We start from the raw sequence: 56,392 nt of genomic DNA on the forward strand, positions 1-56,392 counted from the left end.
AAGCTCGCGATGGCGCGCGCGATTCTGACCGGCGACAATGCCCGCCCCGGCGAGCAGATCGCGGCTAGTCTTTCGGGCGATTCCCTGCCGCCCGTATCGGCACCGTCTGCGCACAAGCCCATCGCGCGCTTGGTAACAGGGAAGCACGGCAACGTGATCGCCCGCGCCACGCCCGATTCTCCAAAACCCAGGGATTTGGCGATCGGGCGAGCACCGCGCGCGTACGGACGATCGCTATCCCTCGGTCAGATGGCGACGGCCAAAGCGCTTAACGGCGTCCAGCTCGCCCATGCCACCGCGGCGGGATGGCGTTCCTCACGGGTACACCATGTCACGACGCGTCGAAATGCGCCGACCGATCGCCGCCTCGTCGCCTCGACCAAAGCCGATCGCACCAGCGCTTACCGCCTCGCCCATGCGCGTCGCCTGCTGTCGAACGCCCGCACCAAGCTGGCGTCGGCCGGGAAGCCTCCGGCAGTCTCGATCAGAACGGTCGGCTTATGGCAGTGGGACGGCAGCGACAAATGGACGCTCGCCAGCTATCGGCGCCCCCGGGCCTGAAACTTTCCGGGTCTAGCGCTTGAGGCGCGTGACATGCCCCATCTTGCGCCCCGGCCGCGCCTCGCGCTTTCCGTAAAGGTGCAGGTGCGCGTCGGGCTCCGCGAGCAGCTCGGGCCAGCGCTCCCAGGCGTCGCCGATCAAATTCTCCATCTCCACCCGGGGGGCGGTAAGCGCGACATCGCCCAGCGGCAGGCCGCAGATCGCACGGACATGGTTTTCGAACTGCGAGGTCGTCGCGCCCTCGATCGTCCAGTGGCCGGAATTGTGCACACGCGGCGCCATCTCGTTGAACACGGGGCCGTCATCGGTGGCGAAGAATTCACACGTCAGCACGCCGACATGGCCGAGCGTTTCCGCGATTCGCCCGGTCAGCGCCGCCGCTTCCGCCCAATGACGCGCGATCTCGGCCGGCGCGGGCAGCGTCGAGCGGGCGAGGATCGCATCCTCATGCACGTTCCACGGCGGCGGATAGCTTACCATCGTGCCGTCCGCCGCGCGTACCAGCACGATCGAGAATTCGTGGCTGAAGGCAACGAACGCCTCCAGCACGGCGGGGCCCTTGATCGCCTCCCACGCCGCGTCGGCATCGGCAGGGGCATGCAGCCGTACCTGCCCCTTCCCGTCGTAACCCATGCGTGTTGTCTTGAGCACGGCGGGCGTCCCCACGCTGGCGATCGCGTCGTCGAGCGCGGCGCGGCTGTTCACCGCCGCCCATTTCGCGGGCCGGCCGCCAAGCTGCTCGACGAACTTCTTCTCCGCCACCCGCTCCTGCGCAACGCGCAACGACGCCGGAGAAGGACGCACCGGCACCCGCTCGGCAAGCCATTCGACCGGCTCGACCGCGATATTCTCGAATTCGTAGGTCACCACGTCGCACTGCGCGGCGAAATCGGCGAGCACGATGCGGTTGTGGTAATCCGCGCGTGTCAGCGAGGAGGCTGTCTGCGCCGCGACACTCTCGCGATCCGGCGCCAGCACATGAGTGCGATAGCCCAACTCGGCTGCGGCCGATGCCAGCATCCGTCCGAGCTGGCCGCCGCCCAGGATGCCGATCGTCGATCCGGGAGGCAGGATCGTCATTGCGGCGTATCGGCCACGCTGTCGGTCTGCGCCTGCCGCCACGTCTTGAGCCGCCCCTCCAGCGCCGGATCCGACAGCGCGAGAATCGACGCGGCGAGCAGCCCCGCATTGGTCGCCCCGGCCTTGCCGATGGCGAGCGTGCCGACGGGTATGCCCCCCGGCATCTGCACGATCGACAACAGGCTATCCATGCCCTTCAACGCCTTGGACTCCACCGGCACCCCCAGCACCGGCAGATGCGTCATCGCTGCCGCCATGCCCGGCAGATGCGCCGCGCCGCCCGCGCCCGCGATGATGACGCGGATGCCGCGATCGGCCGCGCCATGAGCATAATCGTAAAGCCGCTGGGGGGTGCGATGCGCGGAAACGACGCGGGTCTCATGGGCGATGCCCAGCGCGTCGAGCACGTCCGCCGCGTGTCGCATCGTCTCCCAATCGGAAGTGGAGCCCATGATGATGCCGACTTGCGCCATTGCGGGCGGTTAGCGGGACACGACGTTGAGGGCAATGCCCGGATTGCGGTTCAACGCGCCTTGCGCTTCCCGGGGAGCGCTTCTTTCTGCGGCACGAACATCGGCGCGATCACCGGCGCGGAAAAACAATCCGGGATGGCGTTATCGTAAACGCCGCCGCGCACGCGCTCATCGCGCGCACCCTGCCCGGCGAGCGGCACGAACATCGTCCAGCCGAGCGAGCATCGCGTCGTGCTGGTTGCCCCGGTCTTGGTGATGACAAGCAATTGCTCGCTCGCCCATGTCGCCCCGACAGGCATCACCAGACGACCACCGACTTTCAACTGGTCGAGTAACGGCTGGGGCACCTTGTCGCTGCCGGCGGCGACGATGATCGCGTCGAACGGCGCGCGCTCTGCCCAGCCGGCGAACCCATCACCGCTGCGCACGTCGACATTGGCATAGCCCAGCCTGGCCAGGCGTTCGCGCGCAGTCGCGGCGAGGTCCGGCATGATTTCGACGGATGCGACATGATCGGCAAGGCGCGCCAGCACCGCCGCCTGATAGCCGGTGCCGGTGCCGATATCGAGCACGTTCGCATGCGGGGGAAGCTGCGCTGCCGCCGTCATCAGCGCCACCGCGGAGGGGGCTGAGATCGTCTGGCCGTCGGCGATGTCCAGCGATCGATCGGCGAATGCGAGCTTGCGCTGGGCCGCCGGCACGAACGCCTCGCGCGGCACCTGCTCCAGCACAGCGAGCGCGCGCGCCAGCGCGGCGTTGTCCGCATCCGGGGCGGCGCGATGGATCGACTGCCTGATCGCCGCGACCATCGCCTTGCGCCCGCCATCGCCCGTGCGCGAAGCGGCCGGCGCCGCCACCGCCAGCAGCACGAGCGCCGCCAGCCACCACGCGCGCGTGGTTGGAATTTTGTTCAACGCTCGCTCAGGTAATAGCGGTCGGTGGCATTGAGCGCGTCGTCCAGCTCGTAGACGATCGGTTGGCCGGTCGGGATTTCGAGGCTGGTGATCTCGTCGTCCGGGATGTTGCTGAGGTGCTTCACCAACGCGCGCAGCGAATTGCCGTGGGCGGAGATCAGCACGCGCTGGCCATCGCGCAGCGCCGGGGCGATGCGCGTTTCCCAATAGGGCAGAACGCGCGCGATCGTGTCCTTCAGGCTCTCGGTCGCGGGCACGTCGATCCCGGCATAGCGCCGGTCGCTGGCGAGGTCATAGGGGCTGCCCGCCTCCAGCGGCGGTGGCGGCACATCGAAGCTGCGGCGCCAGATATGGACCTGCGCCTCGCCATGCTTCGCCGCCGTCTCCGCCTTGTCCAGCCCGGTCAGCCCGCCATAGTGGCGCTCGTTGAGCCGCCAGTCCTTCTCGGTCGGCAGCCACAGCCGCCCCATCGCCTCCAGCGCGAGGTTGAGCGTCTTGATCGCGCGCGTCTGGAGCGAGGTGAAGGTCATGTCGAAATCGAGGCCACGGGCGCCCATCAGTTCCCCGGCGGTGCGCGCTTCGGCAGCGCCCTTCTCGGTCACGTCCACATCCCACCAGCCGGTGAAGCGATTTTCGAGGTTCCACGCCGACTGGCCGTGGCGGATGAGGACGAGGCGGGGCATTGGCTCTCCTTGCGATGCGGGCGGCCGCTCTGTAGCGCGTCCTGCATATCGGGCAACCTTTGGGAGAGAAGCGATGGCAATCGTCCGGCAGACCTTGGTGTATGACGGCCCCGGCGGCCCGTTCGAGGGCGTGATCGCCTATGAGGACGAGGTGGAAACCCCGCGCCCGGGCGTGCTGGTGATCCCGAATATCCTGGGCCAGAAGGAATCGGACAACGTCCACGCCGAAAATCTCGCCAAGCTCGGCTATGTCGGCTTCGCCTGCGACGTTTTCGGACAGGGCCGGCGCAAGACGCGCGAATCGCCGGCGATGTCGGAATATATGGATGAGCTGAACGCGGATCGCGCGCTGCTGCGGGATCGGCTCGTCGCATCGCTCGGCGTCCTCAAGGGCTTCGGTCATGTCGACCCGGCGAAGACCGCGGCGGTGGGTTATTGCTTCGGCGGCAAATGCGCGCTCGACATGGCCCGCGCCGGGCTCGACATCCGTGGCGCGGTAAGCTTCCACGGCGTCTACGACCGGCCCGATTACGCGAACGTCAACCCGATCGGGCCGAAGCTGCTGGTGTGCCACGGGTGGGAAGATCCGATCGCCCCGCCCGACGCGATGGTCGCGCTCGGCAAGGAACTGACCGAAAGCGGCGCGGACTGGCAGATCCATGCTTATGGCAATGCCGGCCACGCCTTCACCGACATCGAGCTGAAAGGGCACAGCCCGCATCCCGCCGTCGCCTATGAAGAGCGCGCGGACCGGCGGAGCTGGGCGGCGATGCAGCATTTCCTGGCCGAACTGTTCGTCTGAAACGTCGCCCTCCAGCAGGGGGGCGAATCAGGCTGGCAGCCGCGCGGCGCGCGTGTAAATATGCGCGCCCACGCGGGGGGCCGCGTCTTCCACAACCACGCGGGTATCCATGCATCGTTTTCTTATCGGCATTGCCGGCATCGTCGTGATCCTGTTGATCGCGCTGGCATTGTCGACCGATCGCCGGGCGATCCGGCCGCGCGTCGTCGGGGCGGCCTTCGCGCTTCAGGCGGGGATCGCGGTGATGGTGCTATACGCGCCGTGGGGGCGGCACGCGCTGGCCTTCCTGTCCGGCGGCGTGGCGAACCTGCTATCCTATGCCAATGCCGGCACCGCCTTCCTGTTCGGAAAGCTGGCGGATGATCCGCTGGGCAAGAATTTCGCGATCCAGGCGCTGCCGGTCATCATCTTCTTCGCGGCGCTGGTGTCGATCCTCTACCACCTCGGCATCATGCAGCTCGTGGTGCGCTGGATCGGCGGCGGGATCGAAAAGATCATCGGCACCAGCAAGGTGGAGAGCCTGTGCGCGGCGGCGAACATCTTCGTCGGCCAGTCCGAATCGCCGCTTGTGATCCGCCCCTATCTCGCCGGCCTCACCCCGCCGCAGCTCTTCACCGTGATGACGAGCGGCATGGCGGGCGTCGCCGGCACGATCCTGGCGGCCTATGCCTCGATGGGGATCAGGATCGAATATCTGCTCGCGGCCAGCTTCATGGCGGCGCCGGGCGGCATCCTGATGGCGAAGATCATCATGCCGGATCGCGCGCAGCCGATCGAAGGCGAATTGCCGCTGGGCGACATGAGCGATGAGGATCGGCAGATCGCGATCGCCGAGGCGCGGATCAGCGGCAAGGGCCCCGCCGCGCTACTTCCCGAAGGAACCCCCGGCGAACCGATGCCGCAGGCGACGCATGACGAGGAGCGCCCCGCCAATCTCATCATGGCCGCCGCCCAGGGCGCGCAGACCGGCGTGCGGCTGGCGGTAGCGGTCGGCGCGATGGTGCTGGCGTTCGTCGCGCTCGTCGCGCTCGCCAACGGCATCCTCGGCGGGATCGGCGGGTGGTTCGGCTATCCGGGGCTGAGCTTTCAGGGGCTGCTTGGCTATGTGTTCGCCCCGGTGATGTTCCTGCTCAACGTGCCGTGGCATGAGGCGGGGATCGCGGGCGGGCTGTTCGGCCAGAAGATCGTGCTGAACGAATTCGTCGCCTACATTTCGCTCGGCGAGCAGCAGGGCCAGCTCAGCCAGCGGACCGTTGCGATCATCACGTTCGCGCTGTGCGGATTCGCCAACTTCTCGTCGATCGCGATCCAGATGGCGGTGACGGGCAGCCTCGCGCCCAACCAGCGCCCCGTCATCGCCCGGCTCGGCGTGCGTGCGCTGCTTGCCGGCAGCCTTGCCAATCTGATGTCGGCGGCGCTCGCCGGTCTGCTGATCGCCTGACGCGATTCACGCGGCGCGCTGGCGGCTCACCCGGGGCCGGCGCGTCCGCCGGCGCTGCGTCCAGACGAACTGGGTGGCGACGCCGAAGTTGAACACCGCGCTCATCAGCGCCCCGGCGATGCCGGCCAGCGGCCAGTTGTCGATGCCCGCCAGCACCAGATCGGCAACCCCGATGTTCGCGATCCCGCCGATCGAGCACACCAGGCAGAATACGAAATAGCCAATGACGAACCGGCCGCCGCGCAACCGCTGCGAACGATATGTCACCGAATTGTTGATGACGTAGTTGAGCGTCATGGCCACCACCGTCGCCGTCGTCTGCGCGACGAGGAAAGTGCTGCCAAACGCCTTCAGCGTCTGCAGCACGACAAGGTGGGACAGCAGGCCCAGCCCGCCGACCGCAGAGAACAGCACGAAGCGCGGCGGGATCAGCCCGCGCGTCACCTTCTCGATCAGCAGGAACAGGAATTCCAGCATGATCATCAGATCGACCTTGCTCTCCCCTTGCGTCCGGTTGCGGAAAACATAGGGGATCTCGGTGATCTTCAACTCGCGCGGGGCGGAGCTGATGATGTCGAGCAGGATCTTGTAGCCCTGCTGGGACAGATCGTGGACGCAGGCGTGGAACACATCGCGGCGGATCGCGAAGAAACCGCTCATCGGATCGCTGATGCCAGTGCCGAGCACGATATTGGCACACCAGGTGGCGAAGCCGCTCATCGCCTGCCGGTCCCTGGACCAGTCGCCGACGCTGCCGCCCTCGACATGCCGGCTGCCGACGACCAGATCGCTGTCGCCATCCGCGATCAGCGACAGCATCCGGGGCAACAGCCGCTCGTCATGCTGAAGATCCGCATCGATCACCGCGATTACCGGCGCGGTCGCCGCGAGCGCGCCTTCCACCACCGCCGAGGCGAGCCCGCGCCGGCCGATCCGGCGGATGCAGCGCACCGGATAGCCCTCGTGCGCTACCGCAAACGCCTCTTCCGAGGTGCCGTCGCCGCTGTCGTCATCCACGACGATCAGTTCCCAGCGCGTCTCGCCCATCGCCGCCGCGATCGCCATCACCAGCGGGCGGATATTGTCCCGCTCGTGATAGGCGGGCGAGATGATCGACAATTGCGGCACGGCCGGCCGCGCGCCGACCGGGGCCGAACCCGCCATCGTGACGGCCGCTCCGTCGGGAGCCGGGGTTACTGACATGGGCGAAACCTCGAAAGAACAGGCGGGACGCGGGTTGGCGCGCCGGTAGCAACATCCCCCGCGCTTAGCCAGAAAAGCGTAAAAATGCCGTGCCGCCCGCGATCAGGGCGCGACGAGCGTCGTCTCCTCGGCCAGCGGCCGCCGATCCTTGCGGTGATCGGGCCCGCTGCGCACGCGCGGCAGAAACCAGCGCTCGACCAGATACCAGCTCGCCACCCCCGCCGCGAGCGAACAGGCCAGCGCGGCGATCACGAATACCGGAAACGGCACCACATGCCGCAACAGCGCCACCAGCATCTGCTGGATCGGAAAGGCATAGAGGTAGCAGCCATAGGAAAAGTCGCCGAACCGCGCCGCATTCCCCATCCGCACCCGCGCGTCGAAAGCGAGATAGAGCACGCCATACACGAGGGTCGGCGGCAGCAGCAGCCGGGTGAGCACCAGCCGTAGCGGATCGGCGAGCGGCAGATGCGCCGCGATCAGGGTGGCCGCGACGAGCCCGGCCAGCAGCCATCCGCTGCGCGGCACCCGATCCCGATAGATATACGCCGCCCCGCCGAGCACGAAGGGCGGCAGCACGTTGAACCAGAAATAGGCGACGCCGATGATCGCCTTCAGGCTGCCGCCGTCCGGGTGGCGGCCGGTCATGTCCAGCCACACCCGCACGGCCATCACGCCGATGGCGATCACCAGATAGGCGGGCCGCCACCGCAACACCCCGCACAGGCCGAGCGCCATGACCCCCAGATAGCACCAGAATTCGTACGGGATGCTCCACAGCGATCCGTTCACCGCGCCGCCGCCGAACGCATCGGACGTGATGATATAGTTCCTGAGCAGCAGATTGGACGCGATGCCGAGCATTTCGGCCCCGCGCAGTGCACCGAAGGCGCGCGATGAGAATGCCGGCACGATCACCAGCGAACACAGCGTCACCGCGATCAGATAGCCGGGATAGATCCGCATCACACGGCGCTTCAGATAGCTGCGCCACGTCGTCGATCGCTGCCAGCTTGCCGTGATGAGGAAGCCGCTGATCGCGAAGAACGCCAGCACACCCAGATTGCCGGCGTTGTACGTGCCCGCCATCGCGAGCGAAATCCACTCACCCGCTTCGGTATGAAACCAGAGCGCGAAGGAATGCGACCATACGACCAGCAGCGCCATCGCCAGCCGGATCGCATCGAAATTGTTGCTGCGCTGCGCCTTGTCGTCGCGGGGGATCAGAAGCGGCATGGCGCGATCCTGCGCGCGGGGCCGGCGCGAGTCGAGCCGTCGATCGCCGCCCCACGCACCGATCGGGAGGGTGCGGCGGGGCGGCCCCGTCTCAACCGATCACGGCCCGGTAGAAATCCACCGTCTGCGCCGCGATCCGCGCCGGCGCCAGCAGCCCCGCGCACAGGTCACGCCCGGCAGCGCCCACCTGGGCCAGTCGCGCCCGGTCGGACAGCGCCTCGACGATCGCATCGGCCACCGCAGCCGCATCGCCAACCGGCGCGACGAAGCCGTTGCGGCGGTTTTCCACGATCTCCGCGATCCCAAAGGTATCGGATGCGAGAATAGGCATACCGGCCGCGAGTCCTTCCGTGAGGCTGTAGGCCAGCACTTCGAAGCGCGAGGTGGAAACGCTCAGCGTCGATTGAAGCCGCAAATCGCGAATACGATCCGGCTTCACCGCCCCAAGATAGGCGATGCGCTTTTGAGTCTCGGAGCGAAGGTGGAGCTTCGAATAGTCATCGAAGCAGCGAGCTTCCCCGTCATCTCCCACAATGCCGACGTCAGGCCCGCACATCGTCAATCGCAGCGTCGGCCGACGCTGCAACGCGAGGTCGAAAGCGCGCAGCATTATATCTGCACCCTTGCGGAGATCAAACCGGCCGACAAACAACAATTGGTCGGGATTGCAATGAGCGCTTGACCAAGTGTCGGCGGGCGACGCGACCGGAATCGGGTTGTAGATCGGGGCGGCGTGGACGGGGCTGACGCCATAGTGGTCCAGCGTCGCAGCCATCATCTTGGGCGACGGACACGTGACTCCAGCGGTGTCCGCGATAGATCCCCGTTCAACCACGATCCGCGCCGCGCTGATCCGCGCGATTTCCGGCGGCTCGCAGGCATCCTTGCCATAGATATGCGGGCCATGGAGGCGGGCGACGACGGGGATGCCCAGGCCGATGCGCCCTGCGAAACCGAAGCTTTCCTCGATCTCCAGAACATCGATCGGATGCGCGGCGTGGATCTTCTCGATGATATGCCGGAACGTCACCGGCCATTCGGTCGGCGGGCGGCCGAAGACCCGCTCCTTCGCGCGTCGCAGCCGGGCGGGCAGGCGCGTATCCGGGCCGACCGGCTCGACGCGCCCGTCGTCATACTCGATGCCGAAGCGATCGAACACGGTGACACGATGCCCGGCCTCCCGCAGCGCCGCCTGCATGATGCGCGCATAGGTGACGATCCCGTTGGCGGAGCCGGTGGATGGCAGCGCCGGGGCGTACATCGCGATATGCATGGATGGCCTTCCCAAGGGGTTCAGGCCGACTGACCGAGCGGCACCGCATCCTCGCGCGGCATCCGGGCGACGAGGCTGCGAAACGCTGGCGGCTGTTCCGCCCTGCCCGCCGCGTCGCCCACCCTTGCGAGCCGCACATAAGCGCTCATCAGCCCCATCGAGAGCAGGACGAGCGGGATCATCCGGTCGATCGTGGAGGTGAACGTCAAACAGGCGAAGCACGCGCCGATCATCGCGAACGGCAATGCCACCGGCGTCTGCGCGTCATGCGCGCTCGCTCTTCCCCGCAATCGCCAGCCGATCACCATCGGTGTGAACCAGGCGATGAGCCACAATGCCAGCCCGCCCAGGCCGCTGATCAACGCCACCGTCAAATGGGTGTTGACGAAATCGATGATATGCTCGCCCTGCCGCATGTCGTTCATCGACACCTCGAGCTGCGCGCGCGTCTGCCCGGTGACGGGATGCGTCGCGACCTCCTGAAGCCCGCGCGCCAGCAGGTTCTTGCGATAATCCGCCGTCCAGTTCGCAGCGCCCGAGCGGCCGACCAACCGGCCGATCCTGCTATCGCTGGGGGCGAACGAGACGAAGACCGCCCCGGCGACGAGGCTCGCCGAAACCAGTCCGACGAGAAGCAGGGTGCGTCGCTCGTACAACAGATACAGCGCGCCGCCGACCAGCACCGCGATCCACGCCCCGCGGGACTGGCTGCCGATCATGCCCGCCGCCAGCGCCACCATGATCGCCGCCCAGGCGACAGGCCGGAAACGCGGCCGCAACGTCACCATCGCGAGCATGGCAAGGCCAAGGATCAGCCCCAGCGTCGCGGGATTGGTCACCGCCCCCTGCGCCCTCAGGAAGCCGGCCCGGATCGAGAGCGTGGCGCTCATCCCCATCGGCACGCCGAGCGAATCGTAGAACGCCTGATACAGCGGCCATCCGCGAAAGGATTCGAAGATCGCCACCACGGCGTTGCAGAAGGCGCCCAGGACGAACAGCAACGTCCCGTCGCTGGCGATCCTGCGCGTCGAAACCAGCCTGGCCAGCAGGTAGAATGGCGGAACGATCGACAGCATGGTCGTGAAGATCGACCTCAATACCCCGGTCAGCGGGATGCCGCGCGTCTCCATCAACAGGCTGAACGCGAAAAACAGCCACACCGCGATGTCGATCGCCGCGACCGGCCTTGCACGGCCCCGGTTCGTGAAAACCAGCGCGCCCAGCGCGCCGAGATTGAAGGCATCGATCGCCGATAGATCGCCGAGATATACCCCGCCCGCTATGTAGTTTTGCAGCAGCGTCGGGAACAGCGGCAGCAGCAGCAGATAGCGCCTGACCAGTTGCGCGGGCTTGCCCACCGACAGGAGCGGAATGACGAACATGAAGGCGTAGAAGACGTTCTTGTCGCGCCCGAACAGCCCGACCACCGGGATCGCCAGCGCCAGCGCCATGTCGAGCGGGCCGATCAGCCGCCGCGCCTCCCCCTTCAGGGCAAAGCGGAACAAGGCGAACGCGACGATCAGCAGCGCCTCGATGAAAATCAGCACCTTCAACGAAACGATCATCACCTATCCCCAAAGCCCGTCTGGCGGGATCAACGCCTTCCCGCGGCCGATCGACAAACCCCCACATGCACGTCTGGCATATCCGGCGCTTATCTGCTCCCCAACATCATCAGTCCGAACGAGGCAGCGCCCCCGCCCACGGCGCCCCCGGCCGCGATCACCGCAAACGCAAGCAAGTCATGGCGCAGGCTGTAGAGCCCGAGCCGGTTCAACCGGAATGCGCCATAGCAATAAGCGGGCAGCTCGATGAGGGCCAGCGCCGCCACGATCCCGATCGGCCCGATCCAGACATAACCCAGCGCCGCTGCGATGAGCAGCCAGCACACGCGCGTGATGTTCATTTCCAGCGTCATGCGGACGCGTCCGATCGAAACCATGAATTCGTTCATCGGCTTGGTGAGCATTATCATCGCGGTCGTGATCGCGAGCAGGTGAAGGTAACGCGACGCCTCCGCATAGCGTGGATCGTACAGGAGCCGGACGAGCAGCGACGCCGAACCGAGCAAGCCGCCAGCGGCAAACAGATAGCCGAAGAACACCGCGCCCCGCATGCCGTAGAACGTCTCGCGCATCCGGTCGGGCGTGGTCCGCCACGCCTCGGCAAGCGCCGGATAGATGATCCGGGAACTGTAGAGATGGACCACAGCGATCGGCGCGGTCGCCAGAGACCCGGCGATCGAATAGACGCCGAACTGCTGGAGCGAAAACAAGCGGGCCAGAACCAGCCGATCGACCTGGCTGATGAGCAGCGTCAACGTGCTCGACGCGGCGATCAGCCGCGAGAACCGCCACAATTCGCTGGCGATCGGGCGGTGAAGGCGCAGCCGATGGGCGGCTTCGGGAAACACGATATAGCTCGCTATCGCGCGTGTCGCGCTCTGCGCGATGATCGCGATCACGATCGCCCAGGCGCTGCGCAGGAACCATGCCGCGACAAGGCCCACCGCAAGCTGCACGAGGAAGGCGACGAAATCGACGATCGACAGCTTGCGCACCATCTTGCGGCGCAGCGCGGTGAGCAGCGACAATGAGGACGCCCCGTCGATCGCGAGGCTGATCGCCGCAACCGCCATCAGCGGCGCAAGCCCGTGCTTGTCGAGCAACAGCGCGAGCGGCACGGCCAGCGCGACGGCCACGAGCGCGTTTGCCGCGCCACGCAGCACATGGATCGTCCAGACCGCGTCGAGGAATTCGCGCTCCAGCCCGCGCTCATGACGCACGATGAACGCCTGGCAGCCGGTATCCGTTATCATCGTGATGACGAAGAAGATCGCCATGACGATGCCGATCAACCCGTAATCGGACGGCGCGAGCAGACGCGTCAGCACCACCGTGTTCGCGATCCGCAGGACGTTCATGAGAACCGTCGTCCCGATCAGCGTTGCCGACGGGCCGGTCAGACGGCGTGGCGAGAGCATCGGCGCCGCGCGCGCGCGCAGCGACCGCACGGCGGACAATCGGCTTTCCGGCACCCCCATCTTCGTCAAAACAACGTCCTGAACAATCTGTATGCGGTCGCGTCGAGCGGCGGTCCGGCGCTATTCTCCGCAGGCGATATCAAGAGAAGGGATTCAATCGGTTAACGACACCCTGCAGCCGCGGCGGAATCCAGTCGTTGACGAAATGACGGAAGGCCACGGCGCGATCGGGGCGATCCTCGGTGCCCGGGCGGGCGCGGAAGTTCGTCGATCGCCTGACGATATCGCCCGCATCCGCCTCAACCGCGGTGTAATAATAGGTGGCGATGGAGCGCCGATCGCGATCCTCCGGGCAGGCCAGCGGGTCGGGATGGCCGTGATAACTGTCCAGCGTGGTGCTGAACACCACGGCGCGCCCGAGATGCGGCGCGACTTTCACCTCGCACGCCTTCATCTTCGTATCCCACAATTCCAGCGCACCGCCCCAGGATTCGTCCCAGTCTTCGTTCAGATAGACCAGCAGGTTCAGCCGCCGCTCCAGCTTCAGCGTTTCGTGGATGTTGAAATCGGCATGGACGCCCAGATGCCCTCCGCGCCGCGTGAGATGGAGGCCGCCGCCGCTGTAATAGGGATCGGGGATAAGCCCCGCGATCCCCGTCATCCGCTCAAGAAAGGCGATGAATGCCTCGCTGTTCAGCTCCGCGAGCAGGTTCAGCGCAAGAGGATCATCGATCGCGGCGGGCTGGAACTGATATTTGAACCGCTCCTGCTCGCGATCGAAAAACTGCCGGTCCTCGATCGACGGGTAATGGCGGGCGATGTCTCGAAGCATCGCGCGATCGAGGAAATCGTCGATGGCGATGTGCGGGAATGGCGCGGCGCCGCGATAGCTTTCGGCACGGGCAGCGCCAGCCTGTTCGCACTCCGCCTTGTCGAAGCGCCGATACCCCGACCCCTCGAATGTCAGCACTGCCATGGAATTCTCCTCGCGGCCATCCTGTAGTGAAGCCGGCCCGGTGCGAAAAGCATTTTCCCGGCATCGCGCGGGGCGGCTGTCTCGATTCGATATCGTGACGCCGCCCTCCGCCGACACGGCTATCCTTCGGCTCGGCGCATGGTGATGGCTCGTCAACGCTGTCATGGTTACGGGCCGAATCGAAAACAGGACGCGTCGCCTCATGGAGCTGGTGGGAATGAACAAGGGGATCGATCGCCGGCTTTTGCTGCTGGCGGGAGGCGGGGCGGCCGCCGCCGCGGCATGGCGCCTTTCCATGGGAAAGGCCCCGGCGCTGCACACCGCGTCGCTGGCGACCAACCCGGCCGCCGATGCGGTCAGCGCCTCATCGACCGGCACCACCACCGCCGCTCCCGTGGCCGGCGGCGCCAGCGCCCCGGCGATGCCGTCGCTGGGCGTCAACCTTACGCCGATCAACTATTGGACCGCCGTCGCATTCATCGATCGCCTCAAGGCGTCAGCCGGGTGGGACACCCACGGCATCCCCGCGCCCGTCAATTCGCTTGGCTATCCGACGGGGCTTGGCGGCCAACGCATGATCGCCACGATGCTGCCGTGCGAGCCTGGCACCTACCTGCTATCGCACAATGGCGACATGGACGTGAGGATACAGGGCGGCACCCTGGTCGCGCGTCGCCGGGATGGCGTGGTCTATGAAGCACGCGGGGCCATGCCCACCGGCCGCCCGCTCATCATCGATGCCATCCGCAAGCCGCCGACGTTCATGCGCCTCGTCAACCAGAAAGACGCCGCCGCCTTCGCCGCCGGAGAGGTTTTCGCGCCCGAATTCCTGTCGCAGATCAAGGGCTTCGACACGCTGCGTTTCATGGACTGGATGCGCACCAACGGCAGCAAGGTGACGGACGCCTTCCCCGCGGTCGATTCGTGCAGCTACGCGAATGGCGTGCCGATCGAGATCATGCTCGCGCTCGCGAAAAAGATCGGCGCGCGCCCATGGCTTTGCGTACCGCATCTCGCCAGCGACGGGCTGGTGGCGCGGATGATCGACGCGCTGCGCGCGGCATCGACGGGTGGCGGGCCGGCCGGATTCCTCGAATACAGCAACGAGGTGTGGAACCTTCGCTTCGAGCAGGCACGCTTCGCGCAGCAGCAGGCTGTCGCCCGGCTGGGCGGCGGGACGGCGGGCGATGCCTTTTACGGCTATCGCTCCGGGCAGATCGCCCGCCTCGCGCGGGGATCGGGCGTTCGCATGCTGCTCGGAACGCAGACGGTCAATCCGCGCCGGGCCGACGCCGTATGGGATGGCGTGAGGCGCGCCGGTGCCAGCGATGGCGATTTCGCGGGATGGATCATCGCGACCTATGTGAACGGAACGCTCACCGATGCGCGCGGCCCCACCATAGCCCTGGCAGCCCGAAAGGACGTAGCTGCGGCGATCGACAATCTGCTCAACGCGACAGGGCCGGGAGCGCTCAGCGTCGCCACGATGAAGCCGATCTACAAGCAGCAAGGCGACATCGCCCGCGCGCACGGCCTGCCGCTGATCGCCTATGAGGGCAATCTGCACCTCAACCCGATCCCGACCTTCGCTGCGCAACAGGCTCTGGTGAAGCCGTTCTTCGAGGCGATCACGCGATCGCCGGCCTCGGCAGCCGTGATGGAGGCGAACCTTGCCGCCTTCTCCGCCGCCGGGGGCAACCTTGCCTGCCTCTACAATCTGTCCAGCGGCCCCGGCAACGGCGGTTTCTTCAGCCTGGTGGACAGCGGTTCCTGGCCCTTCATCGAGCAGCAGCGCGCGCAGCAGCGCCCCGCCGCATGACGCGCCCGGCGCGATCGACTTTTACCTTTCGTTAGCAAAGCGCGGCGTACCGTCCCCTCGGAGGATTGTGATGCCGCAGCCAGCCGTTCAGTTCGATGCAGCCCCGGCCGATCCGTCGATCGGTCGCTCCAGAAGCACGCCCGCCGCGCAGCCGGTGGTCGTGACTCTCGGCGAAAGCGATCTGGCGTGGGCCGCATCGCCGGCCCGCCAGCTGCACGATCGACTGGTGGAATCCTTCGCCGCCCCTGCCGCCGCCCCCGGGACGATTCTGTCGCGCCGTCAGCGGCTGCTGATTCTGGCTGGCTCGGTTGCCTTGCTCTGGTCGATGATCGGCACGATCCTGGTTTCCGTGCTACGCTGAAAGCACGTGCATGCGGCGGCGCGGTATAAGCGCGCGCCCATGTGATCGCGACCTTCGGTTGCACTACATCACAAACCGCCTAGTAATGTTTTCGTGCGAAGGCCTAAAGGGTCGCCGCGCCACAACCGGAAATGGGGGGTGTCGGGCGATAGTTTCGCTGACGGCCAACGGACGGGGCAGTTGAGTTAGGTGGGAAATTCAACCGCAGCTACGCTCCAGCCGCCCGAACCGGCGAGAGCGTTCAACACGTCCTTTCACAAGCGCCGCATCCGCGCCTTGCTTTATCTGGGTGTAATCCTGTGCGATTGCGCGGCCATTCGCTCTGGCTTTGCGGTCGGCGGATCGCTCCGTGCCGCGCGATGGCTCGCCCCGATGGGGTTGCAGATCGCCTGGATACTCCTGCCGATCCACATCTTCATCGCGCTGCGCAACGGCGCGGTATCGCGCGAGGCGTTGCAGCGGCCGAGCGAATCGCTGCGGCGCGCGATGTCCGCGCTGATCCTGGCGACGAGCGTGGTGACGCTGGTGATGTTCTTCCAGTATCTCGGCCTGCTGGTGTCGCGCGTGGCGTTCGGCGTTTCGATCCTGTGTTCGCTGGGCTTCATCTGCCTGTTCCGGCTTTTCTTCCACATCTGCTTCGTTTCGCCGGTGAAGGGTGGACTGGTGGGCGAGTTGCTGATCGTCGATGGCGTGCCATCGCGCCCCGGCGCCTATCATGTGTTCGATGCCGGCGCGGTCGGGTTCGTGCCGGATCTCAACGATCCCGAGGCCTTGTCCAGGCTGGCCGTGCTGGTGGAGCCGTTCGATCGCGTCGTCGTCTCCTGCCTGCCCGAGCGGCGTCATGCCTGGGCGCTGCTGCTCAAGGCGTATGACCTCACCGGCGAAATCCAGCTCGACCAGGGCAGCCCGCTCGGCGCGATCGGCATCTCGCGCTATCACGGCAGCGATACCGCGGTGGTGGCGGTCGGCGCGATGTCGCTCAGCAATCGCGTGATGAAGCGCGCGATGGATCTGTTGCTCGCGGGGGCGACGACGATCGCGCTGTCGCCATTGCTGCTGCTGGTCGCGCTTGCGATCAAGCTGGACAGCCGCGGCCCGGTGTTCTTCTCGCAGGTCCGCATGGGGCGCGGGAACAAGCCGTTCAAGATCCTGAAATTCCGCAGCATGCGCGTCGAGGCGACGGACGCTGACGGCAGGAAATCGGCCACCCCCGACGACGAACGCGTCACCCGTGTCGGGCGCATCCTGCGCATGACGAGCATGGACGAATTACCACAGATTTTCAACGTATTGCGCGGGGACATGAGCATCGTCGGCCCCCGCCCGCACGCGCTCGGCTCGCTTGCCGGCGACAAGCTGTTCTGGGAGGTCAGCCAGAAATACTGGCTGCGCCATACGCTGAAGCCCGGCATCACCGGACTGGCGCAGGTGCGCGGCTATCGCGGCGCGACGCACGAGCAGTCGGACCTGGAGAATCGCCTGCAATCCGATCTTGAATATATCGAGGGCTGGCGGCTGTGGCGTGACGTGACCATCATCTTCAACACGTTGCGCGTGATCGTGCACCCGAAGGCCTATTAGGCGTGGCCAGCGACGCCGCCGCGCGCCCGCATCTGCGCTATCTCGATGGCTTGCGCGGTGTCGCGATCCTGGCGGTTCTGCTCGTCCATTCCGGGCAGTTGATCGCGGGGCTTTCGCAACCCGTCCGTGATTTCACCTTCTATGGTGTGCGCGGGGTGCAATTGTTCTTCATCGTCAGCGGGCTCACGCTCACGATCAACTATGCCGGCCGGCCGTTCCACGCCGCCAATTTCGCGGCGCGGCGTTTCTTTCGCATCGCGCCGATGTTCTACCTCGGCATCGTCCTGTATCTGCTGCTGAGCCGGTTGACGGCAATGCAATTGCCCACCGACAGGGCGACAGCCGGTGATGTGGCGGCAACCATCCTGTTCGTGCATGGCTGGCTCCCGAGCGCGATCAATACGGTGGTGCCGGGCGGGTGGAGCATCGCGGCGGAGGCGATGTTCTACGTCATGTTCCCGCTGTTGCTGGTCGCGAGCCGCCGCCCGCGCCTGATGGCGGGCATGCTGGCGGGCAGCTATGTGCTGGCAGTCGTCGCCAATGTCGCGCTCAAGCGGGCGCTGGGCGATGCGCCGGGCGGCATCGAATTCGCGCGCCAGTTCTGGCTGGTGCATGCGCCCGCCTTCATCGGCGGGTGCTGGCTGGGAACGCTCGCGCCGCAGGGGGCGCTCGCGCGCAAGATCGCGCCCTTCGTCCTGGCCATCAGCGTCATCGCGCTGATTATCGACAGTCAGCTTCGCGCCTATTCGATCGTGCTCGTGCCGATCGCGTTGCTGACGGCGCTTGTCTGGTCGGCGGGCGTGATACGCCCCCGCGCGCTGGAGGGGCGCATATTGCCGCTGATCGGCGAGATCAGTTTCAGCCTCTATGTTCTCCAGTTCGCGGTGCTCGGCGCGCTTCACCCGCTGGCGGCCGGGATGGAAGCGAGGATCGGCGCCAATCCTGCCTTGGTCGCCATCTATCTCGCGGCATTGCTGCTGGCCGGAGCCGGATCGTGGCTGACCTGGCAGCTGATCGAGAAGCCGGTGGTGCGCGCGACACGACGTGTCGGGCTGGGGCGCCCGATGCGCGCGCCATCACATGCCCGCCAACCCAATGAATTCGATCAGGGGAATGAAGCTTGAACAATAGAGGCGGGGCACCAGCGATTGCGGCCGATCGCCCGGCCAGTCCGTCGGCCGGCTACATCCCGGGCTTTGACGGCCTGCGCGCAATCGCGGTCGGCATGGTGCTGATCGCGCACGCCGGATACGGCAAGCTCGTTCCCGGCGGTTTCGGCGTCACGATCTTCTTCGCGATCAGCGGCTATCTCATCTGCACGTTGCTCATCAACGAATTCGCGCGGACGGGAACGATCAATCTCAAGCTGTTCTACGTGCGCCGCATCCTGCGGCTCTATCCCGAGCTTATCGCCCTGGTGATCCTGTGCCTGATCGCGGGCGCAGTGCTTGGCCTTAGGGCGACCACCGCAGAAAAGTTCGCCGGCCTGTTCTATTACATGAATTATTATTACGTCTTCGGCGCGCATTACACCGAGGCGGAAAGCTATCCGTGGCGGCAATTATGGTCGCTGGCGATCGAGGAGCATTTCTACTTCTTCTTCCCGGGCCTGATGCTGTTCATCACGCGCACCTGGCGCTCGCGCATGGCGCTCGCGCTTGCCCTGGTGACGATCCCGTTCCTGTGGCGGTTCGTGACCTATTTCTGGCTCGGGCTTCCGTGGCAATATAATTACGTCGCGACCGATACGCGGATCGATTCGATCGCGTGGGGGTGCCTGCTCGCGCTGGCGATGCGGCGGCCGGACGGCGGCGAGCGGGCGATGTCCGAGCTGTGGTTCATCAGCCGGCCCGCGGTGTTCCTGGGCTTTGCGCTGATTATCGGATCGCTCCTGTACCGCGACGAGGCGTTCCGCTGGACGTGGCGGTTTACCGTGCAGGGAATCGGCATCGTCCTGCTCATTGCCAACGTGCTGTTCGATCCGCGCTGGCGCGGCGTGGTGCGTGTGCTGGAATGGGCGCCGGTTCGCTATGTCGGGCGCATCTCCTACGGCCTGTATCTCTATCACATGCTGTTCAATCGCGTGATCGAGGAAATCTGGCCGACCATTTCGCCTCCGGTGCTGCTGCCCGTGTCGATCGTCGGATCGCTCATTATCGCGTCGATCTCCTACAACGCGCTGGAGGTGCCGCTCAAATCGCTGCGGCGCAAGCTCGGCTCGCATGTCCGCTGATCCAACCGCCGCGGCAGGAGAGCCCCAGCATCGGCGGCTGAAGATGCTGGATGGCTGGCGCGCGATCAGCATCCTGGCGGTGATGGCCGCGCACATGCTGCCGCTCGGGCCGGCGCGGTGGGCGATGAACGGGCCGATCGCCGCGAACGGGATGGCGATCTTCTTCACGCTTTCCGGCTTTCTGATCGTCAGCATCCTGCTGCGCGACGACGATATCCTATCGTTCCTTGTCCGGCGATTCGCGCGAATCCTGCCACTGGCGTGGGCGGTGCTGGCGATTTCCTTTCTGGTAAAGGGGCAGCCAGCGTCGGTGTGGATCGCGAACTTCCTGTTCTACGCCAACCTCCCGCCCTTCTGGCTCGATAGCTGGTCTTCCCATTATTGGAGCCTGTGCCTCGAGATGCAGTTCTACGTCGCGATCGCGCTGGTCGTGGCGACGTTCGGTCGACGCGGCTTGATGCTGGTGCCGGTGGCGGCCCTGATCGTGACGGGCGCCCGCATCATCACCGGCACGGACATTTCAATCGTCACCTGGTTTCGCGTGGACGAGATTCTTGCCGGCGGAATACTCGCGCTCATACTTCACGGCAGCTTCGGCCCCCGCGCCGCGGGCTGGCTTGGTCGCGTGCCGTTCTGGCCGGTCGTCATCCTCTTCCTGCTGGCGACCCGGCCCGAACTCCCGTGGTTGAACTATATTCGCCCGTATCTCGCGGCCACGATGGTGGGTATCACGGTCGTGCGGCCGATATGGGGCCTGTCCCCGGCACTGGAATCGCGTCCGGCGAACTACATCGCGCAGATTTCCTACGCGCTATACATCGTCCACCATTTCACCCTGTTCGGTTGGCTGGGCGCCGGGCACGGATGGGAGAAATACGCGAAGCGCCCGATCTGCTTCGCGATCACTTTCGCCCTCGCCCACTGGTCGACATTCCATTTCGAGAATCGCTTCATCGACTGGAGCCACCGCGTAGCGAAGGCGCGCCGCGCCCGCTCGATCGGTCATGCCGCTACATAGCCGCGGCCGGCGCCGGGTTCACAGCGACCGCAATTCCCGGTGCACCGTCGAGGGGATGTCGAACACTATCTCGGTCCGCCGCTCCTTGATCGCGAGCGCGGTCTGGTTTTCCTTGAGCGTCGGGAAGGTGCGATAGAACCACCTGCCCAGCCGCTTCTTCACCGAACTGCCCTGAAGCGTCTCGCCATAGGAAAAATAATAATGATCCTGCAGGCGGAAGCCCAGCGGCTCCAGCATCGCGCGCACCTCGGGCATCGTATATTCGCGCCAGTGGCCGTTGGCGATCAGCGAGCTTTTGGGATCCAGTTGCGCGAAGAATTCGTCCACCGTGATCCCGGCCGCATTACCGCGCAGGATCGCCTTTCTGTTCTTCATGCGCGCGTAATTGGGCAGCGAGAGATAGAACAACCCGCCGGGTGACAGGATCCGGTTGATCTCTTTCAGCAGCGGCAATGGATTGAAGTTCAGGTGCTCCAGCACCTCGCACATCACCACCACGTCGAAGCTCTCGTCGGCGAACGGCAGGATGAAATCCTCAAGCCGGATGCCCGCGGTGTCGATCCCGTGGCGGGCATAACGCGCCACCTGCTCCGGCAGCTCGATATATTCCGGGATATCGCCGGCGGTCACCTTATAGCCGAGCCGGCTCAGCGCGATGCATACGGCACCGAAAAAGGCGCCGATCTCCAGCACGCGCACGGGCTGGCCGGAGGGCGGGCGCGCCTTCACGATATCGCGAACGGTGCGCACATATTCGTGGCGATGTTCGCGCAGATAGTGGGATGGCGCCCCAGCCGATTCCTCGGTCACCGCCAGATCGACATTGGCGAGTTCGGCAATAGCCTCATCGACAGCCAGCGTTGCATCCATCACGCGCGCGCCTCCCTCGCCAATCGCCCTATCGGCGCCGGAGCAGCAAGCAAGTCGTATCCCCGCTGCCACTCGCCAACCACATTATCCCAAGTAAAGCGGCGCTCGGCAATGCGCCGCGCGTTCACCGCGATGGCATTGGCGCGCACGGGATCGTCGGCCAGTGCGTCCATCGTCGCGGCAAGCTCGCGCACCACATAATCATGCGAGCGCGGCTCGATCAGCACGGCCTCCAGATCACTGGCCAGCATCGCCGGCCCGCCCCATTTCAGGCAAACCGCCGGCAGCCCCGCCATCATCGCTTCCTGTACGACGATGCCGTTCGCTTCGGCGAGGCTGGGCACCATGTAGCCGCGATAATCCGCCATCCGGGCGATCAGCGCGTCGTGGCTCTCCATCCAGCCGAGGAAGCGCACCTTGTCCGCCACGCCGAGCCGCTGCGCCAGCGCCTTCAGTTCAGGCCCGTAATAACCGTCGCCATAGACGTCGAACACGATCGGCCGCGTCACATATTGCAACGCCTCGATCGTCAGCTGCACGCCCTTGTGCGGGACCAGGCGGCCGCTCGTCATGAAGCGGGTGTTGACCCCGTCGTGCCGGATCAGCGGATGCGCATCGAATTCGTCGGAGATGCCGGAATCGATCACGTCGCGCATCGCCTCGTCCGGGCATCCCGCCCAGGACAAGGATCGCCGCGTGCGCTCCCCGCCAGACACCAGCACGCGCCAGAATACCCCCTTGTCGCCGATCAGCGCGCGCGACAGCCGCTGCGCAAGATAGTGAAAGCTGCGGCGGAACTTGTCCTTCAGCGGCTCGGCGTCGCGGAAAGCAGGGGGATAATAGATATTGCCGGTCAGCGGGCCGAGCACGTTGGTGGCCGCCTTGACCGGGAAGCGCGGCAGGATCGGCGATACCGGGCAGAGATAGTGGAACACCGCGTCCGGATGCCGCGCCAGCAATTCCTTCACCACGCGCCGGGCATAGAAGAAGAAGAAGCTGGCGATGACCGGCCGCAGGGCGACACTGTTCCACACCGCGACCTGATCGAGCGAATCCTCGACGATCCGCACATCGACCGCCGGGAAATCCTTTTCCAGCACGGGCGCGCTGCGCCGATGTGTCACGACGGTGACGTCCGCACCGGCCAGATGGAGATGGCGCAGGAATTGATAGGCCTTGATCGCCTCGCCGCCCATCTGTTCGGAGATATTCGGCGTGACGATGACGATCTTACGAGCCAAACTCACAATGTCACTCCTGGCGCCGGGAACCTGATGCCCGGCTGGCCGAGCGGTGTCGATTTCTTTTTGCATCGCAGCATCGGCTTTCTGTCCCGATTTCGTCACTTGTCGAGCCGATCGGTGGCCGGGGCACGACGAACGCCGGCGGGGCGCGCGGGAATGCCCCATACGGTGGTCCCCGGCGGCACATCGTCGAGCACCACGGCGTTGGCGCCCACCTTCGCGCCCCGCCCCAGCCTGATCCGCCCGAGCACCACCGCGCCCGCGCCGAGATCGACGCCCTCATCCAGCACCGGCGCGGCGGTAAGATCGTCGAGCCGGCGTATCCCCAACGTGCAATTCTGCCGAATGATGCAGCGATCGCCGATGCGGCAGGCGCCGTGGATGACGATACCGCCCTGATGCTCGATCACCACGCCGCGTCCGAGCGCGACCGTATAGGGAATCTCGATCCCGTAAAGATTGCGGCACCGGCGGAAGAGATAGCGATAGAGCAGGCTGAACGGCGCGCGCAGCAGCCCCGAGCGGATGCCCATGCGCCACACGCCGAAGCGATGTGTCGCAACGGCGCGAAAGCCGGGCCTGGTCCAGTCGCGTCCGTGCGCGCGCCAGTCCTCGGCGATCTGCCGCCACAGGCCGCTCATGCCGATGCCCCCTTATATTCGATGATCGTGGCGCCGCGCCCGCCGATCCGCCCCAGCGCGTAGCGCAGCGCGCCGAGCGTCTGCGCCGGCTTTGCCAGCATCAGGAACGTCGCGAGCGTCAGCGCCTCGCGCAGCGGCCGTCGGCGACGCTCTCGCCATGCGATCCGCGCGAACTGGAGCAACGCGAGCGCCAGCACCGCGCCGCCTGCCGCCACCACCGCGGCCTTGCCCGCGAGCGCGCCGATCAGCAGCAACGTCGCGCCGGCCAGCGGCACCGCGCCGCCCCAGAACGCCACCCCGCGCAATCGCCGGCCGTAATCCTGCAATGGCGAGCCACGATGGCGCGCCGCCAGTTCGGCATAGGCATGGCCGGAACGCACCGCGCGCCGCCACCATTGGCCAAAGCGCGTGATCGCGGCATCGTGGCGCGTCATCTCGAACGGCACGCACGCGATCCGCCAGCCGAGCGCGCGCATCCTGATCGACAGGTCCGGCTCCTCGCCGGCGATCATCGCGTCGGGATAGCCACCGGCGGCATCGAGCGCCGCCGCGCGCATCATCACGTCGCCGCCGCAATAGTTCACCGGCCCCGGCGGCACCGCCCATTCGATATCGCACAGCCAGTTGTAGCGGCTGGCATCCGGCCGTATCTCACGCCGCCGGCCGAACACCGCCGCCAGCCCCGCATCGCCCGCCAGCGTCGCCATCCCGTGCGCCAGCCATGCCGGATCGAGCGCGCAATCGCCATCGACGAACTGCACGAGCGTCACCTCGGCGCCAAGCGCGGCGCGGCCGGCATTGCGCGCGCGCGCCGCGGTGAACGGGATCGCCATATCGAGCGCGACCACCCGTGCGCCGGCCCGCGTCGCCGCCGCGACACTGTCATCGGTGGAGCCGGAATCGACATAGACGACCGGATGGCCACCGCCGATCGAGGCAAGGCAACGCACCAGCCGCTCGCCCTCGTTGCGCCCGATCACGACGATGCCGAGCACGTCGCTCACCCCGCATCGCCCCAGGAGGGCGCCGCTTTGCGTTGCGGGCCGAGCGGCGGGGCGGCAGGCGTCACGTCACGGCCGCGCGGCCACCAGCCATAGGTCAAAAGATCACGTCCGCTGCGCGCCGCGCCGCCCTCCAGCCGCGGCGAGAGCAGCTTGCGCGCGCGCCAGATCGCCCGGCCTGCGGCATAGGCGATGCCCGCCGCGATCGCGCTTCCACGGCCACCGGCCAGCGCGAAATAGCGGCGATGCGATTCATACCAGTAGCGCGGCATCCGCCGGGCTTGCGGCAGCCCGGTGCCGGGATCGCGGATCTGCGTGGCGGCCCCGCCCGCATGCACCACCTGCGCGGCCGGCTCATGCCACACCGCCCAGCCCGCCCGGCGCAACCGGCGCATCAGATCGGTCTCTTCGAAATAAAGGAAGAACCCGTCATCGAACAGGCCGGTCCGCCGCAGCGCCTCGGTCCGCAGCATGACGGCCGCGCCTGTCACCCAGGGCACTTCGATGGCGTGATCGGCATGGATGCTGGTCGGCGGCACGCGCAGCAGCCGCTCGACCATTGCCGTGCGCGCGCCGCGACAGAATTCGCCCCGGATCGACGGAAAACGGAAGGCGGAGGATTGCGGGCGGCCGTCCTCGTGCGTGAGCAACGCCCCGACCGCGCCCGCCCCCGGCTCGCGATCGAGCAGCGCCGCCATCGCCTCCAGCGCGCCGGGGCGCGGGCGCGCATCCGGGTTGATGAGCGCGATCGCCTCCGGCAGCCGCCCGCTGTCAGCCAGCAAGGCGATCGCCTGATTGTTGGCGAAGGCGAAGCCGCCGTTGACGGGCAGCGGCAGCGGCGTCACCCAGTCTTGCCACTCATTCGCCGCGATCGCGTCCGCGATCCGCTCGGCGGAGCCGTCGCCGGAGCCGCCGTCCACCGCCACCACGCGAAGATCGGGAAACGCGCGCCGCGCATCGTCAATCGCGCTGATGCACGCAATGGCAAGGTCGGGCGTGCGATAGTTGACGATGATGACCGCGAGCCCGTTCACGTCCGTATCCCGCCCCGCTTGCATCCATGCCGTCCGTTCACGTCGTTCGGACAAGGCACCTCTTGCTTAGGACAGACTTCCTTGTCAAAGCCCTACCAACGCCCACCAGCCGTCATCCCGCCGCAAATACGCAGGGTTACGGCATTCCCCGATGGTGAATGATGGCCCGCCGATGACCGCCATCCTCTATGTCGCCGCCCGTTTGCCGACCCTTTCGGAGACGTTCGTCTATCGCGAATTGCTCGGGCTGCGCGCGCGCGGGCACGAGGTGATCGGCGCCAGCGTGCATCGCCCGCTGCCAGCCGAAGATCCGCTGCTGCGCGAGATCGCGCGCACCGCCTTTGTCGTTTACGCGCCCGCGACCGCGCTGGCGCTGCCGGTCGCGCTGCTGCGGCATCCTCTGCTAGCCGCCGGTGCGGTGGCGGACGCGTTCCGGGCCGATCATCCCTCGCTCTCCAGCCGGCTGAAGCATGTCGCGCAGGCCGCGTTCGGGATCGCCACCGCATGGCGGCTGCGCGGACGCGGGATCGGCGCGGTGCACGCCCATATGGCGAACGTCCCCGCGATGATCGCGCTCTATATCGCGCGGGCGCTTGGCGTGCCGTTCAGTTTCACCGGCCATGCCGCCGATCTGTTCGTCCAGCGCGCGGCGCTCTCGTTCAAGCTGCGCGAGGCATCGTTCGTGTCGTGCATCAGTCATTGGCATCGCGGCTTCTATCGATCGATCACTGCGCTCGATGAGCGGCGGCTGCCGGTGGTGCGCTGCGCCGTCGCGATCCCGGCAGCCGTGGCGGTGGAGCGGCAGGAGATCGTCACGGTCGCGCGCCTGGTGGCCAAGAAGGGCATCGACCTGCTGATCGAGGCCTTCCACGCGGCCCGCCCGGCCGGCTGGCGGCTGCGCATTCTGGGCGACGGGCCGGAACGCGCGCGGCTCGAGGCGCTGGTTGCCGCGCTCGGGCTTGGCGACGACGTGGCCTTCGATGGCGCCCGTCCGCATGCCGAATGCCTGGCCGCGATCTCCACTGCCGGCTTGTTCGTGCTGCCCTGCCGCACCGCCTCGAACGACGATCGCGACGGCATTCCGGTAGTGTTGATGGAGGCGATGGCCGCCGGGCGCGCGGTGATCGCGGGCGATCTGCCGACGATCCGCGAGCTGGTCAGCGATGGCGAGACCGGGCTCCTGGCGCCGCCGGACGATGCCGCCGCGCTCGCCACGCTGATCGCGCGGCTCACCGCCGATCCGGTCGCCCGTCGCCGGCTTGGCCTCGCCGCGCGCGCGTTCGTGACGGAGGAATTCTCGGACGCGGTGAACCTCGCCCGTCTCGAAGCCGCGTTCGCAGCCGCCGGAACGCCCGCGTGATCGCCCGGACGGATTTCCTCGATGTCCAGTTCGATCCGCTGCCCTTCGATGCGGCGGTCGCGTGGCTCGCCGCGCGGCAACGCGATAGCGACTACGGCTATGTCGTCACCCCGAACGTCGATCACATGGTGCGGCTCGCCGATGCGCCGGCCGAGGTGCGCGCTGCCTATCGCCAGGCGGCGCTGTGCCTGTGCGACAGCCGGGTGCTGGCGAAGCTCGCCCGGATCGCGGGCGTCGCCCTTCCGGTGGTGCCCGGCAGCGATCTGACCGCCGCGCTTTTCGAGAGCGTGCTGCAGCCGGGCGATCGGGTGGCGCTGATCGGTGGGCAGGCGGAGGATGTGGCGCGGCTGCGACTGCTGCATCCCGCGCTGGATATCCTGCATCACGAGCCACCGATGCGGCTGCGCACCGATGCCGCCGCGCGCGCGGGTGCCGCACGTGTCGCGGCAGCGGCCGGCGCGCGGTTCATCCTGCTGGCGGTCGGCTCGCCGCAGCAGGAGCTGCTCGCGCATGAGATCGCGGCGATCGACGGCGCGAGCGGTACGGCGCTGTGCATCGGCGCGTCGGTCGATTTCCTTGTCGGCCGGCAGATCCGCGCGCCGCGCATCGTGCAGCGCGCGGGCATGGAATGGGCATGGCGCCTGGCCACCAGCCCCCGCCGGCTCGCGCGGCGTTATCTGATCGAGGGGCCGGCGATCTTCCCGCTCGTCTGGCGCTGGCGGCGCGCGCGCCGATGAGCGCCGAAAAGCCCGTCATCGTTCACCTCGCGGTGGATGTGAACACGCCGCAGCGCGCCCGAACCACCACCGCGATCGAGTGGTTCGTTCGTGAGCTTGTCGATTACGATAATATTGTGATCGCCTATCAGCGCGTCGAGCGTCCCGCCCCGGCCCCGGTCGCCTGCGTGGCGGAGGGATTTCGGCTGTTCCATTTCCCTTATTTCGGGTTGCGCCTCGGCATCGGGCTGTTGCCCGCCATGCGCCGCGCCGCCGGTCGCACGATCGCGCTGCTGGAGGCGGAGGGGATTCGCCCGGATCTGGTCCACGCGCACAAGTTCACCTTCGAGGGGCTGGCCGGCTGGCATATCGCGCGGCATTTCGGCGTGCCGCTGTTCGTCTCGCTGCGCGGCGAGGTGGAGACGAAGGTTTTTCGCATGAAGCCGATGCTGCGCCCGCTTCTCAGGCGCGTCGCGGCGGACGCTGCCCGGCTGTATTTCGTCTCGGCATGGTTCCGCGACGAGTTCCACCGCCACGTCCCCGCGCAGTCGGCGAAGGAGCGCAACCTTCCCAATATCGTGCGCAACATCGCCCCGGCGATCACGCCGCATCCGGCGGGGGACCGCTTCGTCGCGATCCTCGCCCTCGATACATGGCGGCGCAAGGGGGTACGCTGGCTGCTGGACGGGCTGGCGCTGGCGCGGCGCGAGCGGCCCGGCCTGAAGCTCGATCTGATCGGCGGCGGCAGCGCGCAGGCGCGCGGGCGGATCGAGCGAATGATCGCCGAGCGTGGCCTCGCCGATGCCGTCACGCTGACCGGGCCGTTGCCGAATGCGGATCTGCTCGCCCGCCTGCCGGGCTATCGCGGGCTATTGTTGCCGAGCCTCAACGAGACTTTCGGCATGGTCTATGTCGAGGCGCTGTTCGCCGGCGTGCCGATCCTGTTCACGCAGGGCACCGCGATCGACGGCTATCTTGACGGGCTGGACGTGGGCAGGACAGTTCCGCCGCGTGATGCGCGCGCGATTGCCGCCGCGATCGTCGATATCGACACGCGAACCGACGAGATGCGCGGGGCGATCACCGCGGCCGCTCCGCGCCTTTTCGCCGCATTCGATCCCGCGACGAACCTCGCCCGCTACCGCGCCGACATCGCCGACGCGCTCGCGCCGCGCTGACCGGCGCTATTCCTGGTAATAAGCGTCGTAGTAACGCTGGGTCCAATAGCCGAAGCCGTAATCGTCGCCGCCGATCGCGCCATGATAGCGATTGAGGACGGTGCCGATGCACGGCGCCGGGCTGAGCACCTCGATCGCGTCCTTCACCTGCCGCGCGGTGGTCTTGCCCTCCTCGACCACGAGCAGATAGGCGTCGATCTGCTGCGCGACGATCGAGGCGTCGTCATTGGCGAACGCCGGCGGCAGATCGCACAGGCAGAAATATTTGTCCCCCAGCCCGCGCATCGCCTCGACCAGGCCCTTCATGCGATTGCCCGCCAGCACCTCGGCCGACTGGCGCACGACATTGGCGGCGGGGAAAACCACCAGCCCGGTCCCGTCCACATTGCGGCCGACCGCATCGAGCGAGTCGGTCTGCCCCGTCAGATAATCGCCGATGCCCGGCCCATCCTCCAGCCCGAAGCATTTGCCGATCGAGCTGCGCCGCAGATCGAAATCGAACAGCAGCGTATATTGATCCGGGATGCGGGACATCGACGCGGCCAGATTGCTCGCGATAAACGTCTTGCCGACGCTCGGTGTCGCGGAGGTGACGCCGATGATCTTCCAGCCATTGGCCTTGGCGATCTTCAACACCTGCGATCGCAACAGGTTGAACGGGCGCGAGCGCCGATCGCTGCTGTTGAAGCCGAACAGCTTGCGCTGGATCGCATCCGGCAGTTCGAGCCGCTCTTCCGCAAGCGAGGTGACAAGCACGTCGCCGGCGGGCGGGGCGGTTTCGGCTTCGTCGAGGTTCCACGAATTGGCCATCGATTTGGGTCTCATCCTAAGAACCGGTCAGGAACGGGCGAAGCGCCGCGGCAGCCAGCGGCGCCGCTTGCCCTTTCCCGAAAGCACGGGGACGACCGCCAGCGGCGGTTCGCCAAGCAGATTGGTGAGCTGGCCGGCGCTGCGGATCGGGCGCAGGACGAGCTCTACCAGCAATGCCAGCGCCAGCCCGACGGCCAGCCCGCCGACGATTCCGCCCACGATCAGCAGCGGCCGGTTCGGCGAGGTCGGGTGATCGGGCGTCACCGGCGGATCGATCAGGGTCAGCCGCTCGCCGCGCTGCTGGTCCGCCAGCTTGGCCATCGAGCGGGCTGTCAGCAGGTTCGCCGATACCTTCGCCAGGTTGGCGCGGATGATATCGGCGCGTGCCTGCAGCTGCTGCACCTGTTGCGCCACCTGCGGCCCGCGCGCCTGCGCGGCGGCGAGCGCGGCGGCGCGGCTCTGTTCGGCGCCACGCTGGCGCTGGAGATCGGCGATCGCGCGGTTGTTGGCCGAAAGCTGCTGTTGCACCACGGCGGAAACGCCGCGGGTCTGGAACTGCTTCGAATTGGCGCGCGCCGCCGCGAGCCGGCTTTCGGCCAGCTTCACGTCGGGGTGGTTGTCCGAATATTGCGCTTTTGCCGCCGCAAGTGCCGCTTCGGCCGCCGTCACGTTCGGATCGCGCTCCACCGCCACGCCGGTCTGCACATTGAGTGCGGCGTTCTCGCGTTGCAGCGCGGCGATCTGCCCGGCGTAATCGATCGACGCGCCCGCGCCCACCATGCCGAGCCCGGCGGAAGAAAGCGCTGCGCCATTGACGCCGGCGATGCGGTTGATCTGCGATTCGATCCCCTGCACCTGCGCCTGCAGGTTCGATTCCTGATCCTCCAGGAACGCGACATTCGTCTGCGCCTCATCCTGCGACGAGGTCGCGGAAAGCTTGAGCAGGCGATCGACGAAGGTCTGCGCGACGATCTGCGCCTGTGCGGCGCGCGGATAGGCAAAGCTCAGCGAGAAGGCGATCGAGCCGCTGTTGGGCTTGCCGCCGCTGGGCGATCCCTGGATGTCGGCGTCGATCGCGCTGATCGTCGTCGCATCCCGCATCCGGTCGACCAGCTTCGACAGCGGCTCGCTGTGCGCCGAGGCGTTGTAGAGATCGTTCGCCTGAATCAGTTCGACCAGGTCGGGCCGGCTGAGAATCTGCTGCCGGATCTTGGCGATGCGCCGGTTGATCGGATCGTCGCCGCCCGGCGCGGCGGTCGCGCCCGGCAAATCCTGCGATTCGACCAGCAGCGTGGCTTTCGACTCATATTTGCGCGGCAACAGATAGGCCGCCGCAAGCGCGGCGACGGCGATCAACACCGCCGGCACGATCACGAGCCAGCGGCGCTGCCACAGGACCATCGGCAGGTTGCCGATCAGGCCAGATGATTCCTGCTGGTCATCGAGCGAGGCGCGCGCGCCGTCGTTCATCGCGGATCTCCGAAACGGTAGGACAGGCCCAGTCGCCCGCCATAATCGGCGGGGCGGTTCAGGCTGCTGGCAAAAATCTGGCGATACTGGCCGGTCGCCGTCAGTCGCAGGCGCTCCGACAAGCGGCGCTCATAGGTTGCCGAGGTGGTCAGATATTGCGCGCGGATACCGGGCACCAGCGCGGATTGCGAGCCGCCTTCCGTGGTGTAGAGCGCGCGTGCCGAAAGCGTCGTGAACTCGCTGAGCTTCCGGCTCCAGTTCGCGCCGATCGAATTCACATATTGCGATCCGTTGAACCCGGTCGGCCGCACCGAGCGCGAGCCGGTGATGCAGAAGTTCGACAACGGCCCCTGGCGACACAGGTTGATGTTGCCCGATGGGGATGCCTTGCCGGTCGATCCCGTCGAGCTGCTGTTCACGAACGACACGCCGAGCGATCCGTCGACCGTCCAATATTCGTTCAGCTTGGTCGATGCCGTGGCGCTGATCGTATAGACGTTGGTCCGCCCGCGCGCGCCGCGATAATCGTAGCGCGATACCGCGCCCTGCGCGCCGATCCGCGTATTGCCCGAAAGCTGGCGATTGTAGCTGAACGTGGAGCCCAGCCCGTCGTAATCGCTGATATCGGCGAACCGGCGATAACGCGCGATTTCGTAGAACACGCTCGCGCTGATGCTGTCGCGTGCCGACAGCGCCGCATCGAAATCGCCCGTCGCATATACGCCGCGCCGCCGGTCGCGCGTGCCGAACAGCGCGAGATCGGTCGGCGATGGCACGCCCGGCTCGATCGCCCCGCCCACCGAATCATAGGCGCCGATGATCGCGCTCGTCAGATCGACACGCATATGCGTGTTGACGCGTTCCGACGGGCGCCCGCGATAGTCCGTCGATACGCGATAGCTGGTCGCATCGGCATAATTGGTGAAATACTTCTGGAGGCTCGCATTGCCCGTAACGGTCAGCGTGTCCTGCGGCATCAGCAGTTCGAAACGCGGCGTCACGTCAAGCGCGGCATAGCCGCTGGCCAGATTGCTGCCCGTCCCGGAAAACGGATTGGACGAATAACCAACGCCGGGCGCCACATCCACGCTGGCGCGTGTCTGTTCCTGCGCATGGGCGATGCCCGGGGCGATCAGCGCCGCGGCTATCACGCAGCCGTAATAGCGCGCCCTCACGGAACGATAACCGTGTCGCCGCTTTCAAGCTGCGGCAGGCCGGCAAGATCACGATCGCTCGGGTTGCCCTTCAGCGTATCGCTGAGCCGCACCTTCAGCACGACCAGCCCGTTGCCGGATTTGCGCAGGATGCGGACGTTGCCGACATCGGCGAAATCCGCCGGGCCGCCAGCCAGCGCCAGCGCTTCCAGCACGTTGATATAGCGCCCCGTCGCGAATGCGCCCGGCGACTTGACCTTGCCCGCGACCGAGAACTGCACGCCCACCGGCGTCTTCACCGAAACGGTGACCTGCGGCACGGCATCGCGATACTGGCCGCGCAGGCCGCGCGAGATATCCTGCTCCACGTCGGAGGGAAGCTTGTTGTTGGCATTCACCTGCCCAACCAGCGGGAAGGAGAAGGTGCCGTCCGGCAGCACCTTGATGACGCGCTGCAGCCGCTCCTCGCCCCAGACGTAGATTTCAAGTTCGTCGCCCGGACTGATCCGGTACGGACGCGATTGTGCGGCGGCCGGCGCGGCGGGCGCAGCCTGCGCCATCGCCAGTTGCGCCTGAGACAGGCCGGCGCAGGCAAGCCCGGCGGCCGTTATCCATGCTTTATGCTGCATTCCCACCCTCGATTGATCTGTAGTACCGCAAATTCCCCTGCGAACCGTGGGGTTCTACCTGCTTGCCTACACCACCGCTAGGCAAAAGAGTGTTAACCGCGCGGGTTGTAGCGAAGCATTTCTTCCATCTATTTTGCCTAAGCCATCCCCATCGCCCATGAACGAACGCTGCCCTCAATCTCTGCACCAACGATACGGATGTCATAAAACGATGAAGCACCGTTCGATTCCGTTGTTCGCGCCGCTCGCCGCCGCGGCGCTGCTCGTCGGCTGTACGTCGGGGGATCGCACGGCCGCGAACGATGCCGCCATCGCACAGGGCGCGCTGGAACGGGGGCAGCTCACGGTGGCGCGTCAATATATCCAGCGCGCGCTCGCGATCCGCGACGACATCAGCGATTACTGGCTGATAAAGGCGCATATCGGGCTGGCCGAGCGCGATCTTTCCGGCGCTTACGACGCCTATCAGAACGTCCTCCAGCTCGATCGCGCCAATGTCGAGGCGTTGACCAGCCTGTGCCAGATCGCGCTGGCCGGCAATGTCGCGAACCAGGCGGAGAAATTCGCCGACCAGCTCGCGCTCATCAATCCGACGGATACCTTGCCCAATACCGTGCGCGCCTCCGCCGCCGCCGCGCGCGGCGACAAGGACAAGGCGAACCATTATCTCGATCTCGTCCTGAAGGCGCGCCCCGGCGATCCGTCCGCACTGATCGTGAAGGCGCGGATGCTGGCCAACGATCAGGATTATGCCGGTGCGGCCAAGGTGATGGAACAGGCGCTCGCAACGCCTGGCGATCCCACCGCGCGCCTGTCGATGCTGCTCGATTATTACAAGCGCGCGCGCGACGGCGACGGGCTGTTCCGCGCGGTCGAGCGGCTGGTGCAGGCCAACCCCAAGGATCCCAATCTCCAGCTCCAATATGCGGATCTGCTGTTCGATCGCGGCGCGAACGACGCGGCGAATGCGGCGATCGCCCGGGCGGCGGAGGGCAGCGGCAACGATCTCGGCGTGCCGGCGAACGCGCTTAATCTGTGGCTGAAGCAGGGCGCGGATGCGCTGCCGGTTGAAAGGATGCTGGCGAACGCCGCCGGTTCGACGCTGGCGATGAAGGCCGCCTATGCCCAATATGCCAACGAGACTGGTCATCCCGATGTGGCGGTTCGCATCCTCGACGGCGCCAATCTCGCCAATGCGCCGATGCAGCAGCCGGATGCGGCCAGCGCCGCCGCCGCGCTGGGCTATGCGCGCGCGCTGACGGGCGACACGGCGGGCGGCAACGCGCTGATCGCGGCGGTGCTGAAGGCCGATCCCGATCAGCCCGCCGCGCTGCTGGCACGCGGCCGATTGCGCGCCGCCGCCGGTGATCGTCGCGGGGCGATCGAGGACATGCGCAACGCCGTGTCGCAGGATGCCGACAACATCGCCGCGCGGCTGGCGCTTGCGGATACGCTCTTTCGCGGCGGCGACGCGGTGCTCGCCGAAACCGCGCTGCGTGACGGGATGAAGGGTGCCGGTGACGATCCGCGCCTGGCCGCCCGGCTGGCGCGGCTTCAGCTCGCCCAGGGGCGACACGACGCCGCCGCCGCCACCTTGGCGGATTTCGTGAAGGCCAATCCGCTCAGCCGGCGCGCGGCGGGGATCAAGGCGGGCTGAGCCCGCGCCGGGCATGAAAAGGGGAGCGAGGACCATATCGTCCCCGCTCCCCTTTCTGACTGGAACCGTTCCCGGTTACTTGGCCGCCGCCGGTGCGCCCTTGTTGGCCGGCGGTTCGAAACCGGGCTGATATTCGATCTTGGCCTTGGCGCGCTCGGCGTCGAGATCCTTCTTCATCGCCGCTTCCACCGCCTGACGGCGCAGGATCTGCGTCGCGACCGGCGTTGCCTGCTGCTCGGCAACCGGCTCGGCCTCGGTATTGCGGATCACGCTCGCGATAAGCTGGCCGTTCTGCGGCACGAGGAACGGTTCGTTCGGCTTGAGCGAGGCGATCTTCTGCGCCGCGTCCGGCGGCAGCGCTGCCGAATCGAGCACCGAACTGCCGCGGTTGAACTGGATGTTCGACGATTTCAGCGCCGCTTCCACCTCCGCCATCGTCTGCGCCGCCTTCAGCTTGGCGCCGAGCGCGGGATCGTTGGTGAACGGGAAGGCGATCTGATCGAGCGTGTAGCGCTTGCGCTGGCCGAACAGCGAAGGATTGTCCGCGACGAATTTCTGCGCGGCGGAGGCATCCGGCAGGGCCACGGCCTTTGAGCTCTTCGCGGCGAGCAGATCGATCAGGATGCCGTCCTGCGCGCGCGAGATCTGCGTCAGATAGCTCGGCGACTGGTCCAGGCCCTCGGCCTTCGCCTTGCTGACGAGCAGCTTGCGGTCGATCACGCGCTGCAGCACCTGCGCCATGACCGCTTTCCTGTCCACGCCCTGCGGAATCTGCGTGTTGCCCAGTTCGGCGTTGAGCTGCTGCTGCGTGATCTCCTGCCCGTTGACCACCGCGACGACCTGGCCGTCGGCCTTTTTCTGGCACCCGGCCACCAGCGGCAACATCATCGCCGTGGCAACCACCAGACCAATTTTCACCTTGCTCATGCTATCCCCCAACGAGAATGTTACGTTAATTTCGGCGCTTGGGTGCCGCGATCCATGCCGACCAGCACCTGGCGCAAGCGGAGCCCGATCGCGGCGTACAGATCGCGGGCGAAGCCGTCGAGCAGCGCGCTCTCGTCGCCGCTGCCCACCGTCGACACGCGCACCAGCACGCCGTCGGGGATCACGCCGGCGAAGTTTTCCCTCACCACCGCACCGCGCTGTGCGGACCATTTCGTCGGGAAATAGTCGCCCACGCGGGTCCAGTAGATCAGTTGCTCGCGCCGCAGATCCGCCTCCGCCACGATATAGCGCGATGGGATGGCGACGCCGGGCGCCAGCGGTGTCTCGTGCTGTGCGATCGTGGTCAGCTTGTAGCCGCTCGCCGGATAGCAGACCTCTGGCCGGTGGACCTGGATCGTGCCGTCCTGCGCCCCGCTATAGGCGATCAGCAGCATCACCGAAGCACCATCGGCGCGCGTGTAGGCGCGTGTCACAAGCTGGCTGTATATCTTGTCGCGCATCTGATCGGCCGGCGGCAGAACAAGCCCGCTCGCGGCCTGATACTTCCAGCCGCCGAACGCGTCCGGCACGAGCGATTCGAGCTTGGCATTGCCCAGCAGCTTCTCGATCCGGCGCGGCTTCAGCGCGAAGCCCGCCGCCGCCACGGCGATCATCGCGCCGCCCAGCAGCGCCTCCCGCCGCGTCGCACGAGCCTCGCCCTGCCCGGCGTGGCGCAGCCAGCTTTCCTCGTTCATGCCGCCCCCCGCGCCGCGAGACGGTCACGGATCGGCGCCGCGAGGCTGTCGATCAGGAAGATGCCGAGCAGCGCGCTCATGAACATCGTCAGGCCGGCCGCCTCGTGGATGAAGCCCTGCCCTGCCGCCTCGCCGAAATGATAGGTCACGAGCAGCAGGATGATAACGCGTACGAGGTTCGCCACGATCGCCACCGGCAGGATGCAGGCGACCAGAAACAGCATGTAGCGCCAGTTCGCGCTGTGGCGGATGTAAATGTAGAACATTCCCAGCGCGGTGAGGCTTATCATCGAGTTCAGGCCCGCGCAGGCCGCCGCCACCAGCATGTCATATTGACCGATCTGGATCGACACGCCCGATCCCGCGATCGGATAGCCGGCGGCATGCAGGATCCCGACCGCCCATTGCGAGATCGCGATCTTCAGCGGCTGGGTGAGCATCGCGAACAGCGTGTCGGGCGGCGGAAACATGAATGCCAGATAGAACAGCGGGAACCACACGACCCGGATCGTCGCGGCGCCCCACAGCAGATAGGCGGTGGTCAGCACGATCGCGTACATCGTCGCGCCCTCGATCTCGACGATGCTGGTGACCCGGGCGAACAGATAGAGCGGCAGCAGCACCGCCAGCAGCACCCCGCCGACCAGCCACGATCCCGGCCGCGCGATCGCACGCGCCGCGCCCCATTCGCGGCTGAGCAGCCACAGCCCGGTCGCGAGCACGATCGGGCCGTGCGCGCCCTGTTCGGTAGACCAGCTTTCCTGGCCGACATGGATCATCACGGGAACGATCACCGCGAGCAGCCCGATCACCAGTATCGGCGTCGAGCGGATCCATTCGACAGGCGTCTGCGAATGCTTCGTCAGCAGACCGGCTTCCACGGTGAAAACACCTCCCCAGGGTAAAGGCTGATCACCGCGACACTTGCCGATTGCCCTGACCAGATTTTCTATCGAAGCGGCGCCAGTTTAGCAAGGAGCGTTCCCCTGTCGCAGCGTGGCTGGATCATTCCGATACATTAACGATAGTCGTGAATATTTCGCGGCTTGGCCGTCACCATCGGGACAAGTTCGGCCGCGTGGCGATGATGTATCCCATACACACCTTATTTCTTCCTAAACCGTTTCATGCTTAGAGATGGTGGAACAGCGGGCGCGCCGCGCGCCATCGATCTTGGAAACGGAAAATCTATCATGCAGACGGCCTACGACTGGATCAGCGTCGCGATCTTCGCCGGGCTTGTCGTGCTCTTGTTGCAGCGCTCCTCCCGGGAGGAGCCGACCGATCATCTCTGGCAGTATCTGCCGCCCGCGCTCGGCTGCGCGGTGGCGAATTATTTCGGCAACGAGGGAAATCATCTCGTCGCCGTGCTCGTCCTGGCGGCGGTGGTCGGCTATATCTTCCATATCCTCAAGCCGGAAATCTTCCCGAAGCGCTGATCTAGAAAAGGGCGGCGGATCGCACCCGCCGCCGCCGCTCACAGGGCGGCCATCACCGGCGCCACCACCCCCGCCAGCACCGCGTAGCCGGCGTCGGTCAGATGAATGCCGTCGGTGTGGAAATTGGGTCCGTAAGGCGCGGCGTTGGGGCAGGCGCCCTCGGTGCCGATCGCCGCATTCAGGTGCAGCGGCACATAGGCATCGCACAGCGCCGGCCCGTTCGCATCGAAAAAGGCGTTATAGGCTGACCGCGATAGCGGCACGTCGAGCGCATCGGCCGCATCGGTGCTTGTCAGCAGCACCAGCTTGGCCGCGCCGGCCGCGCGCCGCGCCTGAAGATAGGATTGCGTCGCCGCCGTCGCCGCCGCGGTGGAAAGCAGCCGCTGGTTATACCATTCCCACGCCGCCAGATGCATCGGGCTCGCCCCCAGCAGCACAAGCATCGGATCGATTTCCGCCGTCGCTTCGGCCTTCATCGCGGTCATCGATACGCCGACATGGCCCAGATTGGTCCACCGGCCCAGGCTCCAGCCGTTCGCCGCCGCCACCCGGCCGGGATAGCTGTTGAGCGGTGCGGTGATACTGTACCCGTTCGTTATGCTGTCCCCGTGAAACACGCGGAACGGCGCGCCCGCCCATGGATAGGGGGACGCATATTTGTCGCGCGCCCATTTCTCCGCCTGCATCATTTCGGCGGCGGTCAGCGCGCGATTCCATACGATCACCTCGTAGATTTCCGCTTTGGCCGCCGTGCCGGGCGTCGCGGGCGATCCGCCGATCCCCACGTTGTGCCCCGCCGCCGAGACGAACTTGCCGAAATGGGTGACGCAGGTGTTGTTGATATAATATCGCGCCGAGGTCGCATCCGGCAGCCCGGCGGTATAGCCCAGCGTCGTCAGCCCCGCCCCGCCATAAGGGCATCGCCCCAGCCCGTTCCCGTAAAAGCCCGCCTGCGTGCCGTTGGCGAACAGGTTGTAGCCGGTGGAATTCGACGCGGTGAACAGAAACCCGAACGAGCTCGCCTGCACGTTGCGGCACACCACAAGCGCGGAGCTGGACGCGCCCTGACAGGCGCTCGCCACCGCGTTCGCGGTGCCCGCGTCGAGATATTGCGCGCCGGAAAACAGCACATAGGGTTTTCCCCCTGCTCCGCCGGTGCGATATTTCGGCTGGTTGGCCGGCGTGTTCTGGACCGCCGCCAGCCCGCCGGCCCCGTCGGCCCAGCTCGCCAGATTGCTGTTGTCCGCCTGCGGCGGGATATCGTCGGCCGACCAGCGCGCCACGATCGCGGCGCGCTGCGGCAGGGCGGCGGCCGACGGCGGCAACGATCGCCGCCGCCGTCGGCCCTGCGCGCCGATCGCGAAGCCCAGCGACATCACGCGAACGCCACGATATCGGCCGCCGTGGTGCCGGTTGCACGCACGAAACCGGCGCGGACATCGATCACCTGCCCGGCCGCCACGTTGCGGAAGGTCACGTCGCTCGTCCCATTGACGCCGCGCAGCACCACATCGCCGGCCGTGCCGACGTAGAGCGCCTTGGGCACCACCGGCAGCGGCGTCGAATCGTTCGGGGCGACCGGAAACGGCGCGCACGCCGGCGCGATCACCGAATCGCTGAACTGCGCGAAGGAATCGGAAGGCATCGGAAATCTCCTTTCAGAGGCCGATCCGCATCTCGAATCGGCAGGAGTGTTCCTGTTATGTTCGAAAACCCGCCGTAGGACAGGGCTATTTTTCTCCCGCCCGGCCGGTCGAAGTTAAACGCGCCTTTACCAGCCCGGCTTACCACGGCGTCGTCCCCCAGTACCAAAGGCCAGTGCGATGACCGTGACCGAGCGTATCCAGCGCCTCAACGAAGCGTTCGGCGGCCCGACCGTCGATCCCGAATCGGGCGCGCAGGCGCTCGCGCTGCTGCTGTCGCTGCACAATCTGGCGATCGATCCCAAACAGTTGCGGCACGAGCTTGGCCATGCCGAGCCGCTGTCGTCCGGCGATATCGTTCGTCTGGCGCGCCGTATTCCCGGCGTCCGCGCGCGGCCGGTCAAGGTGGAGCCGGGCAAACTTTCGCGCCAGCCGCTGCCGCTGCTGGCGAACGGGCCGGAGGGCTGGTTCCTGATCGGCCGGCTGGTCGAGGATGGCGTGCTCATCCAGCATCCCGGCCGCGAGGTGGAGCGGATCGATCGCGCCGGGCTGGATGCGATCTGGTCGGGCGAGGTGGTGCTGGTCGCGACGCGCGAGCCATCGGTCGCCAACGGCCGCCGCTTCGACATTCGCTGGTTCGTGCCGCAGATCGTGCGCTATCGCCGCCTGATCGGCGAGGTGCTGCTGATCACCTGCACGCTCAACCTGCTTGGCCTCGCCTCGCCGCTCCTGTTCCAGAACGTGATCGACAAGGTGCTCGCGCACAACGCGCTGACCACGCTCAACGTGCTGGCGATCGCGTTCGTCGCGGTCGCGCTGTGGGAAACGGTGTTCGGCTGGATCCGCACCCGGCTGTATGCCGAAACGAGCCAGAAGATCGATGTGGAGCTTGGCGCCCGCGTGTTCCGCCACCTGCTCGCCCTGCCGCTCGATTATTTCGAGCGCCGCCGCGTCGGCGATACCGTCACGCGGGTGCGCCAGCTCGAAACGATCCGCGAATTCCTGACGAACGCCTCGCTCACGGTGCTGGTCGATCCGTTGTTCACGATCGTGTTCATGGTGGCGATGATCGTCTATTCGCCGGCGCTGTTCGGGATCGTCGCGCTCACGCTGGTCGGCTATGTCTGCGTCTCGCTGTTCGTCACCGGGCCGTTGCGCGACCGGATCGAGGACAAGTTCGAGCGCGGCGCGGCGAGCAACGCGCTGCTCGTCGAAAGCGTGGGCGGTATCCAGACGATCAAGGCGTCCGCCGTCGAGCCGCAGTGGCAGGACGGCTGGGAGCGCCAGCTTGCCGCATACAGCGCGTCGGCGCTGCGCGTCATCAGCCTCTCGTCCACCGGCAGCCAGGCGGTGGAGCTGATCTCGAAGCTGGGCTTCGCGGCGATCCTGTTCTTCGGCGCGCAGCAGGTGATCGGCGGCGCGATGACGGTGGGCGCGCTGGTGGCGTTCAACATGTTCGCGCAGCGCGTGTCCGGCCCGGTGATCCGCATGTCGCAGATCTGGCAGGATTTCCAGCAGGTCCGTATCTCGATCGAGCGGCTTGGCGATATCCTCAACCACCCGATCGAGCGCCAGTCGAACAGCAAGGTGGACATGCCGCCGATGCAGGGCACGATCACCTTCGAGAACACCCGCTTCCGCTACGCGCCGGATTCCCCTCCGGCGGTGGACGGCATCTCGCTGCACATCGGCGCGGGCCGCTCGATCGGCATCGTCGGCTCGTCCGGCTCGGGCAAGTCCACGCTGACCAAGCTGCTCCAGCGGCTTTACGTGCCGGAAAGCGGCCGCGTGATGGTGGACGGCATCGATCTGGCGCAGGCGGACCCGACATGGCTGCGCCGCCACATCGGGGTCGTCCTGCAGGAGAATATCCTGTTCAACCGCTCGATCCGCGAGAATATCGCGCTCGCCAACCCCGCCATGCCGCTGGAGCGCGTGATGCGCGCCGCCGCGCTGGCCGGCGCGCATGAATTCATCCTTCAGCAGCCGCATGGCTACGACACGCCGATCGTGGAGCGCGGCGCGAACCTGTCCGGCGGGCAGCGTCAGCGGATCGCGATCGCACGCGCGCTCATCACCGATCCGCGCATCCTGATCCTCGATGAAGCGACCTCCGCGCTGGACGCGGAGAGCGAGGAGATCATCCGCCACAATCTGAAGGCGATCGCGCAGGGCCGCACCGTCGTCATCATCGCGCATCGCCTGTCCGCGGTGCGCGAATGCGACGGGATCATCGCCATGGAGAAGGGCCGTATCGTCGAGGGCGGCACGCATGAGGAGCTGCTTCGGCTCGGCGGCCGCTACGCCGAACTTCACCGGCGACAGACCGGTATCAAGGATCTCGCCGCATGAACGCGCTCACCACCAACTGGTCGATCGTAAAGAGCGCGCTGGCCGAGGATCGGCAGCGCGAGGCCGAGCGGCTGCGCATCGACGACGCCGCTTTCCTGCCCGCCGCGCTCGAAGTGATCGAACGCCCGGTATCGCCCACCGCGCGCCTCACCGCGCGCGTGATGATGGCCGGTGTCGCATTCCTTGCCGGCTGGCTGGCACTGGGGCGGACCGACATCGTCGCCTCGGCGAGCGGGCGGATCGTTCCGAAGGGGGCGGTGCAGCTCGTGCAGCCGGCGGAGGCCGGCGTGGTCCGCCGCATCCTCGTCCACGATGGCGATCATGTGAAAAAGGGCCAGCCGCTCGTCCTGCTCGATCCCACCGTATCGGGTGCTGAAGCGGCGCAGGCGGCCAAGGCATTCGAGACGGTGGCGTTCGAGGTCGCGCGCACCCAGGCGGTGATCGACGCGCTGGATGGCAAGCCGCTCGTCATAATCCCCCCGGCCGGGGCGGATGCGCACACGATCGCCGCGCAGGAGGCGCTGGCGCGCGCGCGGCTCGCCGATGTACGCGCCACGATTGCCGCGAACGTGGCGGGTGGCGGTGTCGCCAGCGCCGATATCGCCAGCGCGCGGGCCGAGGTCGCCAAGCTCGACAAGTCACTGCCGCTGCTCGATCAGCAGATCGCGGCGAACGAGCAATTGCTCGAAAAGGGCTTCGTCTCGCGCCTCAAGGTGCTGGAGATGCGGCGCCAGCGGATCATGGAATCCGGCAGTCGCGATGCCGCGCGGGAGGCGATCCGTCGCGCTTCGGCCCAGGCGGGCGGCGCGGCCTCCACCCTCGCCAAATCCCGTGCCGACGCGCGCGCCGAGCTTTACGAGCAGCTCGTGAAGGCGACATCGGACATGCGGTTGCGGCAGCAGGAAATGGTCAAGGCGAAGCAGCGTTCCGGCTTCCAGGCATTGCGCGCGCCGGTCGACGGCACGGTTGGCCAGCTTTCGCTCCACACCGAGGGCGGGGTGGTCGAGGCCGCCAAGCCGATCATGACGATCGTGCCGACCGGGGACAAGCTGGTGGCGGAGGTGAAGCTGCTCAACCGCGACGCCGGCTTCGTCCAGCCGGGCCAGAAGGTGGCGCTGAAGCTGGATGCCTTCCCCTTCTCGCGCTACGGCACCTTGCCCGGCCATGTCGTCAGTGTCAGCCCGGATGCGGTGGACGACGAGAAGCTCGGCACGGTCTATATCGTCCGCATCGCGCTGGCGCGCACCACGGTCGATCGCGGCGACCGGGTGACGGCGCTGGTGCCAGGCATGACGGCGACCGCCGATATCGTCACCGGCAACCGCAGCTATCTGAGCTATCTCACCAGCCCGATCGAGGAAGCGCGGGGGAGCGCGCTCAAGGAACGGTAGGCCGGGCCGGCGGGTCGCGCGGGGCGCGGGCGTGTTTCACTTCGGATGGAAATGGGCCACCCGCGCCGCCACCAGCGCGCGTTCGATCGCGGGGTCGAAATCGGCGCCCCGCTGGCGCAACATGTCGATCCACGGCAGCGTTTCCGCCTCGGCCAGCCGGCGGCGCAACAGATCGGCGACGCTGCCGATCCGCCGCGCGGGCACGCCTGCGACGATCGAATCCGGCGGCACGTCCTTCGTCACCACCGCCCCGGCCGCGACGATCGCATCGGGCCCGATCGTCACGCCCGGCATCACGACGGGCGGCACACCCGCACGGGCGGCCCACGCCCCTGCCGCTGCAAACTAAAGATCGGTAATCGCAGGGTTAACCACGCACATAGAGGAAGGATCAGGACGAATCTGACAATCTTGGCCCGCTAGAAAAGGGGTCTTCTTTCCATGGCGACGAACACTTCCGTCGGAATCAATCTTTCTCCCGTCAATTACTGGAGCACCGAATACCCCTTCATCGACCGGATGAAGACTGCCGGTTCCTGGGGCGTGCAAGGGGGTTCGCTTGCATCGCTGACAGTGGACCAGAACGGATATCCGACCAAGCTTCCCGCCGGCGCCACGAGCGTCTCCACCATGGTCGCGCTCGATCCCGCCAGCGCGGGCACGAACAAGACGTATGTGCTGTCGTACAGCGGCACCGCGACATTCCGCATTCCGGGCGCGACGATCGTCAGCTCGAAGCCGGGCGAGATCACGTTCACCGTTACCGGCGCGACACCGATGCAGACGGTGATGATCACCAGCATCGACGGCAACAATCCGCTGACGGCGATGCATATCGTTCGCCAGGATCAGGTCGCGCTGTTCAACAAGGGTGAGTTGTTCAACCCCGATTTCGTGGCGAAGGTGTCGCAGTTCGGCACGCTGCGCTTCATGGACTGGGAACAGACCAACGCGACGACCACGACAAGCTGGTCGCAGCGGACGACGATGAACAGCTTCTCCTGGGCGACGACATCGAGCACCACCGGCGTGCCGATCGAGGCGATGGTGGCGCTCGCGAACGAATCGCACACCAGCATGTGGCTGAACATCCCGACGCAGGCCGACGACAATTACGTCCGGCAGATGCTCACCTACGTGCGCGACAATCTCGATCCGTCGCTCAAGGTGAACGTCGAATATTCCAACGAGGTCTGGAACTGGAGCTTCCAGCAGTCGCGTTATGCCAATCAGATGGCCACCCAGCTCTGGGGCAGCGATCTCACCCGGCCGCCCCAGCAATATTACGGCTATCGCGCGGCGCAGGTCGCTTCGATCGCGAACAGCGTGTTCGGCGCCAGCGGTGCCGACCGGCTTCAGAACGTGCTCTCGACGCAGACCGCCAATCTCGGCCTGGAAAAATACATCCTCCAGGGGATCACGCGCGCCGGCGTGGGCGATGCCTCGACGCTGTTCAAGAATTACGCGGTCACCACCTATTTCGGCAGCGAATTGAGCGGCCAGAATGCCAGCGATCGCGCGATCATTCTGGGCTGGGCGAATGGCGGAACCGCCGGGATGGACGCCGCCTTCAACGAACTGCTCAATGGCGGAACGCTCACCGGCTGGGGCTCGCTGCCCTCGGTCATGGCGCAATGGGCGTATCAGGCCGGGGTCGCGAAAAAGAGCGGGCTCAATCTGGTCGCCTACGAAGGCGGGCTGGATCTGAACGCATCGAGCTTCGCGACCGCCGACCAACCCACGATCATGGCGTTCTTCGCGCGGCTGAACGCCGATCCGCGGATGACGGACGTCTACAACAAGATGATCGCGGGCTTCTCTGCCGCAGGCGGCACGCTGCTGACGGCATACACCGATGCGCAGTCCGATCGGCCGGGCGGATTGTTCGGAACGCTCAAGTCGATCTACGACAGTCCCTCGCCCTCATGGACCGCGCTCGTCCAGGCGCAGGCCGCGCTTTTGGCCGGGCAGGGCACGACACCGACCACGCCCGCGCCAACCAGCCCGATACCGACCACGCCCGCGCCGACAACCCCGGCGCCGGCCGTCCCCACGCCGGCCAATCCCAATGCGGTGCAGGCGCCGCTGCCGAGCGCCCCGCTCGATACGAGCACGACGCTGGCCAATGTCACGCTGAATGCGAATACGCGCAATCTCACGTTCACCGGCACCGGCGCGTTCGCCGCCACCGGCAACGATCGTGACAACGTCATCACCGGCGGAAACGGCGGCAACAAGCTGTATGGCGGCGCCGGCAACGACACGCTGGTCGGCGGCAACGGCAACGATTATCTCGACGGCGGCACCGGCGCGGATCGCATGGTCGGCGGCGCGGGCGACGACACCTATATCGTCGACAACGCGGGCGACACGATTGTCGAGCAGGCCGGCGGCGGCAACGATACGGTGGTGAGTTCGATCAGCTACACGCTCACCGCGAACGTGGAGAATTTGAAGCTGACCGGCACCGCCGCCATCAACGGCACCGGGAACGAGCTTAATAACATCATCACCGGGAATGCGGGCAACAACGTCCTGTCGGGCGGCGCGGGCAACGATCAACTCTTCGGCGGCGACGGCGACGATTATCTCGATGCCGGCGACGGCAACGATGTGCTCGATGGCGGCAACGGCAACGACACGCTGGTCGGTGGCGCCGGTAATGACATCCTGTTGGGCGGCGCCGGCAACGACATCCTGATCGCCGGCACCGGCAAGGATTCGCTGACCGGCGGCGCGGGCGCGGATCGGTTCGTGTTCGCGCCCGGGGACCTCGGCAACTCGATCACCAATACCGATGTCATTCTGGATTTCAGCCGGGCCGAGGGCGACAAGATCGATCTGTCCGCATTCGACGCGAACACGAAGACGGCGCAGAAAGATGCCTTCACCTTCATCGGCAGCAAGGGCTTCACCAAGCAGGCCGGTCAGCTGCGGGTCGATTCGGTCGGCGGCTACTGGAACGTGATGGGCGACACCAACGGCGATGGCGTCGCGGATTTCGTCCTCAACGTGAAGGCGACCGGGCCGTTGATCCAGTCCGATTTCATCTTCGGCTGATCGATCGCGCAACGGCCGCGGCGTCCCACGGCGTCGCGGCCGTCATGCCGACATGTTCGGCCGCAGCACCAGCATGATATAGGCGATCACCGCCACCAGCCCGGCGATCGCTAGCGCGATATAGCCTTCGTTGCCGATATAGTTGACGACGGCGCACCCGATCGCGGGCGGGGCATAATGCCACAATTTGTCGACCGGCTTTTCCGCCGCCGAGCGATGCAGCATCAGCACGACCAGGCCGGTGAACACCATCAGGGTCAGCCAGTCGAAAGGTGTCTGCATCGGGCGCTAGGGCCTTGGCCGCGCCGCGGCCGGGCGGATGCGGCACATCGCGTGACGTTGCCCCGCCGATATGACGACTATCGCCCTCACCCCGCTATGGAAATGAACCACGAGGCCTGCCCTCCCCCTATCGACCGTAGGCCGCCCCGATGGGATAGCAGACCTCGCGCGCGCCTGTCCATCGCACCCGCCAGGGCGATAATTGCCCGGATCGGTTGCAATCGTCCCGTCAGGGGACGAGCCGCCGCACGATCAGTTCGGCCGCCTCCTCCGCCGACATCGCGCTCGTGTCGATGCGGATCTCGGGATCCTGGGGTGCCTCATACGGCGAATCGATGCCGGTGAAATTCTTCAGCGCCCCGCTGCGCGCCTTGGCGTAAAGGCCTTTCACGTCGCGCGATTCCGCGTCTGCCAGCGACGTATCGATATGCACCTCGATAAATTCGCCCGGCTGCATCATCCGCCGCACCATCTCGCGCTCGGCGCGGAACGGGGAGATGAAGGCGGTGATGACGATCACCCCGGCATCGGTCATCAGCCGCGCCACCTCGCCCACGCGGCGGATGTTCTCCACGCGATCGGCGTCGGTGAAGCCGAGATCCTTGTTCAGCCCGTGGCGCACATTGTCGCCATCGAGCAGGAAGGTGTGGCGGTTCATCCGCACCAGCTTCTTCTCGACCAGATTGGCGATCGTCGATTTGCCCGCGCCGGAAAGGCCGGTGAACCACAAGACCGCCGGCTTCTGGTTCTTGAGGTCGGCGCGCACCTCGCGCGTCACGTCGGTCGGCTGCCAGTGGACGTTCTGCGCGCGGCGCAGCGCGAAGTGCAGCATGCCGGCGGCGACGGTCGCGTTGGTCAGCTTGTCGATCAGCACGAATCCGCCGAGCTGGCGGTTCTCCGCATAGGGTTCGAACACGATCGGCCGGTCGGTCGAAAGGTTCGCCACGCCGATCGCGTTCAGGTCCAGCGTCTTGGCCGCGAGATGTTCCAGCGTGTTGACGTTGACCTGGTATTTCGGCGCCTGGACGGTCGCGCTCACGGTCTGCGTCGCCAGCTTCAGCCAGTAGGAGCGGCCGGGCAGCATCTCCTCCTCGGCCATCCACACGATCGTCGCCTCGAACTGGTCGGCCACCTGCGACGGCGCGTCGGCGGCGGCTATTACATCTCCTCGCGAACAATCCACCTCCCCCGTGAGCGTGAGCGTGACCGACTGGCCCGCCACCGCTCCATCGAGATCGCCGTCCATCGTCACAATCCGCGCGACGTTTGAGGTTCTGCCCGAGGGCAGCACGCGGATCGCATCGCCCGGCTTCAACCGCCCGCTCGCGACAAGCCCGGCGAAACCGCGAAAATCGAGGTTAGGCCGGTTGACCCACTGCACCGGCAGACGAAACGGCTGTTCCTGATCCGCCTCCGCGTCAAGCGGCACATTTTCCAGATGCTCGATCAGTGTCGGCCCGCGATACCAGGGGGTGTGCGGGGAAAGCGAGGCAATATTGTCGCCCTTGAATCCGGAGATCGGGATAGCGCTGAAATCCGCGATCCCGATCGAGCGCGCGAACGCCGCATAGTTCGCCACGATCCGGTCGAAAACGCCCTGCTCGTAACTGACCAGGTCCATCTTGTTGACTGCCAGCACCACGTTGCGGATGCCGATCAGGTGCGCAAGATAACTGTGCCGGCGCGTCTGCGTCAGCACCCCCTTGCGCGCATCGATCAGGATCACGGCGAGATCGGCGGTGGACGCGCCGGTGACCATATTGCGGGTATATTGCTCGTGCCCCGGCGTGTCGGCGACGATGAACTTGCGCTTCTCGGTCGCAAAGAAGCGATAGGCGACGTCGATCGTGATCCCCTGTTCGCGCTCGGCGGCGAGTCCGTCCACCAGCAGCGCAAAGTCAATCTCCTGCCCCTGGGTGCCGACTTTCTTCGAATCAGCCTCCAGCGCAGCGAGTTGATCCTCGAAAATCATCTTGGAATCGTACAGCAGTCGCCCGATCAGCGTGGATTTGCCATCGTCGACTGAGCCGCAGGTTATAAACCGCAGCAATGACTTGTGCTGATGTCGATCGAGATAGGCATCGATATCCTCTGCGATCAGCGCGTCCGTGTGATAGGCGCTGTCGGGCGCGGTCGCGTTCATCAGAAATATCCGTCCTGCTTCTTTTTTTCCATGCTGGCCGATCCCGCGTCGCGATCGATCGCGCGCCCCTGCCGTTCGCTGGTTGTGGTGAGCAGCATCTCCTGGATAACCTCGGCCAGCGTCGCGGCCTCGCTCTCCACCGCTCCGGTAAGCGGATAGCAGCCCAGGGTGCGGAAACGGATCGAGCGCTCGACCGGAATTTCGCCCTCGGCCAGCGGGAAGCGGTCGTCATCGACCATCAGCAGCATCCCGTCGCGCTCCACCGTGGGGCGCGGCGCGGCGAAATAGAGCGGAACGATCGGCACATCGTTTATCTGGATATATTGCCAGATATCCAGCTCGGTCCAATTGCTGATTGGAAAGACCCGAATGCTTTCGCCCTTCGCCTTTTTTGTATTGTAGAGGTTCCACAATTCCGGTCGCTGGTTCTTCGGGTCCCAGCGATGGCTGGCCGAGCGAAAGCTGAATACGCGCTCTTTCGCACGGCTCTTTTCCTCGTCGCGCCGTGCGCCGCCAAATGCCGCGTCGAAACCATACTTGTCGAGCGCCTGCTTCAGGCCCTCGGTCTTCCACATATCGGTATGGAGCGCGCCGTGATCGAACGGGTTGATTCCTCTCGCTTCCGCTTCGGGATTGCGGTGAACGAGCAGTTCCATCCCGCTCTCGCGCGCCATGCGGTCGCGCAGGTCGTACATCGCCTTGAACTTCCATGTCGTATCGACATGCAGCAGCGGAAACGGCGGCGGCGCGGGATAGAAGGCTTTCCGCGCCAGATGCAGCATCACCGCGCTATCCTTGCCGACCGAATAGAGCATGACCGGCTTCTCGCACTCGGCCACCACCTCACGGATGATATGAATCGATTCGGCTTCGAGCCGCTCGAGGTGGGTGAGTGTCATCGCGCCGGTCGTCATCGCCGCCATTTGTGAGGCTGGCTTTCGCGCGCCACCTCCCATATGGGAGGGCAATGGCATTCAGCCGCATCGACGAAACCGATCTGTTGCTGCCGCTCCATGAAGCGGCACGGGAGGCGCCACGCTGGCGGACGTTTCTCGCGCGCCTTCGCCAACGCACCCGCGCCGACTCCGCGCACCTGCTAACCAGTCCGTTCGGTGCCGCCCTTCCCGCACCCTTCAACGACATCACACCCGAACGCCTCCGCCCGAACCGCGTCTACGCCGCGGCAGAACTGGGCGAGCGCGCAGCGGGGGACGGGCGGATCATCCGCGTGACCGAACCCAGCGGCGCCGGTGCGGTGCTCGCCATCATCGGCGTCGCGCGCGTATTCACCGCCGCCGATAGCGCGCTGCTGTCGGCGCTGGGCCCCCACCTCGCCGTCGCGCTGACCGGGATGGTCGCGATCGACGGGTTGCGCGCGCGTCTCGACCTCGCAGAGGACATTGTGGCGCGAACCGGCACGGGCCGGATCAGCTTCGATCGCGACGCGCGCGTGCTCCATTTCGACCCCATCGCGGAGCGGATCGTGCGCGCATCCACCGGGAATTCGCCCGCGATCGGCCAACGACTGCGCATCGGCGACCTCGAGGCCGAGCGCCTGCTCCCGCTAGCCGCCGCGACGTTTGCCGATAGCCCGGATAGCGCCCCGCGTACGCTCCGCCTTTCCGCCATGCCTGCTTGCAATATCCTGCTGGTTCCGGCGCGCCCCGCGATGGCGGCGCTGTTCCGGTCGCCGATCGCGACCGGCCCTCAGCGCCTGGCGGCGATCGAAGCAATCCACGGCCTGACACACAGCGAGGGGCGACTGGCCGCGGCGCTCGCCGATGGCGCCAGTATCGCGCAAGCGGCGGCCACCATCGGCCTGACGATCGAAACGGCTCGAAATTACTCCAAGCGAATCTATGCCAAAACCGGCGTGCGCGGTCAGGCAGAGCTCGTTCGCCTGCTGTGCACGGGCGTTTCCGCGCTGGCGTAAGCGGCGATCATCGTCGCTAAATGCCGGCCAGCGGTTGCAAGCTCCGCGAGCGCACCATAGGGCATGGCGATGCAGAACGGGTGCGGCACCTTCCGGCTCAGCCATGGTTCAGCCGCGGGGGTGTCCGTCCGCCGCATGGCTTGGTGTACATTTGCCTCGCAGGAATATGTCACATGATCCTGGCACTGCTGCTTCAGGCCGCTGTTCCCTTGACCGCCGCGCCGCCCGGCCCCGGCCAGCCGCCCGCCACGATGGTGGTGGAGCCTGCCGCAATGATGATCGCCGCCTGTGATCTAGATCGCGACGGCCGCACCACCGCCGGCGAGCTTCAGGCCTGCGTCGAGCGCAGCTTCGCCGCGATCGATAGCGCGCACAAAGGCTCGCTCGGTTACATCGAATTCGCCGACTGGGCCGAACGCTGGCTGGGAGATCGCAACGCTCTCCCGAGCCCGTTCGAAGTGGACAGCGATGGCGACAATCGCATTACCGCAGCCGAATTGAACGCGAAGATGGCTCAGATCTTCCGGCGGCTCGATCGCGATCACGATGGCGCGGTAACGCGTGCCGAATGCCTGACGATCCGCGCGGTCCTGCCCAATCCGGCGAGCGGCAAGCACAAACGCGGCGCAACGCCGCCACAATGAGTTCCATACGATGACCTCGCGGTTCACCTTCACCGTCGCCGCCACCGACGGGGCGGCGCGCACGGGCACAATCGCGATGCAGCGCGGCGTGATCCGCACGCCCGCCTTCATGCCAGTCGGCACCGCCGCAACCGTGAAGGCGATGAAGCCTGCAGATGTCGCTGCGTCTGGTGCGGACATCATCCTGGGCAACACCTATCACCTGATGCTGCGCCCCGGCGCGGAGCGTGTCGCGCGGCTTGGCGGGCTGCATGATTTCATGGGCTGGAAGCGGCCGATCCTCACCGATTCGGGCGGCTATCAAGTGATGAGCCTCGCCGATCTCACCAAGCGCAGCGAGGATGGGGTTTCGTTCAAGAGCCATCTCGATGGCTCGCGCCATATGCTGTCGCCCGAACGCTCGATCGAGATCCAGCGCCTGCTCGGTTCGAACATCATAATGGCATTCGACGAACTCGTGCCCACCACGTCGGCGCGCGAGGTGCAGGCGGCGGCAATGGAGCGTTCGATGCGCTGGGCAAAGCGCAGCCGCGCCGCTTTCGATGCGGGCGGCGCACATGCCGCGTCGAACGCGATCTTCGGCATCCAGCAGGGCGCGCTTGACGAAGGGCTGCGCAAATCCTCCGCCGACGCACTGATCGATATCGGCTTCGATGGATACGCCATCGGCGGTCTGGCGGTCGGCGAGGGTCAGGAGGCGATGTTCGGCTGTCTCGATTTCGCGCCCGGCCAGCTCCCCACCGAAAAACCGCGCTACCTGATGGGCGTCGGGAAGCCGGACGATATCGTTGGCGCAGTCGAACGCGGGGTCGACATGTTCGACTGCGTACTGCCAACCCGTTCCGGCCGCACCGGCCAGGCCTTTACCCGCACCGGCCCGATCAACATCCGCAACGCGCGCTTCGCCGAGGATGACGGGCCGCTCGATCCCGACTGCGGCTGCCCGGTATGCAGCACCTGGAGCCGCGCCTATCTTCATCATCTCGTGCGCGCGGGCGAAATTCTCGGGGCAATGCTGATGACCGAACATAACATCTGGTTCTACGAAGCATTGATGGCGGATTTGCGCGCGGCGATCTCGGCGGGCACGCTGGGTACTTTCGCCGGCGCGTTCCGCGCGCGATACTACGGTTAAGAAGGAGAGTAAGCGTGTCCGACAACGAAGAGCCCAACGAAATACTCGCCGCCGCGCGCGATGCCAAGGCGCATGAAGAGGGCGCCGGCAAGGCCAAGCGCGAGGAGCGTGCGCGCAACTGGAACCTCGGAAAGATCGGCTTGGGCGTCGGAATCGGCTCCGCTGCGGTCGCTGCGGCCGTGCTGTTCGCGAACCGCGACAAGAAATGACAACCGACGCCGCGCGAGAAGCTTCCGCGCGGCTGAGCTATCATCGCCCCCCGCCGTCAAGATCATCGCGGCGTCGCGCTGAGAGAACGCCATGCGCCTGATCCTGACGTTGCTTGCCGCTGTCGCCGCTCCCGCGCTTGGCGAAACGGCACCACCCCTGCCGGCGGTCAAGCCAATCGCTTTCAATGAACGCAGCTTGCCGAACGGCCTGCGTGTTTATGCGATCCGCGATACGGCTACCCCGAATGTGGCGGTTCAGGTGTGGTACGATGTCGGCGGCCGCGACGATCCGCGCGGCCGCTCCGGATTCGCGCATCTGTTCGAGCATCTGATGTTCAAGGCGACGCGCAACCTTCGGGCCGAACAGTTCGACCGGCTGACAGAGGACGTCGGTGGTTATAATAACGCTTCCACGGGGGACGATTACACGAACTATTTCGAGGTCGTCCCGGCCAATCATCTCCAGCGACTCCTGTTCGCGGAGGCCGATCGCATGGCTTCGCTGGTCGTCTCTCCCGCCGATTTCGCCTCGGAGCGCGATGTGGTGAAGGAGGAGTTTCGTCAGTCCGTCCTAGCGCGTCCCTATGGTAAATTGGAATCGCTGTATCTTCCGGCGCTGGCCTATCAGCGCCACCCTTATGCGCGCGGCGTGATCGGCAGCATCGCCAATCTCGATTCAGCGACGATCGAGGACGTGCGTGCCTTTCACGCCACCTATTACCGGCCGGACAATGCGGTTCTGGTCGTCGCCGGCAACTTCGACCCCGCAGAGTTCGATCGCTGGGTCGATCGCTATTTCGCGCCGATCAAGCGCCCCGATCGCCCGATCCCTCGCGTGATCACCGACGAGACCGTTCGCACAAAGCCGGTAAGCGTAACCGTCCACGAACCGAACACCCCGCTCCCCGCGATCGCGCTCAGCTATCCGCTGCCGCCTGATCGCTCCACCGACATACCTGCGCTGATGGTGCTCCAGGCGATCCTCGCGCACGGCGAGAGTTCGCGACTTTACGAGAATCTGGTCTATCGTGACGGCCTTGCGCAGTCGGTCGAGGCGACGCTCGATACGCGCGCGGGGCCGGGGAAGCTCGACGTCACCGCGATCGTCGCGAGCGGCAAGGCGCCGGACGCGGTGGAGCATGCGTTGCGGGCGCAACTCGCGCGGATGCGCGATACCCTCGCCTCCACCGCGGAACTTACCATCGCCAAGACCGGCATTCTCACCGATGCCCTCAAGGCAAGCGAGACAGTGGAGGGTCGCGCGCGCATCATCGCCGCGTCGGTGCTGGTGGACGGCGATCCACGCGCCAGCGAACGACAGCTCGCGGCGGTTCGGCGGATCTCCGCCGCCGACGTTCAGCGGGTCGCACGTCTTTATCTGGGCGATGATCGCGTCGCGACGATTCGTTATCTTCCGGCCGCCGATGGTGCGAACGCGGATACAGGCATCCCCATCGCCGCGACGGTAGAGACACGCGCTCTTGCGATCCCGGCCGATATCACCCTCGTCACGCCCGCCAGCGATGCAGATCGGGTGCCGCTGCCGCCTCTCGGTCCGGCCATTGAGGGGCAGGTTCCGGTGCCGCGTGAAATCCGGCTGGCAAACGGCCTGCGCGTCGTGACCATCGAGCGCCATGACGTGCCGCTCGTCACCGCGAGGCTGGTCGGGCTGTCGGGCGCAGCGCGTGATCCGAGCGGCAAGGCAGGCGCCGCGAGCCTCGCTGCCGCACTGCTGACAAAAGGCACCCATACCCGCTCAGCCGTTCAGATCGCGCGCGAGGCGGAGGCGTTGGGCGCGTCGATCGATACCGGCGTGGCCCGCGAGGGCAGCGCGATCGGCATCACCATCGCGACGCCCGCGGTGGCCCCCGCGCTCGATCTGCTCGCCGATGCCGCGCGCAACGCGACACTTGCGCCAGACGAACTGGAGCGCGCCCGCGCGCAGGCGATCGATGCGGCACAGGTATCTCTGACCGAGCCGATGGAACTTGCCGGGTTGGCCGCTGATCGCGCGCTATTTGGCGCATCGGGCTATGGCGGCGCCGTGGACGGCACGCCCGCCTCGCTGAAGGCGATCACCCGCGCAGATCTGCAGGCAGCCTCTGCCGCCGCCTGGTCGCCCGATCGAACGACACTGATCCTGGCTGGCGACATAACGCCGGACACCGCGAGGGCGCTGGCGGAGCGAGCATTCGGTGATTGGCGGGCGGCCACTACCGCTCCCGCGCCGGTCGCTCGGCCGACGCCGGCCACCGCGCCGCGCACGATCCTCGTTGATTTGCCGGATGCGGGACAGGCAGGTGTCATTGTCGCGCGCGGTGCGGTGCCCAGGGGCGATGCACGCTATTATCCGGCATTGCTCGCCAATACCGTGCTCGGAGACGGTTACACATCGCGGCTCAATCAGGAGATCCGGATCAAGCGCGGGCTTTCCTATGGGGCGCAAAGCGATCTGAACGCTGGGCGCGACACGGGCTCAATCGATGCCGGCGCCTCTACAAAGAACGCCTCCGCAGCCGAGGTGGTTACGCTGATCGCCGGAGAGATGCGACGTCTGGGCGGCGTCCCGATCCCGGAAGCCGAACTGGCCACGCGCCGCTCGGTGCTTATCGGCAATTTCGGGCGACAGGTGGAACGCACCGCCGGGCTCGCCGGAATCGCTGGAAGCGCGGTGTCAAACGGGCTGCCTGTCGACGAAATGACCCGCTACGCCGAAGCGATTCGCAACACCCCCGCCAACGCAGTGCAGGCTGCGGGCGCCTCGTTGTTCGATCCGTCTAACGCGGTCATCGTCGTCGTCGGAGATGCCCGCGCATTCGGTGACGCATTGCGCAAACAGCGACCCGAAACCGACACGATCCCGGCTGCCGCCCTGAACCTCGACGTCGCAACGTTGCGACGAACCGGTCCCTTGAGATGAAATCGTAAGCCATCCGCGCTAGGGATCGGCACATGCCTACCGCCGCGACCCATCCCAGCGAACGGCGTGCCCAACGCCGCGCGCGGCGGCCGGCGCGGAGACGAGTGGTAGGTCTTACGCTGCTGCCCGTCGCGGTAGCTTCCGCCGCGCTCACCGGCGTGAGCATATTACACTTCAACGATGCTCCGCCCGCCCTCCGCACCATGCCGAGCCGGAACGCGCTGAGCGACGCCGCCGAAGCTCCGAATGGCGAGCTCGCGGCACCGGCGCGCGGCTCTACCGGCACAATCGCGCTGCCGCCGGTCCCGCGCAACGCGACGCCGTCAGGAGCTGGCGGCATTACCCCGGCCGTTCCTTTTTCCACCCGACTCGCCAGTTCGATCGATCGTGCCCGCGCCCTGGAGTGTCTGACGTCGGCGGTTTATTACGAGGCTGCCTCGGAGAGCGATGCCGGCCAGCGCGCGGTGGCGCAGGTGGTCGTCAATCGGGTGCGGCATCCGGCCTTCCCCCCCACGATATGCGGTGTCGTCTATCAGGGCGCGAACCGCACCAGCGGGTGTCAGTTCAGCTTCGCCTGCGACGGTTCTGCCGCGCGTATTCCGGCAGGCGGCGCGTGGGGGAGAGCCGCGCGCAATGCGGCGGTGATCCTTGCCGGGCAGGTGTTCGCGCCGGTCGGCCTCGCGACTCACTATCATACCTATGCCGTCACCCCGTCTTGGAACCGTACACTGGTGATGACGGATGCGATCGGCGCGCATTTCTTCCACCGCTGGAAAGGCTATTGGGGAACGCCGGCAGCGTTCAGCCGGATCTATCGCGGCGGCGAGCCGGCAATTGCCGCGCCATTGCCGATACTTGCGCTTAAAGGAAACGCGCAGGTCATCGAACGGGACAATGTCGGTTCGACACCCACCGCCTCGGGCCCGCCCACCGATATGGAAAGCGGCGCCGCGTTGCGCGACGCCACTTCCGATAAACTGCCCCAGTCTCCGATACTTGACCGCTGGAAAGACTCGGGGAAACCGCTACGCTAGATCAGCGACGATGGCGAATATCGTGCTTTCGCGCATACACGCGCGCGCTGAGTTGATCGAACCGCCGGTCGAGATCGCGGCGCTCGGCGATTGTAAACCGCCGCGACGATAGCGCGCTTCCAGC

At 66.4% G+C, this 56,392-nt stretch carries 51 protein-coding genes and 1 pseudogene (2 of these 52 cut by a window edge); 23 read left to right on the forward strand and 29 right to left on the reverse strand.

The genetic code is table 11. The features are described from left to right. On the forward strand, positions 1-561 hold the 3' portion of the coding sequence (locus tag ACM61V_RS00725; RefSeq protein WP_137785191.1) for a hypothetical protein. The gene continues 477 nt to the left of window position 1, outside the view; the window shows 561 of its 1,038 coding nt (coding positions 478-1,038); its start codon lies beyond the left edge, outside the window; it ends in the stop codon at positions 559-561. A 12-nt stretch (positions 562-573) separates the two neighbouring features. Here ACM61V_RS00725 and ACM61V_RS00730 read toward each other — a convergent pair whose 3' ends face one another. From ACM61V_RS00730 to gpmA, 4 genes are read right to left on the reverse strand one after another with little or no spacing between them, the layout of a single operon-like run. Beyond that, complete coding sequence (locus ACM61V_RS00730; protein WP_137785192.1) at positions 574-1,641, reverse strand: 5-(carboxyamino)imidazole ribonucleotide synthase; 1,068 nt, start codon at positions 1,639-1,641, stop codon at positions 574-576. After that, the gene (purE, locus tag ACM61V_RS00735; protein WP_137785193.1) at positions 1,638-2,114 is read right to left on the reverse strand and encodes a 5-(carboxyamino)imidazole ribonucleotide mutase; all 477 of its coding nucleotides are present in this window, start codon (positions 2,112-2,114) and stop codon (positions 1,638-1,640) included. The genes ACM61V_RS00730 and purE overlap by 4 nt, the downstream gene beginning before the upstream one ends. 50 nt (positions 2,115-2,164) lie before the next feature. Continuing rightward, positions 2,165-3,028, reverse strand: coding sequence for a protein-L-isoaspartate(D-aspartate) O-methyltransferase (locus ACM61V_RS00740; protein WP_137785194.1), 864 nt, complete (start codon positions 3,026-3,028; stop codon positions 2,165-2,167). After that, a complete protein-coding gene (gene gpmA, locus ACM61V_RS00745; RefSeq protein ID WP_137785195.1) occupies positions 3,025-3,711 on the reverse strand; it encodes a 2,3-diphosphoglycerate-dependent phosphoglycerate mutase in 687 nt (228 codons plus the stop codon). The genes ACM61V_RS00740 and gpmA overlap by 4 nt, the downstream gene beginning before the upstream one ends. 73 nt (positions 3,712-3,784) lie before the next feature. Between gpmA and ACM61V_RS00750 the strand changes: the two genes are divergently transcribed. Together ACM61V_RS00750 and ACM61V_RS00755 are read left to right on the forward strand one after the other, a co-directional pair. After that, complete coding sequence (locus ACM61V_RS00750; RefSeq protein WP_137785196.1) at positions 3,785-4,513, forward strand: dienelactone hydrolase family protein; 729 nt, start codon at positions 3,785-3,787, stop codon at positions 4,511-4,513. 109 nt (positions 4,514-4,622) lie between these two features. Further along, entirely contained in the window at positions 4,623-5,954 is a 1,332-nt protein-coding gene (locus ACM61V_RS00755) for a NupC/NupG family nucleoside CNT transporter (protein WP_137785197.1), read from the forward strand. 6 nt (positions 5,955-5,960) lie between these two features. Here the strand turns inward: ACM61V_RS00755 and ACM61V_RS00760 are convergent, their stop codons facing one another. From ACM61V_RS00760 to ACM61V_RS00785, 6 genes are all read right to left on the reverse strand, one after another. Further along, positions 5,961-7,118: a glycosyltransferase gene (locus tag ACM61V_RS00760; protein ID WP_137785198.1), complete on the reverse strand. Its 1,158-nt coding sequence runs from the start codon at positions 7,116-7,118 to the stop codon at positions 5,961-5,963. 141 nt (positions 7,119-7,259) lie between these two features. Further along, positions 7,260-8,393 (reverse strand): acyltransferase family protein, encoded by a 1,134-nt coding sequence (locus tag ACM61V_RS00765; protein ID WP_137785199.1) that lies wholly within the window; start codon positions 8,391-8,393, stop codon positions 7,260-7,262. A 91-nt stretch (positions 8,394-8,484) separates the two neighbouring features. Then, positions 8,485-9,666 carry a glycosyltransferase family 4 protein gene (locus ACM61V_RS00770; RefSeq protein ID WP_137785200.1) on the reverse strand — a complete coding sequence of 394 codons (1,182 nt, stop codon included), beginning with the start codon at positions 9,664-9,666 and terminating at the stop codon, positions 8,485-8,487. Between the two features lie 20 nt (positions 9,667-9,686). Then, positions 9,687-11,231, reverse strand: a complete 1,545-nt coding sequence (locus ACM61V_RS00775; protein WP_137785201.1) for an O-antigen ligase family protein — start codon at positions 11,229-11,231, stop codon at positions 9,687-9,689. 89 nt (positions 11,232-11,320) lie between these two features. Continuing rightward, positions 11,321-12,709 (reverse strand): oligosaccharide flippase family protein, encoded by a 1,389-nt coding sequence (locus ACM61V_RS00780; RefSeq protein ID WP_249341402.1) that lies wholly within the window; start codon positions 12,707-12,709, stop codon positions 11,321-11,323. Positions 12,710-12,788: 79 nt separating this feature from the next. Further along, complete coding sequence (locus ACM61V_RS00785; protein ID WP_137785203.1) at positions 12,789-13,625, reverse strand: 2OG-Fe(II) oxygenase; 837 nt, start codon at positions 13,623-13,625, stop codon at positions 12,789-12,791. Between the two features lie 217 nt (positions 13,626-13,842). On the opposite strand from ACM61V_RS00785, the gene ACM61V_RS00790 reads away from it, so the two are divergent. The 6 genes from ACM61V_RS00790 to ACM61V_RS00815 all read left to right on the forward strand — a co-directional run bounded on the left by ACM61V_RS00790 (position 13,843) and on the right by ACM61V_RS00815 (position 20,637). Continuing rightward, positions 13,843-15,444: a hypothetical protein gene (locus ACM61V_RS00790; RefSeq protein ID WP_137785204.1), complete on the forward strand. Its 1,602-nt coding sequence runs from the start codon at positions 13,843-13,845 to the stop codon at positions 15,442-15,444. A gap of 70 nt (positions 15,445-15,514) precedes the next feature. Beyond that, a complete protein-coding gene (locus ACM61V_RS00795; protein WP_137785205.1) occupies positions 15,515-15,805 on the forward strand; it encodes a hypothetical protein in 291 nt (96 codons plus the stop codon). A 189-nt stretch (positions 15,806-15,994) separates the two neighbouring features. Continuing rightward, entirely contained in the window at positions 15,995-17,386 is a 1,392-nt protein-coding gene (locus tag ACM61V_RS00800; RefSeq protein ID WP_137785206.1) for a sugar transferase, read from the forward strand. 2 nt (positions 17,387-17,388) lie between these two features. Then, positions 17,389-18,510 carry an acyltransferase family protein gene (locus ACM61V_RS00805; RefSeq protein WP_137785207.1) on the forward strand — a complete coding sequence of 374 codons (1,122 nt, stop codon included), beginning with the start codon at positions 17,389-17,391 and terminating at the stop codon, positions 18,508-18,510. Beyond that, positions 18,507-19,619: an acyltransferase family protein gene (locus tag ACM61V_RS00810; protein ID WP_137785208.1), complete on the forward strand. Its 1,113-nt coding sequence runs from the start codon at positions 18,507-18,509 to the stop codon at positions 19,617-19,619. Before ACM61V_RS00805 ends, ACM61V_RS00810 begins: the two co-directional genes overlap by 4 nt. Next, complete coding sequence (locus tag ACM61V_RS00815) at positions 19,609-20,637, forward strand: acyltransferase family protein (RefSeq protein ID WP_137785209.1); 1,029 nt, start codon at positions 19,609-19,611, stop codon at positions 20,635-20,637. The genes ACM61V_RS00810 and ACM61V_RS00815 overlap by 11 nt, the downstream gene beginning before the upstream one ends. An 18-nt stretch (positions 20,638-20,655) precedes the next feature. On the opposite strand, the gene ACM61V_RS00820 is transcribed toward ACM61V_RS00815, so the two are convergent. The 5 genes from ACM61V_RS00820 to ACM61V_RS00840 all read right to left on the reverse strand — a co-directional run bounded on the left by ACM61V_RS00820 (position 20,656) and on the right by ACM61V_RS00840 (position 25,427). Continuing rightward, positions 20,656-21,507 carry a class I SAM-dependent methyltransferase gene (locus ACM61V_RS00820; RefSeq protein ID WP_249341403.1) on the reverse strand — a complete coding sequence of 284 codons (852 nt, stop codon included), beginning with the start codon at positions 21,505-21,507 and terminating at the stop codon, positions 20,656-20,658. After that, positions 21,507-22,754 carry a glycosyltransferase family 4 protein gene (locus tag ACM61V_RS00825; RefSeq protein WP_171007453.1) on the reverse strand — a complete coding sequence of 416 codons (1,248 nt, stop codon included), beginning with the start codon at positions 22,752-22,754 and terminating at the stop codon, positions 21,507-21,509. Before ACM61V_RS00825 ends, ACM61V_RS00820 begins: the two co-directional genes overlap by 1 nt. A gap of 95 nt (positions 22,755-22,849) precedes the next feature. Next, positions 22,850-23,392, reverse strand: coding sequence for a serine O-acetyltransferase (locus ACM61V_RS00830; protein ID WP_137785212.1), 543 nt, complete (start codon positions 23,390-23,392; stop codon positions 22,850-22,852). Further along, complete coding sequence (locus tag ACM61V_RS00835) at positions 23,389-24,396, reverse strand: glycosyltransferase family 2 protein (RefSeq protein ID WP_137785213.1); 1,008 nt, start codon at positions 24,394-24,396, stop codon at positions 23,389-23,391. The genes ACM61V_RS00830 and ACM61V_RS00835 overlap by 4 nt, the downstream gene beginning before the upstream one ends. Next, positions 24,393-25,427 (reverse strand): glycosyltransferase family 2 protein, encoded by a 1,035-nt coding sequence (locus ACM61V_RS00840; RefSeq protein ID WP_171007454.1) that lies wholly within the window; start codon positions 25,425-25,427, stop codon positions 24,393-24,395. The genes ACM61V_RS00835 and ACM61V_RS00840 overlap by 4 nt, the downstream gene beginning before the upstream one ends. Before the next feature lie 172 nt (positions 25,428-25,599). Here ACM61V_RS00840 and ACM61V_RS00845 point away from each other — a divergent pair, with 172 nt between their 5' ends. From ACM61V_RS00845 to ACM61V_RS00855, 3 genes are read left to right on the forward strand one after another with little or no spacing between them, the layout of a single operon-like run. Beyond that, complete coding sequence (locus ACM61V_RS00845) at positions 25,600-26,787, forward strand: glycosyltransferase (RefSeq protein ID WP_171007455.1); 1,188 nt, start codon at positions 25,600-25,602, stop codon at positions 26,785-26,787. Next, positions 26,784-27,524, forward strand: coding sequence for a WecB/TagA/CpsF family glycosyltransferase (locus tag ACM61V_RS00850; RefSeq protein WP_249341368.1), 741 nt, complete (start codon positions 26,784-26,786; stop codon positions 27,522-27,524). The genes ACM61V_RS00845 and ACM61V_RS00850 overlap by 4 nt, the downstream gene beginning before the upstream one ends. Further along, positions 27,521-28,681, forward strand: a complete 1,161-nt coding sequence (locus ACM61V_RS00855; protein ID WP_171007456.1) for a glycosyltransferase — start codon at positions 27,521-27,523, stop codon at positions 28,679-28,681. The genes ACM61V_RS00850 and ACM61V_RS00855 overlap by 4 nt, the downstream gene beginning before the upstream one ends. A gap of 6 nt (positions 28,682-28,687) precedes the next feature. Here the strand turns inward: ACM61V_RS00855 and ACM61V_RS00860 are convergent, their stop codons facing one another. The 4 genes from ACM61V_RS00860 to ACM61V_RS00875 are packed head-to-tail and all read right to left on the reverse strand — an operon-like array spanning position 28,688 to position 32,744. Then, positions 28,688-29,491 (reverse strand): CpsD/CapB family tyrosine-protein kinase, encoded by an 804-nt coding sequence (locus tag ACM61V_RS00860; protein ID WP_137785217.1) that lies wholly within the window; start codon positions 29,489-29,491, stop codon positions 28,688-28,690. A 27-nt stretch (positions 29,492-29,518) separates the two neighbouring features. Continuing rightward, positions 29,519-30,961: a Wzz/FepE/Etk N-terminal domain-containing protein gene (locus tag ACM61V_RS00865; RefSeq protein WP_419713744.1), complete on the reverse strand. Its 1,443-nt coding sequence runs from the start codon at positions 30,959-30,961 to the stop codon at positions 29,519-29,521. Continuing rightward, complete coding sequence (locus ACM61V_RS00870) at positions 30,958-32,136, reverse strand: autotransporter outer membrane beta-barrel domain-containing protein (RefSeq protein WP_137785219.1); 1,179 nt, start codon at positions 32,134-32,136, stop codon at positions 30,958-30,960. Before ACM61V_RS00870 ends, ACM61V_RS00865 begins: the two co-directional genes overlap by 4 nt. Next, positions 32,133-32,744, reverse strand: coding sequence for a polysaccharide biosynthesis/export family protein (locus tag ACM61V_RS00875; protein ID WP_171007457.1), 612 nt, complete (start codon positions 32,742-32,744; stop codon positions 32,133-32,135). Before ACM61V_RS00875 ends, ACM61V_RS00870 begins: the two co-directional genes overlap by 4 nt. Before the next feature lie 211 nt (positions 32,745-32,955). Between ACM61V_RS00875 and ACM61V_RS00880 the strand changes: the two genes are divergently transcribed. After that, on the forward strand, positions 32,956-34,401 hold the full coding sequence (locus tag ACM61V_RS00880; protein WP_419713745.1) for a tetratricopeptide repeat protein: 1,446 nt from the start codon (positions 32,956-32,958) through the stop codon (positions 34,399-34,401). A gap of 75 nt (positions 34,402-34,476) precedes the next feature. Here ACM61V_RS00880 and ACM61V_RS00885 read toward each other — a convergent pair whose 3' ends face one another. From ACM61V_RS00885 to xrtV, 3 genes are read right to left on the reverse strand one after another with little or no spacing between them, the layout of a single operon-like run. Continuing rightward, complete coding sequence (locus ACM61V_RS00885) at positions 34,477-35,328, reverse strand: EpsD family peptidyl-prolyl cis-trans isomerase (RefSeq protein WP_137785221.1); 852 nt, start codon at positions 35,326-35,328, stop codon at positions 34,477-34,479. A gap of 20 nt (positions 35,329-35,348) precedes the next feature. Continuing rightward, complete coding sequence (gene epsI / locus ACM61V_RS00890; protein WP_249341370.1) at positions 35,349-36,083, reverse strand: exosortase-associated protein EpsI, V-type; 735 nt, start codon at positions 36,081-36,083, stop codon at positions 35,349-35,351. Then, entirely contained in the window at positions 36,080-36,964 is an 885-nt protein-coding gene (xrtV, locus tag ACM61V_RS00895) for an exosortase V (protein WP_419713746.1), read from the reverse strand. Before xrtV ends, epsI begins: the two co-directional genes overlap by 4 nt. 312 nt (positions 36,965-37,276) lie before the next feature. Between xrtV and ACM61V_RS00900 the strand changes: the two genes are divergently transcribed. Further along, complete coding sequence (locus ACM61V_RS00900) at positions 37,277-37,522, forward strand: XrtV sorting system accessory protein (RefSeq protein WP_137785222.1); 246 nt, start codon at positions 37,277-37,279, stop codon at positions 37,520-37,522. Positions 37,523-37,560: 38 nt separating this feature from the next. Here the strand turns inward: ACM61V_RS00900 and ACM61V_RS00905 are convergent, their stop codons facing one another. Both ACM61V_RS00905 and ACM61V_RS00910 read right to left on the reverse strand, forming a co-directional pair. Next, the gene (locus ACM61V_RS00905; protein ID WP_137785223.1) at positions 37,561-38,898 is read right to left on the reverse strand and encodes an SGNH/GDSL hydrolase family protein; all 1,338 of its coding nucleotides are present in this window, start codon (positions 38,896-38,898) and stop codon (positions 37,561-37,563) included. Then, positions 38,898-39,167 (reverse strand): spike base protein, RCAP_Rcc01079 family, encoded by a 270-nt coding sequence (locus ACM61V_RS00910; protein ID WP_137785224.1) that lies wholly within the window; start codon positions 39,165-39,167, stop codon positions 38,898-38,900. Before ACM61V_RS00910 ends, ACM61V_RS00905 begins: the two co-directional genes overlap by 1 nt. 178 nt (positions 39,168-39,345) lie before the next feature. On the opposite strand from ACM61V_RS00910, the gene ACM61V_RS00915 reads away from it, so the two are divergent. Together ACM61V_RS00915 and ACM61V_RS00920 are read left to right on the forward strand one after the other, a co-directional pair. Continuing rightward, the gene (locus ACM61V_RS00915) at positions 39,346-41,517 is read left to right on the forward strand and encodes a type I secretion system permease/ATPase (protein WP_137785225.1); all 2,172 of its coding nucleotides are present in this window, start codon (positions 39,346-39,348) and stop codon (positions 41,515-41,517) included. Further along, positions 41,514-42,908 carry an HlyD family type I secretion periplasmic adaptor subunit gene (locus ACM61V_RS00920; RefSeq protein WP_137785226.1) on the forward strand — a complete coding sequence of 465 codons (1,395 nt, stop codon included), beginning with the start codon at positions 41,514-41,516 and terminating at the stop codon, positions 42,906-42,908. The genes ACM61V_RS00915 and ACM61V_RS00920 overlap by 4 nt, the downstream gene beginning before the upstream one ends. 197 nt (positions 42,909-43,105) lie before the next feature. Here ACM61V_RS00920 and ACM61V_RS00925 read toward each other — a convergent pair. After that, positions 43,106-43,205 (reverse strand): annotated as a pseudogene (locus ACM61V_RS00925) (acyltransferase); the annotation flags it as partial. Between the two features lie 144 nt (positions 43,206-43,349). Between ACM61V_RS00925 and ACM61V_RS00930 the strand changes: the two are divergent. Continuing rightward, complete coding sequence (locus ACM61V_RS00930) at positions 43,350-45,968, forward strand: calcium-binding protein (RefSeq protein WP_137785228.1); 2,619 nt, start codon at positions 43,350-43,352, stop codon at positions 45,966-45,968. A gap of 42 nt (positions 45,969-46,010) precedes the next feature. Here ACM61V_RS00930 and ACM61V_RS00935 read toward each other — a convergent pair whose 3' ends face one another. From ACM61V_RS00935 to cysD, 3 genes are all read right to left on the reverse strand, one after another. Continuing rightward, on the reverse strand, positions 46,011-46,250 hold the full coding sequence (locus ACM61V_RS00935) for an XrtV sorting system accessory protein (RefSeq protein WP_137785229.1): 240 nt from the start codon (positions 46,248-46,250) through the stop codon (positions 46,011-46,013). Between the two features lie 229 nt (positions 46,251-46,479). Next, positions 46,480-48,393, reverse strand: coding sequence for a sulfate adenylyltransferase subunit CysN (gene cysN / locus ACM61V_RS00940; RefSeq protein ID WP_137785230.1), 1,914 nt, complete (start codon positions 48,391-48,393; stop codon positions 46,480-46,482). Next, entirely contained in the window at positions 48,393-49,316 is a 924-nt protein-coding gene (cysD, locus tag ACM61V_RS00945) for a sulfate adenylyltransferase subunit CysD (RefSeq protein ID WP_137785231.1), read from the reverse strand. The genes cysN and cysD overlap by 1 nt, the downstream gene beginning before the upstream one ends. A gap of 44 nt (positions 49,317-49,360) precedes the next feature. Between cysD and ACM61V_RS00950 the strand changes: the two genes are divergently transcribed. The 6 genes from ACM61V_RS00950 to ACM61V_RS00975 all read left to right on the forward strand — a co-directional run bounded on the left by ACM61V_RS00950 (position 49,361) and on the right by ACM61V_RS00975 (position 56,268). After that, the gene (locus tag ACM61V_RS00950; RefSeq protein WP_137785232.1) at positions 49,361-50,326 is read left to right on the forward strand and encodes a helix-turn-helix transcriptional regulator; all 966 of its coding nucleotides are present in this window, start codon (positions 49,361-49,363) and stop codon (positions 50,324-50,326) included. Between the two features lie 173 nt (positions 50,327-50,499). Next, positions 50,500-50,970, forward strand: coding sequence for an EF-hand domain-containing protein (locus ACM61V_RS00955; protein ID WP_137785233.1), 471 nt, complete (start codon positions 50,500-50,502; stop codon positions 50,968-50,970). Between the two features lie 10 nt (positions 50,971-50,980). Further along, positions 50,981-52,105 (forward strand): tRNA guanosine(34) transglycosylase Tgt, encoded by a 1,125-nt coding sequence (gene tgt / locus ACM61V_RS00960; RefSeq protein WP_137785234.1) that lies wholly within the window; start codon positions 50,981-50,983, stop codon positions 52,103-52,105. Positions 52,106-52,119: 14 nt separating this feature from the next. Further along, the gene (locus ACM61V_RS00965; protein ID WP_137785235.1) at positions 52,120-52,314 is read left to right on the forward strand and encodes a hypothetical protein; all 195 of its coding nucleotides are present in this window, start codon (positions 52,120-52,122) and stop codon (positions 52,312-52,314) included. Between the two features lie 91 nt (positions 52,315-52,405). Next, positions 52,406-55,234, forward strand: a complete 2,829-nt coding sequence (locus tag ACM61V_RS00970) for a M16 family metallopeptidase (RefSeq protein WP_137785236.1) — start codon at positions 52,406-52,408, stop codon at positions 55,232-55,234. A gap of 32 nt (positions 55,235-55,266) precedes the next feature. Then, entirely contained in the window at positions 55,267-56,268 is a 1,002-nt protein-coding gene (locus tag ACM61V_RS00975) for a cell wall hydrolase (protein ID WP_419713747.1), read from the forward strand. Here the strand turns inward: ACM61V_RS00975 and ACM61V_RS00980 are convergent. Further along, positions 56,260-56,392, reverse strand: partial view of a hypothetical protein gene (locus ACM61V_RS00980; protein ID WP_419713748.1) — the 3' portion only. The gene runs 200 nt beyond the window's last position; the window shows 133 of its 333 coding nt (coding positions 201-333); its start codon lies beyond the right edge, outside the window; it ends in the stop codon at positions 56,260-56,262. The two genes, ACM61V_RS00975 and ACM61V_RS00980, sit on opposite strands and share 9 nt — an antisense overlap.

Origin of the sequence: Sphingomonas sp. TX0543 (genome assembly GCF_048565505.1) — a bacterium.
GTDB lineage: Bacteria > Pseudomonadota > Alphaproteobacteria > Sphingomonadales > Sphingomonadaceae > Sphingomonas.

What these genes read in the sequence shown, in the direction of transcription:
- ACM61V_RS00730 (WP_137785192.1), bottom strand. Translation starts at nt 1,641, where the DNA reads ATGACGATCCTGCCTCCCGGATCGACGATCGGCATCCTGGGCGGCGGC.
- purE (WP_137785193.1), bottom strand. Translation starts at nt 2,114, where the DNA reads ATGGCGCAAGTCGGCATCATCATGGGCTCCACTTCCGATTGGGAGACG.
- gpmA (WP_137785195.1), bottom strand. Translation starts at nt 3,711, where the DNA reads ATGCCCCGCCTCGTCCTCATCCGCCACGGCCAGTCGGCGTGGAACCTC.
- ACM61V_RS00750 (WP_137785196.1), top strand. Translation starts at nt 3,785, where the DNA reads ATGGCAATCGTCCGGCAGACCTTGGTGTATGACGGCCCCGGCGGCCCG.
- ACM61V_RS00755 (WP_137785197.1), top strand. Translation starts at nt 4,623, where the DNA reads ATGCATCGTTTTCTTATCGGCATTGCCGGCATCGTCGTGATCCTGTTG.
- ACM61V_RS00760 (WP_137785198.1), bottom strand. Translation starts at nt 7,118, where the DNA reads ATGGCGGGTTCGGCCCCGGTCGGCGCGCGGCCGGCCGTGCCGCAATTG.
- ACM61V_RS00765 (WP_137785199.1), bottom strand. Translation starts at nt 8,393, where the DNA reads ATGCCGCTTCTGATCCCCCGCGACGACAAGGCGCAGCGCAGCAACAAT.
- ACM61V_RS00770 (WP_137785200.1), bottom strand. Translation starts at nt 9,666, where the DNA reads ATGCATATCGCGATGTACGCCCCGGCGCTGCCATCCACCGGCTCCGCC.
- ACM61V_RS00775 (WP_137785201.1), bottom strand. Translation starts at nt 11,231, where the DNA reads ATGATCGTTTCGTTGAAGGTGCTGATTTTCATCGAGGCGCTGCTGATC.
- ACM61V_RS00780 (WP_249341402.1), bottom strand. Translation starts at nt 12,709, where the DNA reads ATGGGGGTGCCGGAAAGCCGATTGTCCGCCGTGCGGTCGCTGCGCGCG.
- ACM61V_RS00785 (WP_137785203.1), bottom strand. Translation starts at nt 13,625, where the DNA reads ATGGCAGTGCTGACATTCGAGGGGTCGGGGTATCGGCGCTTCGACAAG.
- ACM61V_RS00790 (WP_137785204.1), top strand. Translation starts at nt 13,843, where the DNA reads ATGAACAAGGGGATCGATCGCCGGCTTTTGCTGCTGGCGGGAGGCGGG.
- ACM61V_RS00795 (WP_137785205.1), top strand. Translation starts at nt 15,515, where the DNA reads ATGCCGCAGCCAGCCGTTCAGTTCGATGCAGCCCCGGCCGATCCGTCG.
- ACM61V_RS00815 (WP_137785209.1), top strand. Translation starts at nt 19,609, where the DNA reads ATGTCCGCTGATCCAACCGCCGCGGCAGGAGAGCCCCAGCATCGGCGG.
- ACM61V_RS00820 (WP_249341403.1), bottom strand. Translation starts at nt 21,507, where the DNA reads ATGGATGCAACGCTGGCTGTCGATGAGGCTATTGCCGAACTCGCCAAT.
- ACM61V_RS00830 (WP_137785212.1), bottom strand. Translation starts at nt 23,392, where the DNA reads ATGAGCGGCCTGTGGCGGCAGATCGCCGAGGACTGGCGCGCGCACGGA.
- ACM61V_RS00845 (WP_171007455.1), top strand. Translation starts at nt 25,600, where the DNA reads ATGACCGCCATCCTCTATGTCGCCGCCCGTTTGCCGACCCTTTCGGAG.
- ACM61V_RS00855 (WP_171007456.1), top strand. Translation starts at nt 27,521, where the DNA reads ATGAGCGCCGAAAAGCCCGTCATCGTTCACCTCGCGGTGGATGTGAAC.
- ACM61V_RS00860 (WP_137785217.1), bottom strand. Translation starts at nt 29,491, where the DNA reads ATGGCCAATTCGTGGAACCTCGACGAAGCCGAAACCGCCCCGCCCGCC.
- ACM61V_RS00865 (WP_419713744.1), bottom strand. Translation starts at nt 30,961, where the DNA reads ATGAACGACGGCGCGCGCGCCTCGCTCGATGACCAGCAGGAATCATCT.
- ACM61V_RS00875 (WP_171007457.1), bottom strand. Translation starts at nt 32,744, where the DNA reads ATGCAGCATAAAGCATGGATAACGGCCGCCGGGCTTGCCTGCGCCGGC.
- ACM61V_RS00880 (WP_419713745.1), top strand. Translation starts at nt 32,956, where the DNA reads ATGAAGCACCGTTCGATTCCGTTGTTCGCGCCGCTCGCCGCCGCGGCG.
- ACM61V_RS00885 (WP_137785221.1), bottom strand. Translation starts at nt 35,328, where the DNA reads ATGAGCAAGGTGAAAATTGGTCTGGTGGTTGCCACGGCGATGATGTTG.
- epsI (WP_249341370.1), bottom strand. Translation starts at nt 36,083, where the DNA reads ATGAACGAGGAAAGCTGGCTGCGCCACGCCGGGCAGGGCGAGGCTCGT.
- ACM61V_RS00900 (WP_137785222.1), top strand. Translation starts at nt 37,277, where the DNA reads ATGCAGACGGCCTACGACTGGATCAGCGTCGCGATCTTCGCCGGGCTT.
- ACM61V_RS00905 (WP_137785223.1), bottom strand. Translation starts at nt 38,898, where the DNA reads ATGTCGCTGGGCTTCGCGATCGGCGCGCAGGGCCGACGGCGGCGGCGA.
- ACM61V_RS00910 (WP_137785224.1), bottom strand. Translation starts at nt 39,167, where the DNA reads ATGCCTTCCGATTCCTTCGCGCAGTTCAGCGATTCGGTGATCGCGCCG.
- ACM61V_RS00915 (WP_137785225.1), top strand. Translation starts at nt 39,346, where the DNA reads ATGACCGTGACCGAGCGTATCCAGCGCCTCAACGAAGCGTTCGGCGGC.
- ACM61V_RS00920 (WP_137785226.1), top strand. Translation starts at nt 41,514, where the DNA reads ATGAACGCGCTCACCACCAACTGGTCGATCGTAAAGAGCGCGCTGGCC.
- ACM61V_RS00930 (WP_137785228.1), top strand. Translation starts at nt 43,350, where the DNA reads ATGGCGACGAACACTTCCGTCGGAATCAATCTTTCTCCCGTCAATTAC.
- ACM61V_RS00935 (WP_137785229.1), bottom strand. Translation starts at nt 46,250, where the DNA reads ATGCAGACACCTTTCGACTGGCTGACCCTGATGGTGTTCACCGGCCTG.
- cysN (WP_137785230.1), bottom strand. Translation starts at nt 48,393, where the DNA reads ATGAACGCGACCGCGCCCGACAGCGCCTATCACACGGACGCGCTGATC.
- cysD (WP_137785231.1), bottom strand. Translation starts at nt 49,316, where the DNA reads ATGGCGGCGATGACGACCGGCGCGATGACACTCACCCACCTCGAGCGG.
- ACM61V_RS00950 (WP_137785232.1), top strand. Translation starts at nt 49,361, where the DNA reads ATGGCATTCAGCCGCATCGACGAAACCGATCTGTTGCTGCCGCTCCAT.
- ACM61V_RS00955 (WP_137785233.1), top strand. Translation starts at nt 50,500, where the DNA reads ATGATCCTGGCACTGCTGCTTCAGGCCGCTGTTCCCTTGACCGCCGCG.
- tgt (WP_137785234.1), top strand. Translation starts at nt 50,981, where the DNA reads ATGACCTCGCGGTTCACCTTCACCGTCGCCGCCACCGACGGGGCGGCG.
- ACM61V_RS00970 (WP_137785236.1), top strand. Translation starts at nt 52,406, where the DNA reads ATGCGCCTGATCCTGACGTTGCTTGCCGCTGTCGCCGCTCCCGCGCTT.
- ACM61V_RS00975 (WP_419713747.1), top strand. Translation starts at nt 55,267, where the DNA reads ATGCCTACCGCCGCGACCCATCCCAGCGAACGGCGTGCCCAACGCCGC.